Origin of the sequence: Streptomyces sp. NPDC052721, assembly GCF_040678315.1 — a bacterium.
Lineage (GTDB): Bacteria > Actinomycetota > Actinomycetes > Streptomycetales > Streptomycetaceae > Streptomyces.
Map to the genome: position 1 here is coordinate 169782 of NZ_JBFATL010000007.1, position 57671 is coordinate 227452.

Sequence of the window (57671 nt, forward strand, 5' to 3'; positions counted from 1 at the left end):
GACGCTCTGGCCGACCTCGGCGCCCGTACCGGTGAGCCTGTGGAGTGGGAACCGGGGACGGCTGCGGTCGAGACCCCGGCTCACTCGGCCGCGGCCGTGCAGGTGGGCTTGTTCGACTGGGACCTCGGCTCCGGCATCCTCAGCGGGGACGACACGTTCTGCGCGGTCTTCGGTCTCGATCCCGGCGCTTTCGACGGACGCCCCGAAACCCTTGCGACGCGCCTGCACCCCGGTGATCGTGCCGCCTTCCGCGCCTGCGTGCGCGAGGCGGTGGGCGAGGGCCGGATCGCCGCGCGGCGCCTGCGCGTCCCCGATCACAGCGGCGGCGGAAGATATCGCACGGTGCAGCTGTGGGGCCGTGTACCGGAAGCGGAGGACACTCGCGCGGTCACGCATCTGGTCGGCGCCATCCTGGACCCCCGGGCGGGCGGTGCGGCCGTCGCGGCAGTCGAACGGCTGCCGGACGGGCTGCTCTCCCTCGCCCCCGACGGGCGTGTCACCTACCTCAACCGCCGTGCCCTGCACCTGCTGGACATCTCCGCCGACGAGGTGCTCGGCCAGTGCCTGTGGGACGTGCTGCCATGGCTGTCCGACCCCAGCGTCGAGTACCGGCACCGCTCCGCGATGATCTCGCAGGCGCCGTCCTCCTTCCTGGTGAGCCGGCCGCACGACCAGTGGTTCGCCTTCTCCCTCCACCCACAGCCCGACGGGGTGACCTGCCGGGTGACCCCCACCACCCGGCCCCCATCGGTCGAGGCAGCCTCCGCTCCTCCACCGGCGTCCGCACCCGCTACCGCGCCGGCACGCCTGGGTGCGATGTACCACGTCCTGCAGCTCAGCTGCGCGTTGACCGAGGCAGTCACGACACGCCAGGTCTGCGAAGTCGTCTCCGACCAGCTCATGCCGGCCTTCGGAGGCCAGCAGATGGCGATCTATGTGGTCCGCAACAAGGCGATGCGTCTTCTGCACCACACCGGGCACCATGAGACGTTCCTCGACTGGCTCCAGGGCGTTCCGCTGCACGCCCGCCTGCCGGGGACGGAAACGCTCACCTCCGGTGCTCCCCTCTTCATCGAGTCCCAGAAGGATCTCGTCCGGGGCTACCCGGGCATCCCCACCGGACAGGTGAGCTCCTGGGCGTATCTGCCCCTGATCGCCTCCGGCCGCCCGGTCGGCACCTGCGTCCTCGGCTTCGACGCGCCCCATCACTTCACGGAGAAGGACCGGGGAGTCCTGACCGCACTCGCCGGGTTGATCGCCCAGGCTCTGGAACGAGCACGGCTGTACGACTCGGAGTTCGCCGTCGCGCACGGCTTGCAGCAGGCGCTCCTGCCGCACCGCCTGCCCAGAGTGCCGGGCATCCGGACCGTGGCACGGTACCTGCCCGCGACCAGCGGTATGGACATCGGCGGCGACTGGTACGACGTCATCCCCACCGGCAGCGGTGTCTGCCTCGTCATCGGTGACGTGGAGGGGCACAGCATCGCCGCCGCGGCCACCATGGCCCAGTTGCGGAGTGCGGTACGCGCGTTCGTGGCCGCCGGCCACGCTCCCGGCGACGTCATGTCAGGCGTCAACCGCACCCTCATCGACCTCGACAGCGATCTGCTGGCCAGCTGCTGCTACGTCCACCTCGCCACCGGCCGCGATCACGCCTACGCGGTCACCGCCGGCCATCCCGCCCCTCTGCTGCGCCTTCCCGACGGCACCACGAACGCGCTCGATCTCGACGTCGGAGCACTGCTCGGCGTGGACCACAGCAGCACCTACCGTCCCACGGGTATCGCTCTCCCGGCTGGATCCGTCCTCGCCCTCTACACCGACGGCCTCGTGGAGAAACCCGGAACCGACATCGGCACGGGAATCGACCGCCTGCGCGTATCACTGGCCCACGCGCGCGCGGACTCACTGGACGAACTCGCCGACCGGCTCCTGCACCACGCCCGCGGCTCCTCCTACCGGGCCGACGACATCGCCCTGCTGCTCACCGAGCACTGCTCCGCCCCGATGACGACCTAACTTGCTTGCTCAGCTCGGGGGTGCCCTGCTCCACCTGCCGGGGTACCGCTGCGCCCTCGCCGTACGGCCGATCCGGCCCTGGGCACCCGCACTCCGCTCACGTCCGCCCGCAACGGCGCCCGGCCCCTCCGTCCCGCTCTCACCGCCTGCGTCGACTCCGGCTGCGTCGCCACCGAGGCGGCCCACCGCAGATGTTCCAGACAGGGATCTGCCGGCCGGCCTGCACCGCCCGGCGCAGCCGACCGCTCAGCGACGGGCCATGGCTACCGGTGCTCGGGATTCTCGTAGTCGTGACGGCAGCCCGCGTCCCAGGCGGTGCGCTGGTTGCCGTAGGCGGGGATGCCCCCCATGTCCTTCAGCGCCCGCGCCAGGTGCAGCAGGTTCCACGTCATGAACGTGGTGTTGCGGTTGGTGAAGTCGTTCTCCGGTCCGCCCGAGCCAGGGTCGAGGTAGGAGGGTCCGGGCCCCGCCTCACCGATCCATCCCGCGTCCGCCTGAGGAGGAATGGTGTACCCCAGGTGCTGGAGACTGTAGAGGACGTTCATGGCGCAGTGCTTGACGCCGTCCTCGTTCCCGGTGATGAGGCAGCCGCCGACACGGCCGTAGTACGCGTACTGACCGGCTTCGTTCAGCAGACTGGAGCAGGCGTAGAGGCGTTCGATCACCTGCTTCATCACCGAGCTGTTGTCACCCAGCCAGATCGGTCCGGCCAGCACGAGGATGTCGGCCTGCATCACCTGCCGGTACAGGTCCGGCCAGGCGTCCGTCTCCCAGCCATGCTCCCTCATGTCGGGCCACACGCCGGTGGCGATGTCGTGATCCACCGCCCGTACGACGTCCAGCCGCACACCCTGCGCCCCCATGATGGCCGTGCTGCGGTCGATCAGCCCCTGGGTGTTGCTCGTCTCCGGCGAGCGTTTCAAGGTGCAGTTGATCACCAGTGCCCGCAGGTCGTCGTACCGGGCCGGAGGTGTCTCGGTGGAGGGCGACGAAGCGGTCATACGGTCCTCCCAGAATTCTGCCGCCACCCCTGCACGGCGGCGCGCCCACATCGGGACCAAGCCTGTGGGCCGCCCCCGGCGGGCGCCACCACGACACGTCCGAATGGCCGGGGCACCCCGCGCGCCCGGACGCGGCCCGAACCAGAAGGCGCAGGTTGACATGTGGGGGTTGGCCGAAATCGAACGTCCGCTGCGCCTTCTCCCGCGGGAACCCGGCTGCCTTGATCCGCCTGCTCCGGGCGGCCGGGGCCCGGTCGTCGCACTCTGCCATCAGCGGCTCGGCGAAAAAGTCCCGGTAGGTGGGCGACCGGGCCGCACACGGTCCCCGAAGGCCGGCGAGCCCCGGGGCGTCGACGGCGCGACCCCCACTCGCCGCTCTGCAGCCCACTCCCGCCCTGCCCGGAGCTGCGTCGACCCTGCCGCCGGGTCGACCACCGTCCCGCCGTCCGCCACTTCGCGCAGCGCTTCCACGAATTCCTCGACCTGGCCGACCCGGTCCTTGAGCAGGTAGCCGACACCTGATCCGTCGCCGGAGTCCAGGAGTTCTGCGGCGTACGTCCGTTGCACGTACTGGCTGAGGACCAGGACCGGGAGTGTGGGACGCTGCTCGCGCAGCCGCACCGCCGCGTGCAGGCCCTCGTCCTGGAAACCGGGCGGCATGCGTACGTCCGTCACCACGATGTCGGGGGCATGCTCCTCGACCGCGGCGATCAGCGCCTGCGCGTCCCCGACGGCCGCCACCACCTCGTGGCCGCAGCGGCTGAGCAGGCCGATGAGCCCTTCCCGCAGCAGCACGCTGTCTTCGGCCAGCACTACGCGGAGCGATCGGCCGCCTTGGTCAACTCGCAAGGAAACTCCACACGCAACAGAGTCGGTCCACCCGGCGGACTGGTCAGGGACAGTCTGCCGTCCAGGACCGACACCCGGTCCGCGAGACCGGTGAGTCCGCTGCCCGCCGAAGGATCCGCGCCGCCGCGGCCGTCGTCGCGTACCTCCAGGAACAGGCGTGCGTCGCGATGACCGCCGCTGACTCGCGCCCGGTCGGCGCGGCTGTGTTCGGCGACGTTGGCCAACGCCTCGCACACCACGAAGTACGCTGCGGACTCGACCGCCTGGGGCGGTCGGCCCGACAGTTCGAGATCGACGTCGACGGGGACCACGCAACGGTCGGCAGCGTCGGTGACCGCTGCCTGGAGGCCGTAGTCCGTGAGGACCTTGGGGTGGATGCCGTGGATGAGCTCGCGCAGCTCCGCTAGCGCCTTGCCTGCCTCCTCGTGGGCCTTGGTGAGCCGGTCGGCGAGCGGTCCGGGCGCGGCATCGAGGCGGGCCGGCCCGAGGGCCATCGTCAGGGAGACGAGGCGTTGTTGGGCGCCGTCGTGCAGATGTGTACACGAGTGACCTCTGAGCGAGTTCGGCCCCGTCCCCGACGTCGGCTGCGGACCCGGAGCGGTGATCGCCGGCTATGAAGGGCGCCCGCCGAACTGCCAGTTGTGCACCTCGATGTCGTCGTACCGGTCCCGGGTCAGGAGGGCGCGTGCCGTGTCCGGGTCAGGCGCCCGGACCAACGCCGCCGTTCCCAGCCAGGTGGCGGCGTTGTCGGACAGCAGCGGCCCGTAGGCGATCAACTCGTCCCGGCCGGACGGCACCGCGAGGTCGGCGGGCTGCCCCGTGCCGAGTCCGAGTACCAGGTACCGGTTGCCGCCGGTCCGGCCGCCGGGGAAGTCCCACATGGTGCGCCCCAGCGTGTTGCGCCACCGTCGCAGCAGCACGTCCCGGTAGACGCCGGCCTGATAGTTCGGCTCGTCGAAGGCGAACGCGCGGGCAGCGGCGGGATCGGGCAGGTCGGCGATGTGCACGCTGCCGGTGGGGGTGCCGCCGCCGGCGGCCAGGGTCGGGCCCCGGGCGATCATCTCCTTCGCGTACTCGTCCATGTAGGACCAGTGCTCTTCCCGTAGTTCGTCGCGCAGGGGCAGGGAGCCGGGGCGGTCGCGGTGGTAACAGAAGAACTCCATGCCCGAGGATCTCTTCACCGGGGTGACCACGTCGAGCGGGTTTCACGGCGATGGCTGCTCGGCGGCGCCAGTCCGTGGCGGCGGGTTCCGGCGCGACGCCCGGACACGGACCGGGGACGGGCCGGCTGTCGTTCCCCGGGCCTCCCCAGCACCGCGAGGGTCAGGGTCACGGTGACAGATGCGGCCGCCATCAGCGTCATCGCCGTGGCCGGGGAGGTCAGCTGGGCCGGCGTGCCCGCGAGGGCGGCGCCGACGCCCTGCGGGGCGGCCATGCCGGTGGCGTGCAGGCCGAGGGCCCGGCCCGCGAGGTCGTCGGGGGTGAGGGACATCAGGCGTTCCCGCAGGACCGGACTCGCGGCGAACCCTACGGAAGCGACGGTGACGGTGGCGTGTGCCGCGTGCGGTGCCGAGTCAGGCCGCGGCACCGGCGTACTCACCGGGTGTCTCGCCTGCTGTCACGGTCGGGGCGGACGCCATCCGAAGCCCGTGCGGCCGGCCCGCCGCGGCGATGGACACGATGGTTGCTGACATGACGTCGCGTCCCGGGCGGTGGGTGACAGCCAGGTGCGAGGATGCCGGCGTGCTGGATGCGATCGATGCGGTGGACTGGGGTGCCATACCGGGCCACCCCGACTGGTATGAACCGGCTCGTGCCGCCCGCGGTCTGCGGGCCCTGGCCGATGCGGCGAACATGGTGGAGGCGGCGCAGGCCGGCTCGCTGCTCGGCGGTGGCGGAATCGTCCATGGCCACAGTGCGGCGGTGTTTCCGGCGGCTGCGGTTGCGACCCCTCTCCTCCTGGACATCGCTCAGCAGGGTCACCCGGCGGCCCGGGACACCGCGTTGGGGCTGGTCGATGAGGCCTTGTCGTCCTATCCCCACGCCGAGTACACGCGGGTGACGACGCCCTACGGCACGGCGGTCCCGATCTGCTGCGCCATCGCCGACCAGCTGCGAGCCCGCACAGCCCTCCTCGCCGGACTGGGCGAGCGAGGCAGACTACTGCTCGCCGATGCGGCCGAGCACTGGCGTTTCGAGATCCGAGAGTGCGTCGCCGACGGCAACGACACGGCAGCCTTCGGGACCCGGGTCGGCCGTTTTCCGGGCGGTGTGCACGCGGCGGAACTGCACCTCGGCGGTGAGGTCGCCGTACTGGACGAGGTCGCCCTCGAATACCCCAGTGTGGAGGGCTCTGTCGAAGCGTGCCTGCGGGTGAGGGGACGGCGTCCAGGCGAACTGCCGCCCGGCGCCGTCCTGTTCCCGGCGGTGTGCGGTGAACGCGTGCACTGACCGGGTCGCGGCCCTCGCCCGGGTCGGCCTCGCTCGCCCCGCACCGGCGGTGCCGCCTGAAGCAGTGGGAACGGCTGGGTGACGTCCCTGCGGTTGCCACCGGTGGAGGTGGTGGCGAGCGGGATGCCGGTGGCGTCGGTGGTTCCGCGACCGGGTCTGGTGACTGCTCACGTACAGGGAGACCGGTAGGAAAGACTGCCCAGGCGGTGTCGCCACTGAGCGCGGCTGAGAGCGTTGCCGGTCGTGTCGCAGATGTGGTGGACGACGCGGTCGATGTCCAGGTCCCACAGCTTCATCGTGCCGTCCTCGCCCGACGTCGCCAGCGTGCGGCTTCCCGGGCCCAGTACGGCCCTGTCGACGGCGCCGGGGTGGCCGACGAGCGCGTCGCCGGTGGTGGAGGGACGCGTCGGGTCGGTGGCGTCCCACAGCCGGATCATGCCGTCCGTGGTGCCCGTGGCAAGGGTGCGTCCATCGGGGCCGAACGCGAGGGCGGAGACGAGGCCGGCGCTGTCGGTGGGCGGGCTGAGCGGCCTGGGGTGGGCAGCGCGGGCGACGGTCCACAGACGGAGGGTTCCGCCGGCGGCGGACACGGCGAGCGTGTGTCCGCGCGGGGCGAAGGTGACCAGGTTGCCGGTGAGGGTGCGGGCGACCGGTACCGGGTGGGACGGGTCATGGGTGTCCCACAGCCTGACCTTTCCGGTGGAGTCCGCCAGGGCCAGGCTTCGTGCGTCGGGGCTCAGTGCCAGGGAGGGCTCGTCGGGGGCGTACTCCTCATGTGAGTCAGTGGTTCCGAGGAGGCGAGGACGGCCCGGGTTGCCGACTTCCCACAGCCTGATCCTGGCTCCGGGCTCGGCCTCTGCCTCACCGAAGACCAGGTCGGGGTCTGCGCCCGACTCCGCGCTGCCGGTGCCGCCGAGAGGAAATGCCTTGAGCGGCTGCTGCTCGACCTCGGCCATCGTGCGGCCGTCCGCGCTGAAGGACAGGGCGGCGATCACGTGGTCGCGCCTGGCCGATGTGTGGCCCAGGCGGCGCGGTCGCGTCGGATCGCTGACGTCCCACAGTCGCGTGCCGCCGTGCGGTTCCGCGACGGCGAGAAGCCGGCCGCGGGGCGCGAACACGGCGTAGGTACCGGGAAGAGTCCGCAGGCGCCGGGGGTGTCGGCCGTCGGACGTGTCCCACAACCTCACTTCCTCAGGACCGCAGGTGGTGACCATGCTCCGCCCGTCCGGGCTGATGCCGCCCACCGAGCCTTCGAAGCACTCCGTGAGCACGGGCGGCAGGCTCCAGACCCGGATGACCCGGTCGTCGGTGATGAGGCTGTACCTGTCGCGGCCGAAGATCAGAGCGATGCCGTCATAGGAGGTCTGGCCCAGTGGTTCTCCCAGCCGAGTCGGTTCCCCGTCGTTCGGCGTGTCCCAGAGTTGGACGCCGTTGTCCCCTGCCACGGCCGCCGTTCCGCCGTCGGGACTGAAGGCCACAGCGGCGACTTGGGATCCGTCGGCGGTCTCGAGCGGTGTGGAGAAGCTTTCCGGGTGGCGGGGGTCGGCGGTGTCCCAGAGCCGTACCCGCGTGTCGTCGTCCACGGCCAGCATGCGCCCGTCCGGGCGGAACACCACGTCTTGGGGTGCGGAACCGAGGTGCAGGGTGCCCAGTGCCCGCGGTCGCGTGGGACCGGCCGTGTCCCACAGCCGTGCGGTGCCACTCTCGATGCTCGCTGTGGCCAGCAGGTGGCCGTGCGGGCTGAAGGCGGGGAGGTCGCCGGGCAGGGAGCGGTCGAGTGGTTCGGGATGCCTGGGGTCGTGGAGGTCCCACAGGTAGACCCGTTGCCCGCCTGCGGCGAGGAGGCGTCCGTCGGGGCTCAGCGCCACGGTGTTCCCGACCGTGTCGCCGGGCAGTTCGAGGGTGGTGAGGTCGGCGGGGTGGCGCGGGTCGGAGGTGTCCCACAGCCGGATCATGCCGTCGGTGTCGTCCTCGGCCGCCAGCAGGCGGCCGTCCGCGCTGAGTGCCACGACCGATCCGCGCAGGGAACGGCCCACAGGGGTGGGATGGCTGATGTCGCGGATGTCCCAGAGCCGGACGACACGGTCCGCCTCCGCGAGGGCCAGCAGGTGCCGGGACGCGTCGGCGGCCACCCGACCGTTGCCGCCACTGGAATCTTCGTCGGGACTGCGGCTCTGGTCGGGGATCTCGGAGAACAGCGGCGAGTTGGCGGCAGCTAGCAAACTCGTGTACGTGCGCGGTGACCGGCGCATCCGGTACGACGCGATGTCGAGCTGGGCCGCCAGCGAGGCGTTCTGCACTTGCGGTGGCAGATGGGTACCGCGCAGCTGTTCCGCCTCGGCGGCGATCTGGCGGGACACGGCGACGGCACGCTGGGTGCGGGCTGTCGCACGCTGCTGGAAGGCGACGACCGCCGCGGCGGCGGCCACGAGTACCAGGGCGGTCAGGCCCGCGACCAGGGAACGCAGGCGGCGCGTGGTGCGCGCGGCCGCCCGCTGCTCGCCGAGGCGGGCTTCCACGCTCGCCGTCAGGAAGGCGTTCTCCAGGCCGGTCAGATCGCTGCGGTCGGTGAAGGTCTCCTCGGCCGCGGCCAGCCGGGTGCCCCGGTAGAGGGCACCCGCATCCCGGTTCAGCGCGTCCCAGGCCTGCGCTGCCTCGGTGAGCCGGCGGTGAGCGCGCAAGCGTTCGCGGTCGGTGTCGATCCAGCCACGCAGCCGGGGCCAGGCGGTGATGAGCGCCTCGTGCGCCAGGTCGACGGTGTCCTGGTCCAGTGTGACCAGGCGTGCGCGGGCCAGCCGCTCCAGGACGGTCGCACTGTCGCCGGGGCTGTCCGCGCCGATCTCGGCACGGCTGACAGGGCGGCGCGTGTCCTGGGTGCCGTCGCCCGGAGCGATGAGCCGCAGCAGGACGCGGCGTGCCGCCTCGGCCTGACCGGGGTTCAGCCGGGAGAAGACGCTCTCGGCGGTGCGGGCGACCGCGCCGTGCAGGCCACCGGCCCCGTCGTAGGCGGCCTCGGTCAGGGCACGGCCCTTACGGCGGTGCCACGTCTCCAGCAGGGCGTGTGACATCAGCGGCAGGGCGCCGGGTTCGCCCTCGACCTCGTCGAGGATCCGGGCGGTCAGGGACCGCTCCACGATCAGCCCACCGGCCTGGGCCGGCCTGACCACTGCCTCACGCAGCTCATCGCGGCTCATGGGCCCGACCAGCACGCTGCCGTCCTGCAGTGCGGTGGTCAGTGCGGCATGCTCGGCGCAGCGGCCGAGGAAGTCGGCGCGTACGGCGATGACCACGCGGAGCCGGCTGGCGGGGTCCGTGGCGGTGAGGAGCCGGTCGATGAACCGGTCGCGTTCAGCCGGGTCGGTGCAAAGGGTGTAGAGCTCTTCGAACTGATCGATGACCAGCCATGTGTCCCCGTCGTCATCGCCTGGCACGAGGCGCTGGTCGTGCGCGCGCATCGGGTGGGCACCGGGAGTGAGAACGCGCAGCGCGGCCGGTCGGGGCCGGCCGACGGCCGGCGTACGCAGGCGGGGGATCAGGCCGGCGCGCAGAAGGGAGGACTTGCCGCTGCCCGACGGGCCGAACACCGCGGTGAACCGGCGGGAGGTGGCGAGTCGGAGCAGGCGGTCAGTGAGCTGGTCACGGCCGAAGAACAAGTCGGCGTCGCCGGCTTCGAAGCGGGCCAGGCCCCGGTAGGGCGCCTCGGCGTCCTCGTCCTCGGTGCGCGGCTCGGCCGCCACTTCCGCGGCCGTCTCGCGCCAGTGCTCCTCCCACCGCTCCGGATCACCGCCGCACGCTCGGACGTAGGCCAGCACCACGGGCAGCGTCGGCAGCCGGTCCCCCGCAGCCGCCTGCGACAGGGTGCTCGCCCCCTGTCCCGTGCGCTGCGCCATCGCACGGTAGGTGGGACTTCCGGCCTCCGACCGCAACTTGCGTAACTCGGCGGCGAACCGCGCCACCGGCCCCGCGGTCGGGTCGACCGGGTTTTCCCGACGCCCCGCCATCGACAGCTCCCCTCCCCCGTCCCGCCTCCCCCGTGGATGCGGCGCTGTGGCCCGAGAAGCTACGCGCACCTCCGGCACGAGGGCAAACCACAGGCACCGTCTTCGGTCACCGCACGCCTCGTGCCCCTGCGCGCGCCGCGGCCATTGATCAGACCGGCGCAACCGACTGCCCATTCAATCCGACGGGCGGAAAAGTCGAGGTCACACGGCACGGACGGGCTGTCCGGCCGACGGAGCGGAAGGGAATCGGAAGATGAACGTGTACAAGCGGCTCGCGCTCGCGACAGCGGTCGCAGCGCTGAGTGCCGGACTTGCCGGAACCACCCCGGGGCAGGCGGCGGAGAGAGCCGGCACGGCGGTTCAGGCCGCGTCCGGGTTCCAGAACTGGTCGTGCGGCTACAACAACGGCAAGGGACTGGAGCCCCGTTCTCTGTCGCATGCCACCACGGACCACACGCTCACGGTGGGGCCGACGCTGGTCGAGCTGCGGAACGCCAAGTCGCACGGCACCTGGTTCGCCTGGGCACGGGTGAACGCCGGCATCGACGCCGCGACCGAGCCCGGGACCCAGGTCTGGTTCGACTGGTCCGACGACCACGGCCGCACCTACCACGCCTGTGGCAGCCCTTACCACAAGGTGATGCTGGACGCCGGGGTGGTGCGGCGCGAGGACGGTCCGCCCTTCCGGGCGCACACCAAGGCGGTCAACTGGGTCCGGGGACGCTGGGTGAGGGTCTGCGGCGCCTACTGGCGCATGCACTCCAACGGCGTTCCGTACGTGGAGAAGAGCGCCTGCTCCAAGTGGTACGCCAGCTAGCACGCGCGTAGCCGAGGCGGCGCTGCGGCCGCAGGGACCCTCGCGGCCGCACCCGCTCCCCCCGGCACCTCAGGCACGACGAGTGCGGACGAGCCGCGCCGGCACCCCCAGGACGCCGAACGAGTGACCGGCACCGGCAAACATGCCCATCACGCGCAACGACAACACCGGTCGACGCAGGGGCAGCCGACGGCCCGACGGCGGCGCTGCGTTCGCTCGCCGGCCACCCCTGGGCGCTTGCGTGCACACACCTTCGTCCGAGGGCGGCGGTTCGAGCGCTGTCGGGGAGAACGCACGGCATGACAGAGGCATGGGAGGGGTGTCGCCGCACTGATCGCGGGCATCGTCGCGGTGGCCGGCAGTCTCATCGTCCACGTCGGCGGGCGCCAAGCATGAGCAGTGGGAGGCAACGGAGGACCACGGCCTGGACATCAGCGCCGGCGCACACGACCTGGACCATGCCCGCGAGTTCGCGGAGCGGCTGATGCGGCCGATACGGGAGGTTCCTGTACGAGTTCTGCTGCCCGGCCCGGACGTCGTCGACGAGGCGCCGGAACGCATGGGGCGGGCGCTGGACGTACTCAGGGCCGCGTTCGTGGATCGTCTCGCACCGATCGCTCAGCCGCGGCCGGCGGTGCGTTGGGGCAGAGGTGCGCTCTGCCTCGGCTGTCCGCTGACCCAGCGACGCTCGTCGCCCTGGTCGTGTGAGTGGCGGACCTACGCGGACTCGCGGAGCAGGAGTTCCGCGCGGGCCACGAGGTCGTCGGGGTCGAGCGGGCTGTCACCGGTCAGTAGACGAGCGGCTTGTTCGACGGCGAGTGCTCCGAGTCGGCGGGTGTCGAGAGCCACGCTGGACAGTGGGGGCTCGACCAGCGTGCCGAGCGTCACTCCATCGAAACCGATCACGGCCAGGTCGCGCGGCACCTGGCGTCCCGTCCGGCGCGCGGCACGCAGCGCGCCGATGGCGATGACGTCGTTGAAGGCGAAGACAGCGGTCACATCGGGATGGTGGCTGAGCAGGTTCTCCAGCGCCCTCTCGCCGCCCTCCACGCTCTGATCCGCGCGGCACACGGGTCCTTCACCGAGTCCGCAGGCGGTCAGCGCGTCGGCGAACCACGCGTGCCGGACGCTGGGCTCGGCACGGGCAGCGTGGTCGAGCATGCCGATACGCCGGTGGCCTGCCTGGACGAGGTGTGCGATGGCCGCCCTGACCCCGTCCCTTCCGTCGACGCGGATGGAGCTGAAGCGTTCGGCGTCCTGGCCACGGTCGATGAGGACCACCGGCAGCCCCCGGGTCCACTGCTCGATCTCGCTCTCGGACCGGCTGAAGTAGCCGACGACCGCGTCCACTTGGGAGGCGATCACCTGGAGTGTGCTGAGCTCCTCCTGTGCGCTGTCCGCGGTGTCGTAGACCAGGACATGCCATCCGCGGGCACGGGCCGCCTCCAGCGCCGCCGCGGCGACCTCGGTGAAGAACGGGTTGAGCAGGTCGGGGATCACCAGGCCGACGCTGATGGTGTCCTGGCGCACCAGCCCTCTGGCGAACCGGCTCGGACGGTATCCCAGCGTCCGCGCGGCGTCGAGCACACGCTGCTTGGTGGAGTCGTCGATCTCCCCCTTGTCGTTCAGCGCGCGTGACACGGTCTGCCGGGACACCCCGGCGGCGCGGGCGACATCATGGATCGTCACCCTGCGGGACTCGGTCCCGGACGGCACTGTCCCTCACCTCCCCCTCGTGATCCGAGAGTCTTGACACTCAACCGCACCCGAGCGCACACTTCCGAACGTTTTACAGCGCCCGTGAACGTTCCCGTGAACGCTCACGGACGGAAACTACAGGAGCTTCCCCCTTCCCGCCACGGTGCTCGGCGACCGATCCGGCACCGTCGCGTCCGTCCATGTCAACCGCGGCATCCCGCCTGAGTGAGTCAACGTCGACCCGGCCGGCGCCAGTCGCCGGCCGTTCTCGGGAACGGAAAACATGAGCAGCACAGTCATGCGCACCCGCCTCGCCACCGTCGCCGCGGCAGCCGGTGTCGCCGTACTAGCCGGATGCTCCTCGCCCGCTCCGTCGGGCGAGGCGACGGCGGCACCCTGCACGCCCTCCAAGGGCAAGGTCACCCTCCAGTACTGGAACACCGTTCCGGGCATGGACAAGGTCGTGGACCTGTGGAACCAGCGGCATCCGGACATCCAGGTCGAGACGAAGAACATCTCCAACGACCAGTACGGCGCCATAGGAAACGCTCTGAAGGCGGGGAAGGCGCCGGACCTGGCGCAGGTCGGCTACGACGAACTCCCCAACCTGCGCACCCAGAACGCCTTCGTGGACGCCTCGGCCTGCAAGGCGACCACCGCGGCGAAGCCGAAGTTCGTCCCGTGGACCTGGTCCCAGACCAGCTTCGGCGGCACCGGTGTGTTCGCCATGCCGCAGGACACCGGCCCGATGGCCCTGTTCGTGCGCCGCGACCTCTTCGAGAAGTACGACGTCGCCGTCCCCACGACCTGGGACGCGTACGCGTCCGCGGCGAAGAGACTGCACAAGGCGGACCCCGACCTCACCATCACGTTCTTCGATCCGAACAACGCCGAGTGGTTCAACGGGCTCCTCTGGCAGAACGACGCGAAGATGTACGGCTACTCCGACGGCAAGTGGCAGGTCACCGTCGACTCGGACCGGAGCAGGCAGGTCGCGGCGTACTGGCAGAAGCTGATCTCCGGCAAACTCGTGCGCACGGACCTCGCCAACGGTTCGACGCAGATGTACGCCGCGTACCAGAAGGACCGGATCGCCAGCTACGTCGGTGCCGCCTGGGGTTACAGCATGTTCCGCGACAACCTCCCCCAGCAGGCCGGCAAGTGGTCGGTCGTCCCGATGCCGACCTGGGGCACGAACGGCGCGTCCGGTGACTGGGGCGGGTCGACCGTCGCGTTCATGAAGGGCAGCAAGCACCTGTACGAATCGGTGGAGTTCAACACCTGGCTGAACACCGATCCGCAGGCGCTCGCGCTGGAGAACAAGCTGGGCGGCCTGTACCCGGCTGCCAGTGCCGGACTGCGGCTTCCCGCGTTGAAGAAGGGCGTTCCGTACTACGGCAACGAGAAGGTCTTCGACGTCTTCGCCGACTCGTCCAAGAAGATCGACACCAGCTTCGCCTGGGGTCCCACGCAGAAGACGGTGAACCTGGCGCTGCAGGACGCGATGGCCAAGGCGGCGGCCGGCGACGGCACGCTCACCGACGCGCTCGCGACCGCCCAGGACGCCGCGCTGAAATCGATGAAGGACCAGGCGATCCCGGTCACGGCGGGCAAGTGACCGCAGCATGACCGACACCGCAGCCCGCGCGACACCCGTGGTGGCACCGACACGCGTCCGCCGCCGTCTTGACGGCGGCGGACCCCGGGCGGGCACCGTCGCCGCGTTCCTGACCCCCTTCTTCCTGCCGTTCCTGCTGTTCTACCTGGTGCCCGTCGGCTACGCCCTCTGGCAGAGCTTCCGGGTGGTGCGCCGCACCGGCGGGCAGTACGGGACCTCGTACACGGCCTTCGGTGGTTTCGAGCAGTACGCGCAGGCGCTGCGGAACACCGAGTTCTGGGCCAGCATCGGCCGCATCGGGCTGTTCGGCGTCGTGCAGGTGCCGGTCATGCTGTTCGTCGCTCTGACCATCGCGCTGCTGCTGGACACTCCGCTGCTGAAGCTCAAGGCGTTCTTCCGCATCACCGCGTTCATGCCGTACGCCGTGCCCGGAGTCATCGCCGCGATCATGTGGTCGTACCTGTACTCGCCCCAACTGAGCCCCGTCGTCGATCTGCTGAGCGGCATCGGCCTCAAGCCGGACTTCCTCGGCCCGGGTGCCGTGCTCTGGTCGACCGCCAATGTCTCCACCTGGCTGTGGACCGGCTACAACATGCTGATCATGTTCTCGGCGCTGCAGTCGATCCCGCAGGAGCTGTACGAGGCCGCGAAGATCGACGGCGCGAGCAACTGGACGATCGCGTGGCGGGTCAAGGTTCCGGTCATCGCGCCGTCGATCGTCCTGACCTCGGTGTTCTCGATCATCGGCACGCTCCAGCTGTACGCCGAGCCGGCCGTGCTGCGCCAGATCTCCTCGAACATCTCCAGCACGTTCACTCCGAACATGCTCGCGTACACGGTGGCCTCCGGGAACAACTACCAGCAGGCCGCGGCCATTTCGGTGGTCATCGCCGTCATCACCTTCGTGCTGAGCTTCGGGTTCATGCGACTGACCGCGAAGAGGGCCGGACTGTGAGCAACCCCTCCGTGATCCGTGAGAGCCGTGTCAGCCGTACGGCCGCCATGGCCCTGATGCTCCTCCTGGCCGTCTACTTCCTGCTGCCCGTCTACTTCCTCGTCGTCGCGGCGACGAAGCCGCAGGGCGATCTGGCCTCCACCAACGGGCTGGTGTTCTCGCACCTCAACCTGTTCGAGAACCTCCGCGTCCTGTTCACCCGCAGCGACGGCATCTTCGGCCGCTGGGCTCTCAACACCGTCGTCTACGCGGTGCTGGGCGCGGCCGTGGGCACCCTGATCTCCGCGCTGTGCGGCTACGCCCTCGCCAAGTTCCGGTTCCGGGGCCGGGAAGTGCTGTTCTCCGTCGTCCTCGGCGGCGTCCTCGTACCCACCACCGCGCTCGCCCTGCCACTGTTCCTGCTGTTCTCGGCGACCGGGCTCGTCAACACCTATCTCGCGGTCTTCCTGCCCAGCGTCGTCAGCCCGTTCGGCGTCTACCTCGCGCGTGTCTTCGCGAACGCGTCCGTCCCGCAGGAGCTGATCGAGTCGGCGCGGCTGGACGGCGCGGGTGAGTTCCGCACGTTCTTCTCGGTGGCGTTCCGGCTGATGACGCCGGCCCTGGTGACCATCTTCCTGTTCCAGTTCGTGGCCATCTGGAACAACTTCTTCCTGCCGATGGTGATGCTGCAGAAGGAGTCCTTGTTCCCGATCACGCTCGGCCTGTTCGAGTGGAACGGCCAGACCGCTCGCGCCCCGCTGCTGCAGCAGTCCGTGATCACCGGCTCGCTGGTGTCGATCGTGCCCGTGATCATCGTGTTCGTCCTCCTCCAGCGGTTCTGGCGCAGCGGGCTCGCCGCCGGGTCCCTCAAGTGACGTCCGCCCCCGCACAGAAGGTGTCTGTCGCCATGCCCAAAGCGGCCGTGTTCGTGCCCCACTTCCACTGGGACCGCGAGTGGTACGAGCCCTTCCAGGTGTTCCGGCACCGGCTCGTCACCGCCCTCGACACCGTGCTGGAGACGGCGGAGGCGGACCCGGACTTCCGGTTCACCGTCGACGGTCAGATGGCCGCGATCGAGGACTACCTGGAGATGCGCCCGGAGAACCGCGACCGTCTCACGGCCCTGGTCCGCGAGGGCCGGCTCGCCATCGGGCCGTGGCTGATCCTTCTGGACGAGTTCCTCTGCTCCGGCGAGACCATCGTCCGCAACCTGCAGCTCGGGTGGGCGGTCGCGGAGAGCCTCGGCGGAGCGATGCCCATCGGCTATCTGCCGGACATGTTCGGCCACATCGCGCAGATGCCGCAGATCCTGGCCCGGGCCGGCATCGAGCACGCGGCCCTGTGGCGCGGGGTGCCCGGTGCCGTCGAAGGTCACGCGTTTCGCTGGCGCGCTCCCGACGGCTCCGAAGTGCGCACCGAGTTCCTCTTCGACGGCTACGACAACGGCCTCGACCTGCTGCTGGTACCCGACCGGATCGGCCGCGCGCTCGGCGAGTACGCGGAGACGACGGCCCGGCGCTGGGGCGACGACCCGGTGCTGGCGATGGCCGGCACCGACCACACCGCACCCGACCCGCGGCTCGCGGCCTGGCTGCGGCGCGCGGCCGGCCCGGACCGCGCCATCACCCTCGCCACACTCGCCGAGTACGTCCGCGAGCACGTGCGCGACGAGGCGACCACCGTCGTGACCGGTGAGCTACGCAGTCATGTGCGCGGCAACATCCTGCCGGGCGTGCTGTCCGTCCGGCTCGGGCTCAAGCAGCGGATGGCCGTGGCCGAGCGCACCATCGACCATGCCGAGCGGGTGAACGCGCTGTGGTCCGGGCGGGACGACGCGCCGTTCCTCTCGCTCGCCTGGCACAAGATCGTCGAGTCGACGGCACACGACTCGGTGGTCGGCTCCGGCACCGACGAGACCTGCGCCCAGGTCGAAGCACGGCTCGCCGAAGCCGCGCAGATCGCCCGCGCCGTACGGGACGCGGCTCTCGCCGAGCCCGCCGCCCTGGTGCCGAGCGACGGCCACCTGGTCGCCAATCCGCTGCCGTTCCCCCGCGAGGCGTTGGTCGAGGTGGAGGTCACGGCCCCGCCCGAGGGGACCGCACTGGTCGCCACCACGCCGGACGGCTCCGGACACCCCGTGCAACTGGTCTCCGAGGCCCCGACCGTGCTCAGCGACGAGCGCGTGGACGCCTCGCAGCTCGAACGCGTGCTGCGTCGGATCCATCGCCGCGAACTCTTCGGGCGGCTGATCGACCGCTACGACCTCACCCCGGGGGCGCTCGTCTTCCACCTCGCCGAGGTGCCGGCCAGTGGACCGTTCGATCTGCTCGTTCTGCGCCGCGATGTCGCCGCCGCCGCTGCCGCGCATCCGGGTGAGTGGAGGGTGCTGACGCTTCAGGAGGCCCGCGCCACCGCGCTGGTGCCCGTGCACGTCCCCGCCTCCGGGCTGGCGAGCTTCCGGGTCACGCCGAACGACCGGCCTGCCGCCCCCGCGGCCACACCCGCTGCGGCGACGGCGACGGCCCGCACCCTGTCGAACGGGCTGGTCGAGGTCGAAGTCGCCGAAGACGGCACCTTGAAGGTCACCGGCGCCGACGGCACCGTACTGAACGGGGTCGGCCGGCTCGTCGACGGCGGTGACCGCGGTGACAGCTACAACTACGCTCCTCCGGCCCGGGACGTGCTCGTGTCGGAGCCGGCGGAGATCGGCGTGGAACTCCTCGAAAGCGGCCCGTTGCGTTCCAGATTGCGTGTCACCCGTGTCTACGAGTGGCCCGCGGCGCTCTCCTCCGACCGCGACCTGCGCAGCGGCCGGACCGTGTCCACGCCGGTCGACACGCTCGTGGAAGTGCGCGTCGGTGAGCCGTTCGTCCGTGTCTCCACCTCGTTCCTGAACCAGTCCGCCGACCACCGGCTGCGCTTCCACGTGCCGCTGCCCGAACCCGTCGACAAGTCCGCCTCCGCCGGGCAGTTCGCCGTCACCGAACGCGGACTCAGTGCCGAAGGCGGCTGGGGCGAGTACCCGATCCCGACCTTCCCCGCGAGTTCCTTCGTGTCGGCCGGCGCCGCCCACGTCCTGCTCGCGCACTCCAGTGAGTACGAACTCGTCGACGGCGGCTGCGAACTCGCCCTCACCCTGCTGCGGGCCATCGGCTCGATCAGCGTCAACATCCATCCCCTCCGTGACGAGCCCGCGGCGAGCGAGATCCCCGCACCGGGTGCGCAGGACCTGGGCATGCGCGTCGAGAACCGTTTCGCGGTGCTGCCCTCGGCGGCCGGCTGGCAGGGGGCGGGCGCGGTCGCTCGCGCCGAGGAGTTCCGCAACGACGTACTCGTCACCCGCGGGACCGCCGCCGCCGGGGGTCACCTGCCCCCGGACGCGACCGGCATACGGGTCGACGGCACGAACGTCCTCGTCTCGACCGTTCGCCGGGTCACCGACGCCGATCACGGAGCCGGTACCGAGATCCGGCTGACGGCGATGAGCGACAGGGGGTCGCGCGTCCGCGTCACCGGCCCGTTCACGGAAGCCACCACGGTCGACCTGCTGGGCAGGCCCCTGTCCGGGACACCGGTGCGGGACGGGCTCGGACTCGACCTCGCTCCGTGGGAGATCCGCACCGTCAGGGTGCGCTGACCGGTCGACGCAGGCGTTCGACGGGCCCGTTCGCACACGCGCACACTCGCACCCGAGAAAGAGTCGTGACCTCTTGTCCTCCAGACTTTCCGCCCATGTCTCGGACCTCGCGCCAGGACGCGGGGCATTGCGTCCCGCCCGGTCGTGGCTGCACTCCGACGCTCCCTCTCGAACACTGAACGGGCCATGGCGGTTCCGGCTGTCGCCCACGGCGACGGAGGCCGAGGACTTCGCGGCCGAGGGTTTCGACGACCACGGCTGGGACAGCATTCCCGTTCCCTCCCACTGGGTGCTCCAGGGCGACGGAGCCTACGGCCGGCCCCTCTACACGAACATCCGGTTCCCCTTCCCCCTCGACCCGCCCCACGTGCCGGACGAGAACCCCACCGGCGACTACCGGCGGCACTTCGACCTACCCGCCGACTGGTCGGACGCCGAGCGCATCGTGCTGCGCTTCGACGGGGTCGAGTCGCTCTTCAGGGTGTGGGTGAACGGCGTGGAGACCGGCAGCGCCGCCGGCAGCCGGCTCGCCCACGAGTTCGACGTCACCTCGGCGGTGCGCCCGGGCGACAACGTCGTCGCCGTGCGGGTGCACCAGTGGTCGGCGGCCAGTTACCTGGAGGACCAGGACCAGTGGTGGCTGCCGGGCATCTTCCGGGACGTCACCGTGATCGCCCGGCCGGCCGGAGGCATCGAGGACGTCTGGTTGCGCACCGGATTCGACGACGGGCGCGGACGCATCGACCCCGAGGTCACGGCCGAGGCGGCAGCGTTCCCGGTCACCCTGCGCATCCCCGAACTCGGCATCGAGCAGGTCTGGGCCACGCCCGCCGAGGTGGCTCCCCTCGGCGTCGGCGGCGTGGAGCCCTGGTCGGCCGAACAGCCCCGCCTCTACGACGCCACCGTGTCGACGGCCGCCGAGAGCATCACCCTGCGTGTGGGGTTCCGCACGGTCGACATCAGCGGTGACCGGTTCCTGGTCAACGGCCGCCGCGTCGTGTTCCACGGGATGAACCGCCATGAGGCCCATACCGAGCGTGGACGCGTCTTCGACGAGGAGCACGCCCGCGAAGACCTGGCCCGCATGAAGCGGTTCAACGTCAACGCCATCCGCACCAGCCACTACCCGCCGCACCCACGGCTGCTCGACCTCGCCGACGAACTCGGGTTCTGGGTCGTCCTGGAATGCGATCTGGAGACGCACGGCTTCGAAGACGCCGACTGGGCCGGCAATCCCAGCGACGACCCGGCGTGGCGCGGGGCGCTCCTGGACCGCATCCAGCGCACCGTCGAACGGGACAAGAACCATCCCAGCATCGTGATCTGGTCGCTCGGCAACGAAGCGGGAACGGGCAGCAACCTCGCCGCCATGTCGGCGTGGGTGCACGCCCGCGACACCGGACGCCCCGTGCACTACGAAGGTGACCACACCGGCGAGTACACCGACCTCTACTCACGCATGTACGCGTCGGTGCCGGAGATCGAGCGGATCGGCGCCGACGGGGCCCGCTCGGCGCTGGCGCACTGCACTCCGGCACAGAGTGCCCGCCAGCGCGCCAAGCCGTTCCTGCTGTGCGAGTACGCGCACGCGATGGGCAACGGGCCAGGAGGACTCGACCAGTACGAGGCACTGGTGCACGCGTACCCGCGCGTGCACGGCGGTTTCGTCTGGGAGTGGCGCGACCACGGCATCCTGACCAGCGCCCCGGACGGGACACCGTACTACGCCTATGGCGGCGACTTCGGGGAGGTGGTGCACGACGGCAACTTCGTGATGGACGGAATGCTGCTGAGCGACGACGTGCCGACGCCCGGCCTCCACGAGTTCAAGGCGGTCGTCCAGCCGATCCGCTTCGGCTTCGGCGACGACAGCGTCACGATCACGAACCTGCGGCACTCCGCCGACACCTCCGATCTGCGCTTCCGCTGGCGGGTCGAACACGACGGGACGCCCGTGGACAGCGGCGACCTGGAGGTACCCGTCGTGGGAGCGGGCGACTCGGAGCGGGTGCCGCTGCCACGGATCCGTGTCTCGCCGGACGCCGAGACATGGCTCACGATCGACGCGGTGCTGGCGGCCGGAACGGCCTGGGTGTCCGCGGGGCACGTGGTCGCGACGGCCCAGCGGGACACGTCGGCAGCTCGTACCGTTGCGGCGGCCCGGCCCCGGACGGACTGGCAGCCGGGAGACGGAACCCTGACGCTGGGGATCGCCGAGTTCGTCGACGGATCCCTCGTACGACTCGCCGGCCGCGCCGTGACGGGTCCACGGCTGGAACTGTTCCGGGCACCGACCGACAACGACGAGAGCGCGTCCGACCAGGTCGAGGACAGCGACGCCGCCGTCGCCGGAGTGTCCAACGCCGACCTGTGGCGCCGCGACGGCCTCGACCGGCTGACGACGCGACGGGTGTGCGTGGAGCAGGCCGCGCGGTCCCTGCGCACGATCGACAAAGTCGCCGCGGCGGGCTCCGCCGCGTCGGTGACGGTGGAGTCCGTCTGGTCCCTCAGCGACGACGGACTGGAACTCCTCGTGGAGATCGAGCCGTCGAGCGGCTGGCGGACGGTGTGGCCGCGGATCGGGATCCGTTTCGGTCTTCCCGACGGCACGGCTCCGGTCGACGGGGCCGAATGGTTCGGTCTCGGCCCCTTCGAGTCCTACCCCGACAGTCTGCGTGCGGCGCGCACGGGGCGCTTCACCGCAGGCGTCCGCGACCTCTCGGTCGACTACGCGCGCCCCCAGGAGACCGGGCACCGCTCGCGACTGCGCCGGCTGGCGCTGCTGAGCGGCGGCACCGAGGTGCTGCGCATCGAGGCGCTCCCGGACAGGTCCGGACGTCGTCCGGGCTTCACGCTCAGCCGCCACACCCCCCAGCAGACCGCCCGGGCCCGGCACCCGTTCGAGCTTCCCGAGTCGACGACGAGCCATCTGATCATCGATGCGGCCCAGCACGGACTCGGCTCACGGTCCTGCGGACCGGATGTGCGGCCTGACTTCGCGCTTCGCCCTGAGGCCCGCACGATCAGACTGCGCATCGCTGCGAGCCGCTGAACACGGCTTCGGTGTCACCTCTGTGGCTCGGGCAGGCCGAGCAGGAGCAGCGTCACGTCGTCGTCGTGCGTGGCCGTGTCCGGGATGAGGGTGCCGACCAGGCGGGCCGCGGTCGCGTCCAGGGTGTCCGGATCCGCGGGAGCGTTCTTCGACACGCCGTCGAGGGTGTGGGTGAGGACATCGATCTGCACCTCGATGTCGGTGCCGGGCCTCTCGACCAGTCCGTCGGTGTAGAGCGCGACGGTGCTGCCCGGGGGCAGCGGCTGGGTCGTCTCCTCGAACGGCACCGCGGCGCCGGACAGCTCGTTGACGCCCAGCGGCACACCGACCGGTGCCGGCAGCCGGTGGGCGGGCCCGTCAGGAGGCCGGGCGATGACCGGCATGTGTCCGGCCGAGCACAGGGTGACCTGGTGGGCTTCCTGGTCGATCACCAGGTAGACGCAGGTGACGAGCTGGTCCGCCAGGTCGCTGACGAACGCGTCGAGGCCGGTCATGAGCCGGCTGGGCGGTATGCCCGTACGGGCCAGCGCGTGGGAGGCGGCGCGCAGCTGGCCCATGACGGCCGCCGCTTCCAGGCCCCGGCCCATCACGTCGCCGATCACGACGCCGGTGCGGTGTGCGTCCAGGGGGATGATGTCGAACCAGTCGCCGCCCACCCCGGGGTCCCGGACGGACGCCAGGTAACGGTGGGCGCTGGGCAGGTACGGCAGCCGAGGCGGCTCGCCCATGAGACTGTGTTGCAGGGTGTAGGCGATGCGCCGCTGCTGCTCGTAACGTCCGGCGCGTTCCGCCTCGTTCTGCCGGCGTTCGGTGATGTCCCGTACGGCCATGAACATCACTGCTTCCTCTTCGGCCTGGAGGGTGCTGACGCTGACCTCGACGGGGAACTCACCGCCGTCGCGGTGCAACCCGTACAGGTCCCGGTCCAGGACGACCGGCTGCGGATCGCGCAGTCGCAGGTAGGCGTCCAGCAACGCGCTGTGTCGCCGGCGCCGCTCGCCGGGCACCAGCTCGGCGACCCTGGTGCCGACGAGGTCGTCCGGTCTGTGGCCGAAGAGCCGTTTCACCTGCGCGTTGGCCATGACGATGGTGCCGTCGCCGTCCGTGATCAGGGTGGCGTCGGGTGCGGATTCCAGCAGCGCGCTGAATCGCTGATGGGACCGCTGGACCTCACGCTGGGCCGCGACGCGTTCGGTGACGTCGATGACCACACCGCAGACGGCGTAGGGCCTGTCGGCCGGATCGGTGAGCGGGAACATCGTGGTGAGGACATCCCGAGGGCCGATCGGCAGGAGCAGCCGCTCCTCCCGCTGTACGGCGGTGCCGCGCGCCGGCGTGCCGAAGTCGTCGGAGCTGACATGACGGGCCAGGTCGACCGGCAGGACGTCTTCGGCGCGCCGGCCCAGGACGCTTTCGTACGGCAGGCTGGTGTTCTCCTCGAACCTCGAGTTGACCGCCAGGAAGCGACCTTCGAGGTCCGTGATGAACACCGCCGCGGGCGTGTGGTCCATGAATGCCTGCAGCAGTTCGTTCTGCCGCACCTGCCATTCGGCCCGGGCGTGTGCCAGCTCGACTCGGCGGCCCACGGGCAAGGCGACGAAGACGACCGCGGTGAAGACGGTCACGTGCCCCCACACCAGCAGCGCCGTACCCAGCCGCCCTCCGTACAGCCCCGCGTCCTGGCCGGCCAGGACGGCCCAGCCGAGCAGCAGCGGAACGACCAGGTTGGTGGCGACCAGTCGGCGCCCCAGAGGGCTCATGATGCCCGCGTTCATCAGCTGTCCCGCAAGGCCTTCGTCCGGCCGGGCCAGGAATGCGGCGATGCCCAGCAGCACCAGGGCCAGCGCGGTGGGCAGGGCCATGTAGGCGCCGAACCGTTCCATCTCGGGTGCGTCGTAGGCCAACCCGTACAGGCGCAGCAGGCCCAGGCCGAGGACGGACAGGCCCGAGATCTGGCTCGCCCACGCGGGCAGTCGGCGCATGCTCAGGCCCAGGGATGCCGCGCCTCCGAGCGTCAGCGCCGCGGAGACGCTCGGTGCCATCCGTCCGGGCGCCCCGGTCACCAGCCGTACGCTGTCGTCCCTGAAGAGGAGCTGATCGATGCCGAGCCCGGTCCCGGTGACGTACTCCAGCAGGGTGAGCCCGCCGATCAGGGCGGCCAGGCCCGCGGCCGCGCGAGCCACGGCGACCGTCCGCCGGGTCATGGGCCCGCGAGCCGCCAGGAACAGCGAGAGACCCACTGCGAGGAGAGCCACGGCAGTGTTCGGCTTCATGACCGGAGCACCGCCGGGCAGGGCGCTCTTCAGCACACCGATGCCGAAGATCCAACCGGACAGCCCCACCGCACCGAGCAGGGCGCACAGCAGGGACGCGCCCTGGGCCACCGCGCGAGCGGCAGCCAGGACGGAGTCGTGGAACGGCAGACCTTCGACCTGCTGCCTTCGCCTCGCCAAATCATCACCTTTATGGACAGATGACCTAAGTGGCACGAAGCTACTTCAAATTTCACGAATGCGTACAGTCTTGTCATGGCGGGGCTGGGATGCTAGGAGCGGGGTGCCGACTAGACGACGCCGCGCGGACCGGCACCTGGACGGGTCCCGGAGCCAGTACGAGCGAGTGGCGACGGCCAGGGCCACGCCATGCACAGCGAACGCGATCATGCCGGGCCGGCTGACCGGCAGCGCGTCGCCTGAAGTGGGGAAGTCCCCCTTCCGTATCGTCACCACGCCCGCTGCGGCCAAGTGCCCGGCCGCTGCCAGCACGTCGAGGACGAGTACCGCAGCTTCGGCGACGCCGCCGAGCCGCGCCTCCTCACCGAGCGGCTCGACGAGGGGCTGGAGCTGCTGAGGCGTTTCTGGTCCGGCGAGCCGGTGAACCACCACGGTCGGCACTACGAGGTCCGGGACGTGACGCCGCTGCCCGCCGGCGTGCAGCGGCCCGGGCCGCCGGTGTGGATCGGCGGGTTCTGACCGCGTCGCCCGCCCGTGCGGCGGGCAGCTCGGTGGGACGGCGCGGTACCACTGATCGAGACGGCACGGCATGGGCACGTACCCGATGTGGCGGAGGTGCGGGAACTGGTCGCCTACGCACGCGAGCACCGCGCGTCCGGGGCCGAGCCCGCTGCACGACGCCGGGGCCACCTGGTGGGACGAGCGGCAGATCCAGACCGGCCCCGTTCGAGGGTGCTGGACGCGGTCCGCATCCGTCGTGTCGATACGCTGGGCGATCGACCGCTCGCTTGACGTGCCGACGGCCTCGGCCGGGGGGCGATGTGGGTCAGGAGGGGTTCGGGCGGTCCGGATCCTCGCCGTCGACCTCGAACACCTTCGTCCATGTGGCTCCGCACCGGCAGCGGGAGTGCTCGATCAGTTCTCCTTGTTCCGACACGCTCAATCCCTGACTGAGCCGCACGTGCACATGATCGCCCATGAGGAACTGCTCTCCTTGACGTCCGTCATCGCATCATCGTGGTGGTTTGTCGCTCAGGATCGCAATGCCGCAGCTCACACACAGGTGTCGAGTCCGCCGTCGGGGACGATCTCCGCGCTGCGGACGAGGTCCTCGGCGGTCAGCGTGACCGCGAGCCGGCCCACGGCTGGGAACGCTCGCCCCCGGAGGTCTCCCGCCACCTCCCCGTCCCGTGCCGCGCGGACCTGCTCACCGCACGGCGGCGGGGTCGCGGGCAGGCCGTACGGCGTGTGAGGCGGAAGGCGGCGCGGAACGGGCAGGCGGGCCGGCGGCGGACGTCATGACGATCCGGTTCCGGGGCGGGGTGCGGTCGGCCGCCCGGGGCGAATGAGGGCAGTCACCTCGGGTACTCGCCAGGACATGATCAGGCGCGCGCTGTGGCAGGGCTCGATCGCCGGTATCGCCGGTGGCGTCGTGATGACTCTCGGTGAGAAGGCCGAGCAGGCCCTCACCGGCCGGCCCGACTCCCATGTGCCCGCGCGCGTGCTCCAGCGCCTGACCGGCCTGCCCGAACGCCCCGGCACGCAGCCGCCGCCGGTCAACTGGGCCATGCACTACGGCCAGGCCGCCGCGCTCGGCGTGCTGCGCTCGGTCATGGCACAGGCAGGTCTGCGCGGACCGCTCGCCTCCGCCAAGTTCGCGGTCGTCCGCCTCACGAACGACCAGATCCTGGAGAACGCCACCGGTGTGGGGGCTCCGCCCTCCACCTGGCCGCGCAAAGAACTCGTTCTCGACGTCCTGCACAAGACCGTCTACGCCTTCGTCACCGGAGCCGTCGCCGACCTGCTCGCGGCCGGCGGCGGTCCCGGCCCGGGGCAACGCCACGCCGCCCTCCGCTCCGGCCGCCACGCCGACGCCGGCCCCCTCCGCCGGGGCAGCGCCTACGGAGGATGACAACGACCGTGGTGTCGGGACAGCGGTGAGCCCGCCCGGACCGGGCGGGCTCATCGTGCGTACGGGCCTCAGTCGACGTCCGTGACCGGAGTGCTCGCCCAGATAGTGGGATGAACGGTGCTCCTCTGCGCCGGTCCGCCGTGATCGCGCACGTTTCCGCAGGTCAGCGCCTCACTGATGGACCTGCCGGGCCTGTGTGAGGCGGACCACATCTCCAGGTCTTCCGTCCCGAACCGCTGGAAGCGTAGGTTCCGTTTACCCCGCGACGGTGCCTTCGCAGGCGCTGGTCCGCCACTCCCGGGGCGGCGGACCAGCGGGGGCCAAATCCGCGCACGGTCGGGACCGCGTGTCACGCCGTCCCGGGCCGGACCAGCGTGTTGTCGCTCGTCCGGCCCGCGAAGTAGTCCTCGATGTTGGTCACCGTGGTCTCAGCGATCTGGCCGACGGCGTCCCTGGTGAAGTACGCCTGGTGCGAGGTCACCAGCACGTTGCTGAAGGTCATCAGCCTAGCGAGGCGTTCGTCGGTCATGACCTCCAGCGACTTGTCCAGGAAGAACACGCCGGCCTCCTCCTCGTACACGTCGAGCCCCACGCCGCTCAGCCGACCCGCGCGCAGGGCTTCCAGGAGGGCGTCGGTGTCCACGAGGCCACCCCGGCTGGAGTTGATCAGGATGGCGTCGTCCTTCATCAGCGCCAGCGCCTTGGCGTCGACGAGGTGGTGGGTGTCGGGCAGCAGGGGCACGTGCAGGCTGACCAGGTCGGCTTCGGCGAACAGCCGCCTCTGCGGTACGTACGCCATGCCCAGGTCGAGGCAGTCGGGATTCTCGGCGATGTCCCAGCCGAGCAGCCGCATGCCGAAGCCGTGCGCGATCCGCGCGAACGCGGTGCCGATCTTCCCGGTGCCCACCACCCCGGCCGTGCGGCCACGCAGATCCCGGCCCATCAGCCCGTCGAGCCGGAAGTCGAACTCCCGGGTGCGCTGCACGGCCCGGACGATCCGGCGGTCGACCGCGAGCGCGAGGGTCCAGGCGAACTCGGCCACCGAGTACGGCGAGTAGTACGAGACCCGGGCCACCGACAGGCCGTTCGCCTCGGCGGCGCCGAGGTCGATGTTGTTGTGGCCGGTGGACCGCTGGGCGATCATCCGGGTGCCGCCCTCGGCCAGGGCGCGCAGCACCTCGGCGTCCAGGGTGTCGTTGACGCTGCTGATCACCACCTCGTGGCCGAGTGCGGTCGGCACGGTGTCCCGGTCCAGGAAGAGACCCAGACAGCGCAGCTCGTGACGGTCCGCGAACGCCTTGTCGAACGCCTCTCGCAGCAGGGGCTCCTCGTCGGCGAGGACGCCGTACGCAACGATGTCCACCTGGTCTTCTCCCGTCGCCTCGGGTGATCTCGTGTCCACCGCAGGCCGTGCTGACCCCGGGGAATGAGGCCGATTCGGCCCTGCAGCCGGGCCATGGGCCTCAGGGTGACCGCGGTGACTGAGGGACGGCCTGCGTTGTTCGGCCCGGGCCGCCGGGAGTGAACGTGACGGGCAGTCGCGCCGGGCCACGCAGGCCACCGGGACGCCAGGTCACCTCCGTCGGCGGCACGGCCAGGGCCAGGTCCGGCAGGCGGCGCAGGACCGTACCGACGGCGATCTGGCCCTCCAGCCGGGCCAGCGGCGCGCCCAGGCAGTAGTGGATGCCGTGGCCGAAGGCCAGGTGGCCGCTGTCCCGCCGGGTGATGTCCAGCCGGTCGGGCTCCGGGAACCGTGCCGGGTCACGGTCGGCGATCGCGGACGCGATGAGCACGGTCGCGCCGCGCGGGACGGTCACGCCGGCGATCTCGACGTCTTCCCGCGCGAATCGGGCGATGCCCGGGCTGACCGGGCCGTCGTAGCGCAGGAACTCCTCGATGGCGTCGGGCAGCAGTTCCGGATGATCCCGCAGGAGGGTCAGCTGGTCGGGGTGGGTGAGCAGCGCGGCGATGCCGCCGGCGATCAGGTTGACCGTCGTGATGTACCCGGCCACCAGCAGCAGGAACGCCATGGCGATCAGCTCGTCGTGGTTCAGCCGCTGCTCCTGGTCGTGGGCGTTGATCAGCGCGCTGAGAAGGTCGTCCCCCGGCCGGGCACGCTTGGAGTCGATGTGCTTCGTCACGTAGGCGCGCATCTGGTGCCACGCCTCGTTGACGACGACCGGGTCGGGCATCTTCTCGCCGCGTACGAGCATGGCGTCGGTCCACCGCTGGAAGTCGTACCGGTCGTCCACCGGCACCCCGAGCAGTTCGCTGATGACGGTGACCGGCAGGGGCAGCGCGAAGTCCGCCACGAGTTCGGCCCGGCCGGCCGGGACGACCGCGTCGAGGAGCCGGTCGGTGATCTCCTGGATCCGGGACCGCAGCTCGGCGACCCGGCGCGCCGTGAACGCCTTCGACACCAGGCGGCGCAGCCGGGTGTGGTCGGGCGGGTCGGAGCGCAGCATGGAACTCATCATCGATTCCCGCTCGAACTCGGGCAGCTGTTCGATGAGGCGGGGATCGGAGGCGTCACGGACATCGCTGCTCAGCCTGGGGTCCGACAGGGCGGCGAGTCCGTCCTCGTAGCGGGTGACCAGCCAGGCGTCCAGGCCTCCGGCGATGATCGCGCGGCGGACGGGGCCGTCCTCGCGGAGTCGCCGGTAGAGGGGGAAGGGATCCGCCACGAAGGCCGGATCGGCGTAAGGGAGAAGGACTGGCTGCTGGCTCATCGTGCCTCCCGGGACAGGTAGTGACCATATATGCGCGTTTGTCACTACCTGTGGGGTTATACCCGGATTCTGCGGCCGGACGGCATGGCCTGCACCTCGCGTCGGGCCTCGCTGCCTGCCCGTACCCTCGTCGGCGGACAGCTGGTGATCACCGGGCGCTGCTGCTGTGCGGAGCCGGGGTGGCGCAGTGGGTGACGCTGGTCGCCGGGCCCGCGGTGTACGAGGGGTACTTGCGGACCGTGGGCGAGCCGGTGGAGGCGGTCGTCGTGGACGGACCCACACCGCGAGCACGGCGCCGACATGATGTGCACGGTCCGCGAACGGGGCGGTGAGCGGCGCACGTTCGAGGTCTCCCGGCGCGCCGGTCAGGGGTCGGTTCCGTCCGGCGCGTACGCCGTGCTCGGAGGCGTTCGCTCCCGCATCCGGCCGAGCGCCTCCCACTGCGGGTCCGGCAAGGTGAGGAGCCGTTCGACGTGGGCCGGGGCGGGCAGTGGGCCGTGGTCTCCCGTCACCCGCAGCGCCGACACCGCCGTGATGTGTCCCAGTCTGAGCGCCTGCGTCGTCGTGAGGCTCCTCAGCAGGCCCGCGAGGAAGCCCGCGGCGAAGGCGTCGCCGGCGCCCACGGGTTCGACCACTGTCGTCCGCAGCGCCGGCACGGTGCGGACGCCGTGGCCGGTGACGGCGGTGGCGGCGCGGGCGCCGTCCTTGACCACGAGGATGCGGGGACGCGGGAGCAGGTGCCGTACGTCGGTGACCGTCAGGTCCTCGCCCCACAGGCCCTGCGCCTCGTCGAGGCCGACGAAGACGATGTCCGCGCGGTCGGCCAGCCGGCGCAGCACGGTGGCCGCGGTGCCGTCGGGCCACAGGGCGGGGCGGTGGTTGACGTCGAAGCTGACCGCGTGGGAGCGCGCGTCCACCGGCGTGGTCAGGGCCTTCGTGACCAGTTCCCGGCAGGAGGGCGACAGGGCCGGGGTGATGCCGGTGAAGTGCAGCAGCGCCGCCGAGCGCACGGGCTCCTCGTCCAGCAGGTCCGGGCCGAGTGCGGAAGCCGCCGAACCGGCTCTGTAGTAGTGCACGCGCGTACCGGTGGCGGAGCCTGGGCTCTTCACGAGGAGACCCGTGGGGTGGTGGGTGTCGGTGCGGACGTGGGAGACGTCGACTCCCGCGGCGGACACCGTGGCGCGGACCCGCCTGCCCAAAGGGTCGTCCCCCAGCGCCGAGAGCCAGGAGACCGGGACGCCGTGGTCGGCCAGGTACATGGCCACGTTCGACTCCGCGCCCGCCACCGACAGGCTCAACTGTCCGGCCCGCTCCAGTGGTTCCGGCGGATCGGGCACCAGGGCCGCCATCGTCTCGCCGACGCACACCACGCGCCCGGCGGCGGGGCGCCACGGCTGTCCCGTCAGGGATTCCGTCCCGGCCCCGGTCATGCGGGTCCCCGCCCGGACGCTTCGCCCCGGGCCACCGCCGGCGTCGTCGGGACGGCGGAGGCAGTCGGTCGATAAGGCGCGGCGGGGCTGCCCGGCACGTCGACGCGGACGCTGAACACGGCGCCGTCGTACGGCCCGGGCGGGTTCAGGCCGAGCCGAGCGGTGGTGATGTGCAGGACGTCGCCTTCCAGGCACACGCCGGCCGGCCGGCTGGCGGGCAGCCGCAGGGTGCGGTCCAGCGTGCCGTCGGGAAGGTGACGGCGTACCGTTCCGCTGCCCCAGACGGCGATCCACACGGCGCCTTCCGCGTCGATCGCCATCCCGTCGGGGCTGCCGTCGTCCACGGTGACGAAGACCTCGGGGGTGCCGAGCCGGGCGGTCCGGGGGTCGACCGGATAACGGCGGACGACGCCTCTGGCGCTGTCGGCCAGGTACATCGAGCGCCCGTCCGGGGTGAACACCGGGCCGTTGGGCACCGTGATGCCGTCCAGGACGCGCTCGACCGTGCCGTCGTGGTCGACACGGTAGAGCGCACCGGCGTCCTCGTCGGCGTCGTAGCTCATGCTGCCCGCCCAGAACCGGCCCGAGGGGTCGGCCACGGCGTCGTTCATGCGCATGCGCGGTACGGAGCCGTCCTCGGGGCGGGCCGGCCAGCTGATGGCGCCGTCGGGGTGCACGAGGCAGATGCCGGTTCCCGCGGCCCCGATCCAGGTGCCCGGGTGACCGGCCACGGGGGCCACGGCCCCGAGCGGAACAGGGAGTCGCGCGAGGGTCCGCAGCGGGGCCGTGGGATCGTCGGGGGCCGTGAGGAGGCGGCCGGCGAGGAGGTCCACGAGGACGATCCCGGTGCCGGTCCAGCGGATGCCCTCACCGAGTTCGAGGCGGTCGGGTCGGGTGGGGCGGGGCTCTGCGGTCACGGCGCCACCTCTCGTACGACGGTGCGGAAGGCGCGGGCGCGGGTCCTGAGCGCGTCGACGCTGCCGCCGTCGGCGGCGTCGCCGACGAGCGGGGAACCGACGCCGACCGCCGCCGCCCCCGCGGCGAGGCAGGCCCGGGCGACGGCCTCGTCGACCCCGCCCACGGGGACGAACGCGGCGTCGGGGAACGGGCCGCGCAGGGCCTTCAGGTACGCCGCTCCCCCGGCCTGGGCGATGGGGAAGATCTTCAGCGCCGCCGCGCCCATGCCCCGGGCGGCGATCACGTCGGTCGGGGTGAACACACCGGCGAGCACCGGCAGACCCAGGTGGTGTGCGGCGGGTACGGCTTCGCCGAGGCCGGGCGTGACCACGAACGTCGCTCCCGCGCGGTGGGCGGCGCGCGCGTCCTCGGCGGTGAGGACGGTGCCCGCGCCCAACGGACGGTCGGGGCCGAGGAGTTCCCGGGCCCGCGCGATGACGGTCAGGGCGTCCGTGCCGGTGAGCGACACCTCTATGAGGTCGATGCCCTCCTCGGCGAGGGTCAGTACGGTGCGCAGCGCGGCGTCGGCGTCGCGTCCACGGACGACGGCCAGCAGACGGTGGGCCGCGAGGGCGGCGGGCAGATCCACGAACCGGTCTCCTTGCTGGGGGTTCAGGGGCAGCGGCAGGCGGTGGTGAGCGTCAGCCGCCAGTGCGCCTCTCCCGTGGCGGGCACCTCGGCGGCGTCCCCGGGGCCGGCGTCGGCGAGGTCGAAGACGCGGCCGAGCATCGGCTCGACGCCCGTGCTGCGGTAGGGGTTCGCCTCGGGGAAGCCGCCGAGGTTGCGCCACAGGGCGATCGACACGGGTTGCTCGATTCCGTACCGCCCGCCCACCGGCCGGGCGGCCACGGTGTCTGCGGCCACCTGCAAGCAGAAGGACAGCCGGTCGCGGCCGTCGTGCACGCAGCACAGGTGTGTGTTCACGACGGCGCCCACCGCTGTGCCGTCGTCGGGGCCGAGCCGGTCGAGGGCCAGTCCGCGCGGGGCGGGCCAGGAACCCGCGAGCCAGCAGGCGCCGTCGGGCCACGGCTCTGTCAGCAGGGGGGCTGCTTCGGGGAACAGGCGGGTGGTGGCGCCGGCGGTCATGTGCAGGGTGGCGTGGGGCGAGAGGTCGAGCAGGGCGTGGGCCGCCCACAGGAAGCGGAAGCCGGGTTCGGCGGTCAGCGTGTAGTCGGCCTCGGCTCCGTCGGGCGTGGCGCGGAGGGTGCGGGTCAGGGTGAAGGCGTCGCAGTGCACCCGCGCGGTGTCGCCGTCGCGGGTCCAGGGGCGGGACCAGGCGTCGCCGTGGTCGGGGCGGCCACGGACGGTGGGCACGCACTCTTCGAGTCCGCCCGCGTCGACGAACGGGTCACCGGGGACGGCCGTGTCCCGTTCCGGTGCGGGGCGGTGCCAGAGCCATTCGCGGCCGTCCGCGCGCAGCGAGGTCCAACGGCCGCCGTGGGCGGGGTCGGTGACGACGTCGAGCACGGGCGTCACCATTCCGCGAACGAGCCGTCGGGATGCCGCCACACGGGGTTGCGCCAGGCGTGCCCGCTCCGGTCCGCCGCGCGTACGGCCGCTTCGTCCAGGGTGATGCCGAGGCCGGGGGCGTCGTTGCGACGGGCGTGGCCGTCGACGAACCGGAACGGCTCGGGGTCGGCGAGGTAGGAGAGGAGGTCGGCGTCCTTGTTGTAGTGGATGCCCCGGCTCTGCTCCTGGATCAGGAAGTTCGGGGTGGCGAAGGCGATCTGGAGGCTGGCCGCGAGGGCGATGGGGCCGAGGGGGCAGTGCGGGGCCAGCTGGGCGCCGAAGGTGTCGGCGAGTGCGGCGATCCGGTGCACCTCGGAGATGCCGCCCGCGTGGGACAGGTCGGGCTGGGCGACGGCGATCCCGGCGGTGAGGGCGGGCAGGAACTCGCCGCGGGAGTACAGGCGTTCACCGGTGGCCAGCGGCACCGGGCCGGCGCTGACCAGGCCGGGCAGCAGGTGGTGGTGCTCGGGGAGGACCGGCTCCTCCACGAACAGCGGGTGGAGCGGGGCCAGTTCGGCGAGGGCCCGGCGGGCGCTGGCGGCGGTGAAGCGGCCGTGGAAGTCGACGGCGACGTCCCGGTCGGGGCCGAGCACCTCGCGGGCCGCCGCCACCCGGGCGACGACGGCCGCCGTCTCGGCCGGGGTGGTGATCGGCGACGTGGCCCCGGCGGCGTTCATCTTCACCGCCGTGAAGCCGGCCTCCACCTGGGCCGCCACCTGGTCGGTCAGCTCGGCGGGCTCGTCGCCGCCGACCCAGGCGTAGACCCGGACGCGTTCGCGCACGGGCCCGCCGAGGAGGGCGTGCACGGGGGCGCCGTAGGTCTTGCCGGCGATGTCCCACAGGGCCTGGTCGAGGCCGGCGACGGCGCTGGAGAGCACGGGGCCGCCGCGGTAGAAGCTGCCCTTGGTGAGCACCTGCCAGTGGTCCTGGATGCGCAGCGGGTCCTGTCCGAGAAGCTGTTCGGCGAGGACGTCGACGGCGGCGCGGACCACTTCGGCGCGCCCCTCCACGACGGGTTCGCCCCAGCCGACCACGCCGTCGTCGGTCTCGATCCGGCAGAACAGCCAGCGCGGTGGTACCAGGAACGTCTCGATGCGGGTGATCTTCACTTGCCGCCGGTGCCTTTCGTGTCGTCGGGGCCGTCGATCCGGTCCAGGTCGCGTCCGGCCTGTTCGAGGAGGGCGTGCATGGCGGCCTCGGCGGCCCGCGGGTCCTGGTCGCGTACGGCGTCCAGGACGGCGCGGTGGGCGGGCACCGGGTCCTCGCTGTGCGGGGAGCTGTGGACCAGGCGGTCGCGGTGGGCGAGGCCGGACTCGATGACCATCTCCATGCGTTCCAGCAGTTCGTTGTGGGTGGCGGCGAGCAGGGCGCGGTGGAAGGCGAGGTCGGCCTCGACGGCGTGGGCGGGGTCGGTGCCGTGCTCCCCCATCGCCGCGAGGGCGGCGTCCAGGGCCGCGAGGTCGTCGCCGGTACGGCGTTCGGCGGCGAGGCGGACGGCGGCCGGCTCGATGATGGCCCGTACCTCGGCGAGGTTGCGCAGCAGCGCCCGGTCGGCCTCGTCGGCGCCGCCGCCCTGGAACTGCCAGCGCAGGACGTCGGCGTCGAGGAGGTTCCAGTCGGCGCGCGCTCGGACGAAGGTGCCCCGTTTCTGGCGGGCGTCGACCATGCCCTTGGCGGCCAGTACCTTCAGGGACTCGCGCAGGGCGGTGAGGCTGACGTCCAGTTCGCTCTGCAACGCCACCAGGTCGAGCGTGGCCCCCTCGGGGATCTCGCCGCCCAGGATGCGGCGGGCCAGCGCCTCCACCGTCTGGCCGTGCACGCCGCGGCGGGCGTAGGGCGTCATGTCGTACAGCCTTTCTCTTCGGATGCGCGCGTGTCGGGCGGGTTCGTATGCGCACGTGTCGGACGAGTATGGACCGGGTGCGTACGGTCGGGTGTGCGGGCGGCCGTGGTCATGCGGACGCCTTGGTGACGCTCCAGCCCCCGTCGACGACGAGGTGCGCGCCGGTGACGAAGGAGGCCTCGTCGGCGCTGAGGAAGGCGATGGCCGCGGCGACCTCCTCGGGGGTGCCGAAGCGGCCGGCCGCGGTCGCTGCGACGCTCAGCTCGCGTTCCTCGGTCGGCACCCTGTCCCAGGCCGCGGTCAGCACCGGTCCCGGCAGGACGGCGTTGACGCGCACCTCGGGCCCGTACTCGACGGCGAGTTGGCCGCACAGGGAGAGCAGCGCGCCCTTGGAGGCGGCGTAGGCGGGATGGCCGGGGATGCCGGCGTGGGCGTGGACGGACGAGGTGAGCACGACCGCTCCCCGGCGGGAGCGCAGGTCGGGCAGGACCGCCCGGAAGCCGAGGAAGGCTGCGGTGACGTTGACGGACATCTGTCGCTGCCAGGAGGCGAGGGACATCTCGTGGGCCGGCGTGACGTCGACGGTGTAGGCGTTGCTGACCAGCACGTCGACGGGCCCGTAGGCGTGTGCGGCGGAGACGATCCGCTGCCAGTCCTGCTCCGCCGAGACGTCGGCGGGCACGAAGCGGGCCCGGCCGCCGTCCTTGGTGATGCGTGCGGCCACGGCCTCGCCGGGTTCCTCGGCGATGTCGGCGAGGACCACGGCGGCGCCCTCGTGGGCGAGGCGTCGGGCGGTGGCGGCCCCGATGCCGGAGGCGGCTCCGGTGATCACGGCCGTGCGGCCGGTGAAGCGGGCGCCGTGCCGTCGTGCGGGATCCATGCGGCGGGGCTCCTTCTCGTCTGGGTGGCTTGTCGCATGCGGTGCGGGCTATTGCCGTGTCAGTACCACCAGGTCGGCGTCGTGGTCGGCCGTCCACGCCCAGGGCAGCCCGTAGTGCAGCAGATGGGCGCCGCTGTACGCGGTCGCGGTGGCGGCGTCCCGGTAGGCCGCCGCGGGGTCCAGGCCGCGCAGCCGCAGCCGGGCGGGGCGGCCCGGCACGAGGGGGGCGCCGTCGAGCGGGCCGGTGCTGAAGGCGGCGACGACGGTACGGCGGCCGTCGGGGGCGTCGTACTGCACCCCGCAGGTGGCGTCCCCGGGAGAGCCGAGCAGGCGGGCCTCGCCGTGGTGGACGACGTCCCGCACCTCCTTGTACCGGGTGATCCACCCGGCTGCCTCGGCGCGCTGTGCGGGTGTCCAGGCCCGCAGGTCGGCGCCGATGCCGAGGACGCCGCACATGGCGGTGACGAACCGGAAGGCGAGGCTGCGCGGGCGGGGGTCGAAGACGCCGGGGGCGTCGGTGACCCAGGAGCTCATCACGTGCGGGGCGTGGGCGTGCAGGAAGCCGTACTGGATGCGGAGCCGGTCCAGGGGTGCGGTGTTGTCGCTGGGCCAGACGACGTCGGTGCGCGCGAGGGTCGCGTGGTCGATCCGGCCGCCGCCGCCCGCGCAGCCCTCGATGGTGACGTGGGGGTGCGCGGTGCGCAGGTGGTCCAGGACGCGGAGATAGCCGTGGACGTGCTCGGCGTCGAGGTCCAGCCGGTCCGCGGGGCCGGCGCCCGGACGGCCGCGCTCGGTCGGCGGGCGGTTCATGTCCCACTTCAGGTAGCCGATGGCGTGGCCGGTCAGCAGCCGGTCCAGGGTGGCGAGGACGAAGTCCTGCACGTCGGTGCGGCCGAGGTCGAGCAGGAGCTGGTTGCGGACGCGGCGGGCCGGGCGGCCGTCGATCCGGTAGACCCATTCCGGGTGTTCGGCGTGCAGGCGGCTGCCGGGGCTGACGGCCTCGGGTTCGATCCACAGTCCGAAGTCCAGCCCGAGGGCGCGGACGTCGTCGACGAACCGGTCGAAGCCGTGCGGGAAGGCCGCCGGGTCGGGGTACCAGTCGCCCAGTCCCCCGGTGTCGTCGGCCCGGCCGGTGAACCAGCCGTCGTCCACCACGAACAGCTCGGCGCCGAGGTCCGCCGCCGCTTTGGCCAGCTCCAGCTGGCTCTCGGCGTCGACGTCGAAGCCGGTTGCCTCCCAGGAGTTGTACAGGACCTTGCGGGGGCGGTGCAGGCGCTCGCCGGCGAGGCGGCGCTCGTAGCGGTGCCAGACGCGGGAGAGCCCGTCGAGTCCGTCCGGGCTGAAGGCGCAGGCGAGGCGGGGGGTGGTCAGGGTGTCGCCGGGTGCCAGGCGCACCGCGCCCTCGTGCGGTACGCGTCCGGCGCGGACGCGTACGGCGCCGCCGGGCTCGGCCTGTGCGGTGATGTGCCAGTTGCCGGGCCATTCCAGCGCGATGCCGTAGGCGGGGGCGTCGTGGGGTGCCGTCGCGTCCTGGACGGCGAGCCAGGGGGCGTACGCGTGGCCGGGCACGCCCTGGGTGCTGCCCATCGTGAACGTGCCCCGGGACAGGTCGAGTCGGGTGTGCTGGAACTCCTGGGACCACTGGCCGGTCAGGTACGTCAGCCGGGCGGCGGCGGTGACCGGGATGTTCACGGCGGCGGAGTCCAGCCGCTCCAGCCGCAGTTCCTCCTCGCCCGTGCAGGTCAGTTCGGTCCAGCGGTGCAGGACGTCGGTGCCCGGCACGGTGGCGTAGCACAGGGTGGTGCGCAGGCCGAGGAGGTCGTCGGTGAAGGTGAGCCGGAGCGTGCCGGGCTCCTCGCGGGCGTCCTCGAACCTCCACCACACGCCGCGTTCGGAGCCGGGCCGGGCGGCGATGAGGTCGGCGCCGGTGAACGGGCGCAGTCCGTGCGGCACGTACTCCGCGGGTGCGGCGTCCGCCGGGGTGATGAAGTGGGTGCGATGGGACCGGTCCAGCGCCGACGGCCCGTCCTCCACGCCGTGCGGTCCCCACGCGTGGAGTTCCGCCCAGGGACCGTCCGGGGAGAGCCGGACGGTGTAGCTGGTGTGCTCGGTGCGCAGCGTCCAGCGCTGGTGCGGGGTCACTTCACTGCTCCGAGGTTGAGGCCGGCCACGAAGTGGCGCTGGAAGCGGAGGAAGACGGCCACGGTGGGTGCGGCGGCGATGACGGATCCGGCGGCGATCACGTTCCACATGGACACGTACTGGCCCTGCAGGCCGATGAGCGCCGCGGTGATCGGCATCCTGCTGTCGCTGCGCAGCACGGTGATCGCCCACAGCAGGTCGTTGAAGATCCAGGTGAAGGACAGCGCGCTGAGCGCGGCGAGCGCGGGCCGGGTGAGCGGGAGGATGACGCGCCAGAAGATCTGCCAGGGGCCGGCGCCGTCGACGACGGCGGCCTGCTGGATCTCGGCGGGGATCGCGCGCATGAAGCCGTGCAGGACGAACACGTAGAAGCCGACGCCGAAGCCGATCTGTACGCCGATCAGGGCGGGCAGGGTGTCGTAGATGCCCATCATCTCGCTGAGCCTGGACACCGGGATGAGGAGGATCTGCGGGGGCAGCAGGTTGCCGCCGAGCATGAGCAGCAGCAGGAAGCGGCGGAAGGGCATCTCGTAGCGGCTGAGGGCGAACGCCGCCATGGCGGCCAGGGCGAGGGTCACCGCTACGCAGGGGACGGTGACGATCAGGCTGTTGATCAGGGCGCGTTGCTGGCCGCCGTCGACCCAGGCCTGCCGGAAGTCGTCCAGGGTGAAGGAGCGGGGCCAGCTGCCCAGGCCGTGCGCGGCGATGTCGTTGAAGGACCGCAGGCTGGTGACCACGACCAGCAGGATGGGCAGCAGCCACAGGACGGCCAGGGCTCCGGCGCCGAGGTGGAAGCCGGCGGTGGCGGCCCGCCGGCGGCGCAGCGCACGGACGGACGTGTGCGTGTGGGCGGCGGACATCAGTCGGCCTCCCGGAAGGCCCGGACCAGGTAGGAGGCGATGACCCCGAAGGCCAGCAGGAAGATGACGACGGCCAGTGCGGAGCCGTATCCGAGGCGCAGGGACTGGAAGGCGGTGGAGTACATGTAGGTGCTCAGCAGCTCGGAGGAGTGGTAGGGGCCGCCGCGGGTCAGCGACCAGACCACGTCGAAGGAGCGGAGCGAGTCGATGACGATGACGGACAGCACGACGGCGTTGACGCCGCGCAGCTGAGGCAGCGTCACATGGCGGAAGCGCTGCCGGCGGCCGGCGCCGTCGACCTTGGCCGCCTCGTACAGGGCCGGGTCGATGCCCTTCAGGCCGGCGAGGTAGAGGACCATCACGTAGCCGATCTGCCGCCACAGGGCGGGCACGATCACCGCGTACAGGGCGGTGTCCTGGTCGGCGAGCCAGGCGTGCCGCAGGCTGTCCAGGCCGACGGACTGAAGGAGGCGGTTGAGCACGCCGTCGGGCTGGTAGATGGCCTGCCAGACCAGGGCGGTGGCCACGAGGGAGAAGACGACGGGCAGGAACAGGGCCGCGCGGTAGAAACCGACGCCCCGGCGCTCCTGCTGGAGCAGCAGGGCGGCGGCCAGGCCCAGTACGGCGGACAGGCCGCCGAAGAGGACCAGCCACAGGACGGTGTGGCCGGCCGCGCTGCGGAAGACGTCGTCGCCCGCCATCTCACGGAAGTTGCCGAGGCCGACGAACTTCGGCGCGGAGACGCCGTCCCAGCTCGTCAGGGCGAGGTAGAAGCCTTGCAGCGCGGGCCAGAAGACCCAGACGGCCTCGGCGAGCAGGGGGACGAGGACGAAGGCGAGGACCAGCGGGGGTGTGCGGCGGGGGCCCCGGGCCCGGCGGCCCCGGGGCGGCGCCGGGGCCGGGGACTCGTGGTGCGGGGCGGTCAGGACGGCCATGTCAGGCGTTCCAGATCTTCTCGGCGTCGCGCTGCCAGTCCCTGAGGATGCCGCCGACGTCCTTCGGCCTGGCGATGAACTTCGTGAGCGCGGTGTCGGCGGTGGGCTGGAGGGCGTCGCTGGAGTCGCGGTTGAAGAACTGGGTCAGCTCGGCGGCCTGCTCGATGTGCTCGCGGCCCTTCTTCACCAGCGCCGTGCCCGCGTCCTTCGCGTCGGGGTGGCAGGGCAGGACGGTTCCGGACGAGCCCTTGATGTAGATCTCCTGCGCCTCGGCGGTGGCGAGGTACTTCATCAGGTCGAAGACCTGGTCGCGGCGTCCGGTGCGGGCGCTGGCGAAGTAGCCGTCGGTCGGGGCCTCTTCGGCGAGGGGGACCTTGGGGTCGATGACGGGGAAGCGGAAGAAGTCGATGTCGTCGAGGGCGTTCCTGGGAGCCGCGTCGGCGAAGAAGGTGCCGATGAGCATCATGCCGGTGCGGCCGTTGAGCAGGGCGGTGGTGGCGTCCTGGAAGGCCAGGGCGGTGCCGTCGGGGTCGAAGTACGGCAGCACCTCCTGCCAGCGGTCGAAGACCTCGCGCACCTCGGGGTCGTCGAAGCGGTGCTTGCCCGCGAGGAGTTGGCGGTGGTAGGCGGCGCCGTTGACGCGGATGTCGAGGTAGTCGAACCAGGCCGAGGCGACCCAGGGGGTGTTGCCGCCGGCGCCGAGCCCGATCGGCGCCACGCCCTTGGACTTGAGCTTGTCGCACAGGTCGAGGAACTCGTCCCAGGAGGTGGGCGCGCTCACGCCCCACTTGGCGAAGTTCGACTTCCGGTAGAACATGCCCCACCAGTAGTAGGTGGTGGGGACGAAGACCTTCTTGCCGGAGCTCGCGGTGCACAGGCTGTTCAGCGCTTTCGAGTACCGCTTGAGGTCGGGCGACGTGTTCCAGACGTCGTCGAGGTCGAGGAGCAGGTTCTTCCTGGCGTAGGTGTCCGCCACGGAGCCGGGGTACCAGGTGTACACGTCCGGCGGGTTGGCCGAGGTGAGGTAGGTCGGCAGCTGGGTGCGGAAGGTCTCCGCGGCCACGGTGTTCAGGCCGGCGCGGCCCTCGCCCTTCTTGGCGTAGGCGGCGACGAGGTCCTCCATCGCGGCCTTGGCCTGCGGCGCGGACAGGTTGGACTGGAGGGTCACGGGGCCCTTGGAGGAGGACTTGGCGGAGGAGGTGGAGGTGACGCAGCCGCTGAGCAGCGCGCTCGCTCCGGCGGCTCCGAGTCCGGCGAGGAAGCGCCGGCGGCCGGGCAGGTGGTTCGTCATGGAGGCTCCCTGTGGGTCCGCGCGGCGGGGCCGGCCCCTGTGGACGGCCGGGCCCCGTTCGCGGCGGATCCAGAGTCGCGTGGCGGTCCCGCCACGTCAATATTAATTACTAATTTATTTGAACTGGGTTCTGTGGACGTAGCCGTCCACACCGCGGAACACCGCGTCGACCGAGCCGTCCGGTCCGGCGACCGCACCGAGCGAGCCGTCGAAGGCCGCGCTGGGGAACTCCTGGCGCTTGGTCCAGCCCCGCCACGCGCCGCCGTCGTACCGCTGCTGCCACAGCGTGTAGTCACCCGCCCGCGCGTACAGCACCACGGCGTCCCCCACGGCGACGAGCGTCGGGCTGCCGCTCACCGTGCCGCCGAGCGAACTCCACGCCGACCACTGTCCCGACCGGTCCCGCGAACTGGTCCATACGTCGTCCGCGGCGGTGCGCACGGCGACATGGACGCGCCCGTCGGCGTCGACGACCGCGGACGGCCTGCCGTACACCGGCCGGCCACCGGGCACACCGAGCGACGACCAGCCGGACGAGGGGCCGCGCTGCACGACGCTCCCGTCGCCGCCGAGCGCGACGAGGGTCCAGTGCCCGGGATCGGTGAACGCCACGGTCGGCGCGTCGGTCAGCCGCCCGCCCAGGTCCTGCCAGTCGCCCCAGCGCCCGCCGGAGAAGACCCTGCGGTAGGCGCGGTCGTCGGTTCCGCGGACGAAGACGTCGATACGGCCGCCGGCGGAGGCGTAGGCGGCGGGCTGGCCGAGGATCCGTCCGCCGGCCGGGCCCGCGAGGTCCCTGGTCCGCGCCGGGCGCGTGCCGTCCGCCGTGTGCTGGACGAGTGTTCCGCCCGGTCCGCGGAAGAAGGTGGCCAGCGTGTCGCCGTCGCGCACCACGGCCGGGCTCGCCGAGGCCTTCCGCCCGAGGTTCGTACCGGGCAGCGCGTCCTGCCCGGTGAGCCGGAGGAAGGCGGTGCCGTGGGCGGGGACCTCGACGGTGTACGACCCGGTGTGCGTACCACGGTCGGCGCGTGCCCGCAGGTCGCGCACCGCGACGGACCCGCCGAGGGCGACGTCGGCGAAGTGCACGGTGCGCTCGGCCGGCCGGTCGGAGCGGTTGAGCAGGACGACCGCGCGCTCGCCGCGTCCGGCCAGGACCTTGCTGTAGACGTCGCCGACGGAGTCCGTGGCGACCCGGACCCCCTGGATGCCGAGCGGGTCCTGGTCGACGGCGATGATCTCCGGGTTGCGGAGCGTCTCGGTCATCGACGGCGTCAGGGTGCGCGGATCGGAACCGAGGACGAGCGGCGAGGCCATCTCGGCCCACATCACGAACTGGGTGGTGGACTCCTCCTGCGTCAGCTCCAGGGAGCCGTCGGCCATGCGGCGCATGGGGATGAGGTAGTCCGGGTCGTTGTAGTGGCCGGGTCCCTGGGCCTCCGGGTGCCAGGCGTTGGCGTCCATGTTGCGCAGGATGTTGGGCCACTCCCCCGGACTGGGGGTGCCCCAGGCGATGTCGGTGCCGGTGCGCCAGGAGTCCGCGATCGTCGGGGCGTAGGCGAAGGTGTTGTGCGCGTCCTGCTCGGGTGTGTGCGGCAGGCCCCAGTCGTCGGTGAGCGGATTGCACAGGTTCAGCAGCATCTTCCGGCCCGACTCGGCGACGGCGTCGCTGAACTCCTTGAACGCGGGCCCCGGATCGATCTTCTCACCGATGCCGCACAGGAAGTCGACCTTGATCGCGTCGATCTTCCAGGCGGCGAACTGCCGTGCGTCCTCGGCGTAGTGGCCCCGGCTGCCGAGCCCGCAGCTCTTGCCGCCGTCGTAGGTACCGGCGTCCGTGTAGATGCCGGCACGCAGGCCGCGCTGATGCAGGTAGGAGACGAGGGCCGGGATGCCGGACGGGAAGCGGTCCGGGTTGGCCACCAACCGGCCTTGGGTGTCACGGGGGTTGTCGGCCTGCCAGCCGCCGTCGAGCCAGACGATGTCGTAGCCGCTGTCGCGCAGACCGCTGCCGACCAGCGTGTCGGCGACCGCGCGCACCTCCTTCTCGGTGGGGGCGCCGAGCCCGTAGTACGTGTTCCAGCCCATGTAGGGCGTGGGGGCGAGACCGCTGTCGTAGAAGTCGGGCGCCCCCTGGTCCACCGCGGGGTCCGCCGTGGCCGGGGGGATCGCGGCCGTGGTGAGGACGACCGTGATCGCGGCGGCGAGGGCAAGCTTGGTGGACCGGTGGCGTGGGGGGCTGTACCTGGGCGGCTGGGAAGTCACGTGCCTCTCCCGGTGGTTGGGAAGCGGGAAGGTGTGGGCCGGGCGCGTCCCCGCGGGAGGCCGGCGTCACGGCGAAGACTGTGGACCGTGGCCGAAACCCTGTCAATATTAATTACTAATTTAGGAGCAGCGAGGGCGAATACAGGCTCTGACCCTCGCCCATGACCGGGGCCGAGGGTCGGAGCCGGGCGGAAACGCGTCAGGCCGCGCCGTGGGGACGGCCGAGGGGAAGGTCGATGGACCGCCATTCCTCCACGACGTGGTACCCGGCGCTCGTGTACAGGTTCATGGCCACCTCGTTGCCGCCCCACACGGTGAACATCAGCACCGAGTCACCGGCCGCGAGCGCGACCTGCTCGCCGGCCGCCATCGCGGCCCGCCCGTACCCCTTGCCGCGATGCCGCTCCTGGACGTGGAGCGAGTAGCCGTACGTCGCCCCCGGCAGATGCCCGTGCTTCAACCATCCGGTGCCGATCCGCTCGCCCGCCGCTTCGAGCACCAGGATCGAATGGTCGGGCGTCTCCAGACCCTGGGGCAGCAGCTTCCCGAAGTCCCGGTCGGCCTTGCGTGCGGCCTCCTCCGGGCTCATGCCTCCCGCCCGGACGATGTCGGCGACGTACGCGGCCTTCTCGGAGGCACGCCACTCGGGGTATTCGGCCGGGGTCATCCGCCGCGCGGTGACGCCGTCGAGAGGTTCGGGCGCCGAGCTGACGCGCCGCGCCCTGAGCTGGCCGCGCACACCGTAACCGTCGAACACGTCACCGGCGGGCTCGGTGAGCCCCACACCCAGCCGGCGCGCGCCGCGCCGCGCGCACCACGCCTCGGCCCAGTCCCGGGCGGCCTGTTCATACCCTCGCCCGGTGTGGGGCGTGTCGACGTGGAGGTCGCGGATACTGCCCGCGAGGACGCCGTTGTCGTCGGCCACGTCCACGGCGACGTATCCCACCCGGGTCCCGTCGTCCGTGATCGCGGCGACGGTCCAGTCGCCGATGCGGGCGCGTATGTCCTCCACCATGCGCTCGACCGCGGCCACGCTGAACCCGGCCACCGTGTAGGGGGCGTGCAGCCGCTGCTCGAAGTCCTTCTGCCATGCGCCGCGGTCATCAAGGATGCTGAGTTCTGTCACATGATCACCTTAGGAGTTGTCCCGCGACCGCCGGGTGTGGGCGGAGCCCGGAGAGCGGCGGCGGGGAGACTGGGCGTCATGACGGAAAGGCATGGCGTTCCCGTGGGCGGCACCGGCAGCGGGCCGCTGCCGGCGCGTGCCCTGGCGCGGGAGTCCGCGCGTGCGCCGCGGCTGGTGGCTGCCGGACAGTGGCGTCCCGCCCCGGCGGACGCCGAGGCGGCGGTGGCCGTCCTGGGCCGTCTCACCGCCGCGCTGCCGGTCCGGCGGGCCGCGGCGGCGCGGACACGGGGCCACGGACCGGGACCGGCGGCTCCAGCGCATCCTGCGTGACGATCGCCGCGAACTCCGCGACCAGGGGCCTGGCCCGGCTCAGCACGGCCGGCCCCAGCGGCGGGAGGGAAGCGGACGTAACCACCGTCCGGTGACGTCTGTGACCGTTCTGTGTCACACGGGGGCACAACGAACCGCCCGCGGGACGGGTCGTACTCCACATGACGGCCGGCAAGGAACCCGTCCTGACCGGCATCCAGCGCATCACACCGCACAGGGGGACACCATGACGATCCGGACGCGGGGCATCCGCAGCGCTCTGACGGCCCTGGCCACCGGCACCGCCCTCGCGTTGGCGGCGGTCCCGGCGACGGCTGCCGCCGGCACCGCCGGCGCACCCGCCTTCCTCGACCCGGCGGAGCTGCCTCCCCACCCGTCGTCGCCCTGGTACGCCGGCCCGGTCACCTCCGGCCAGCCGGACCCGCTGCCGGTCTGCGTCGGCGAGGCGCTGCCGTCGGTCTCCGTGCACCGCGCCTACTGGACGGACCTCGACACCAACGCCCTGCAGGTCACCGTCGTGGAGCGCGACGCGCAGCGCGCCGCCGACTTCGCCGCCCTGCTGCGCAAGGACCTCTCGGGCTGCGCGCGGAAGCTTCAGTCGCAGTCCCCGGACATCACGGCGGCGAAGAAGTACTACGGCAAGGTCAAGGTGGCGGAGGGCGCGCACGTCTACGGCATCCACACCACCGCGTCCTGGGGCGCCTCCGACATCGCCCTGTTCTCGGTCGGCCGCGACGGCAGGACCGTGACGGTCGTGAAGTGGTCCCAGATGGGCACGTTCCGCGACGCCCCGGTCAAGGCCTTCAAGACGACCACCCGAACGGCGGTCGACAAGCTCTCCTGAATCCCGGTGGTACGCCACTTGCCCGGCGGGTCGGCCGACCCGCCGGGGAACCGCTTCGACATCACGTGCCTACAGTGGAGTGAAGCCTCCACCCCGCCGGCCGCGCATCCGGTACGCCGTCCGGGGCCTTCGGTGCCGGACGCCACATCACCGGCCTGATGGTGGGTACTCCCGCAGAGGAGGTTCTGATGTTCGAGGCATCCGATATCCGTGAGTGGCGTGGTCACGACGTGGTCGACCCCAAGGGGCACAAGATCGGTGTCATGGAGTCGGTCTATGTGGACACGGCCACCGACCAACCCTTCTTCGTCACGGTGACCGTGGGCCTGCCCACCCGTCGCCGTCTGGTGTTCGTGCCGCTCCCCGGTGCGACGGTCGGTCCCGGCTACCTGAAGGTCACCCACACCAGGGACCAGGTCAAGAAGGCTCCGGCGATCGACACCGACGGCGAACTGCCCGTCGCCGAGGAGCCGAGCGTCTTCGCCCACTACGAGCTGACCTATACACCGGGTGCCGGCGGCGAGCGGCGCCTGGCCCGCCGTTGACGCACCGAAGACCGCCGGGAGACCCGATGAGTGTGTTCCTGTTCCTGATCCTCGTGGCCGTCGTCCTGGGCATCATCGGATTCGTCGCCCATGGCCTGCTCTATCTCCTGATCATCGGCGCCGTCGTGCTCGTCCTCGACCTCGTCTACGGGGCGGTGCGCTTCCGCCGGGGAGGCCGGAGGCACCGCCTCGTCCGCTGACCGGACGCGGCGCCTGGCCGAGGGTGCCTGGCTCGGGAAGTGGGCCGGGGACGCGGTCGTTCCGGAGCTGCGCGGGGCCGGCCACGAGGTGCGGCCCCTGTCCGGACCGGCCGGGAGGCGGGGGGTACCGGCGCGGCAGCGGACCCAACCGACCGACCAGCGGATCGCCCGGATCATGGCCGGCTCGACGCCGCAGCCCGGAGCCACGCCGACCGGGGAACGGTGACGGCCGGTGGGGCACTGAGCGCCGAAACGCGCGGTCGCGCGTTCCCCGCGGATGACGGCAAGCTGGTACAGACATGCCCATAAGGGTCGTACGGCAGGGAGCGGTCGTGGATGGTGCGCAGAGCATGACCGTAGGCGTGCTGGGTTCCTACGGCGGCCGGAACGTGGGCGACGAGGCGATCCTCACCGCCCTCCTGGACCGTGTCCGGGCAGGCCGGCCGGCCACTCGCTTCGTGGTCTTCTCCCGCAATCCCCAGCACACCCGCAGAGTCCATCCGGATGTCGAGGTCGTCGGGTGGGAAGGCGTCTGCCGGGAGGGCATCTCCGCGCATCTGCGCCGGCTGGACGTCCTGGTGCTCGGTGGCGGCGGGATCCTCTACGACACCGAGGCGCGACGCTATCTGCGGACCGCCCGCACCGCCCAGGAACTGGGCGTGCCCGTCTTCACCTATGCCGTGGGGGCGGGGCCGCTCACCGACGAGTCGGACTGCGCCTGGGTCCGTACGGTGCTCTCGGGCGCGGTCGAGGTGACGGTGCGCGACGAGGAGTCGAAGCTCGTACTGGAAGAGGCCGGGCTCGACCGGCCCGTCCTGGTCACCGCCGATCCGGCGCTGCTGCTGGAACCCGGCGGCCGAGGTGCGGCGCTGCTGCGGGCGGAGGCCGTACCGCGCGGCGTGCGACTGGTGGGCATGAGCGTGCGGGAACCCGGGCGAGCGGCGGAGCACCTGGACGAGGAGGGCTACCACCAGCTCCTCGCCAGTGTGGGTGACTTCCTGGTCCACCGACTGGACGCTCATGTCGTCTTCGTCTCCATGGAACGCGGCGACATCCGGCATGCCCACGCGGTGGTGTCGCGGATGGCGGAGGCGGACCGCTGCACGGTGCTGCACGGCGATCACGGGCCGCAGCAGGTCCTCGACATCGTCAAACACCTCGATCTGGCCGTCGGCATGCGGCTGCACTTCCTCATCTTCGCCGCGCTGGCCGGGATCCCCCTGCTGCCCCTGCCCTACGCGGGCAAGGTCTTCGACTTCGCCCAGCAGATCGGCGCGCCGGCCCTGCGCGGTGTGGTCCGGGAGACGGCGGGGCTGCTGCTGGCGGAGGTGGACCGCCTGTGGGACGAGCGGCGCGCCCGGGTGGCGGACATGGCCGTGCGTACGGCGGCGATGCGGCTGCGGGCGGCCCAGACGCCCGAGCGGCTCCTCGCCTATCTGGACAGTGCCGCCGCGCACGACGTCGTACACGGCGGCATGCCCGTGGCGGCCTCCACCGCGGGCTGAGGCCGACGGCCACCGGTTCTCCGAGGGAGTGAGACGTGTCCTACCTGATGCCGCCCCGCGTTCCCCGGACGGTGGAGCTTCCGCCGCGCAAGGCTCTGCACGCGGGGTCGACGCAGGTGCTGGTGATCGGCGGCGGGCCGGCCGGCATCGGCGCGGCTCTCGGTGCGGCCAACGCGGGCGCCGAGGTGGTCCTCGTCGAGCGCTACGGGTTCCTCGGCGGCAATGCCACCGCGGCGCTGGTGATGCCCCTGATGAGTTTCCACAACGAGGTCAAGCAGGCCGTGCCCGGCGACCCCACGCGTCTGCTGCCGCCCGACCACGGCGAGGGCGAGCCGGTCGTCGGCGGGGTGCTGTGGGTGCTGCTCGACCACCTCGTGCGCGCGGGAGCGGCGATCCGGCCCTCACTGGAGACCGGCTACACCGTGCCCTTCGATCCCGAACTGTTCAAACTGGTGGTGTACGAGCTGCTGGAGGTGCACGAGGTCCGTACGCTCCTGCACGCGTTCGCCTCCGACGTCCTCAGCCTGCCGGACCGGGCGCGCGCGGTGTTCGAGACGAAGTCGGGGCCCCTCGTCATGGACGCGGACGTCATCGTCGACTGCACCGGGGACGGCGACATCGCCGCGGCGGCGGGGGCCGGGTACGAGATCGGCCGGCCGGAAGACGGCTGGACGCAGCCCATGTCGCTGATGTTCCGCATGGCCCGCTTCGACCACGACGACTTCACCGCCTACACCCGCGCCCACCCGGACCAGTGGCGGGGCGTGCACGGGCTGTGGGACCTGGTCCGTGCCGCCACGGACGCCGGGGAGCTGGACCTGCCCCGCGAGGACGTGCTCTTCTTCGCCACTCCCAACCCCGGTGAGGTGGCGGTGAACTCGACCCGGATCACCGAAGTGCTCGGCACCAGCGTGTGGGACCTGACCCGGGCGGAGTTCACGGCTCACCGGCAGATGGCGCAGATCGCCCGTTTCCTGCGCGAGCGGGTGCCGGGCTTCGCGGACTCCTACGTCGTACAGAGCGGCGTCCACGTCGGTGTCCGGGAGACGCGCCGGATCGTGGGCGAGTACCAGCTGACGGGCGACGACGTGCTCACGGCCCGCACCTTCCAGGACGCGATCGCCCGCGGTGCCTACCCGGTGGACATCCACAACCCGAGCGGTCGCGGCACCACACTGAAACGACTGCCGCGCGGGGAGTCGTACGACATCCCGCTGCGCTGCCTCTTCCCCCGGGGTGTGGAGCGGGTCCTGGTCGCGGGCCGCTGCATCTCCGGGGATCACGTGGCCCACTCCTCCTACCGCGTCATGCCGATCTCCATGGCCACCGGGCAGGCGGCGGGCGTCTGCGCGGCCCTGGCGGCGACCCAGGGCCGGCAGCCGCGGGATGTCCCGGTGAGCGCGGTCCAGCGGGAGCTGCGCGCCCAGGGCGCCAGTCTGCGCTGAGCCGCCCGCCGTTCACCCGGACGGCTCAATCTCGGCGCCGGATCGGGGCCCGGGCGCATGACCGGGTGACCGCCGGTGAGACATCGGGCATGGAAGAACTCGCACCGGGCGGCCAGCCGCCGGCTCCGCGCCGCCCGACCGGATCCGACGTCGTGTTCACGGCGGACTTCGCTTCGCGGACCCAGTGGGTCGCGGGTCGCTCGTGGGCCTATCCGGACGGCGGCCCCGTCAATCCGGGCGACGACAAACTGGACTACCTGGTGCCCGACGCCGACCACAGCCGCTCCGGAGTCTTCCGGGCCACGCGCCGGCCGGACGGCAGGTGGAACACGGGGCTGCTGACCACCGAGGGGAGCGAGGAGGGGTTCACGGTCCGGCCGGGTGACGTGCTGGAGGCCCGCGTACGGCTGCCCCGGGAGATCGGCGCCTGGCCGGCCATCTGGACCTGGCGGGACGGCGACCAGGAGATCGACGTCTTCGAATACCACCCGGACCACCCGGACCTGCTGGAACTGACCAATCATGTGCGCGGCGCCAACCGCTATGTGCGCGACGACGCCGTCCGCCCCGGCGCCTGGGTGGACCTGCGCACCGAGTTCGGGCGCCGTTCGGTGGTCTGGTGGCTGAACGGCGCGCGGGTGTTCTCCGACGGGCGGGGCGTGGGCCGCGCCTGGCACGCCTGTCTGATCGTCAATCTCTCGGTGAGCGCCGGGCGTTACCACCCGCCGCCGGAGGACGGCACGACCGAGATGAGCTTCGAGGTGAGCAGTCTCGTCGTACGGCGTCCTGGTGCAGAGGGCGCGGACGGCGGGGACGACGGCGGGGAGCACAGCGAGGCCGCCACCGTGGGCAGCCCCGCCGACTGACACCGCGCCGTCCGGCCGGGTGGGCCCGCCCTACCGGTCGGCACCCGTCTCGTCGTCTCCCTGCCGGCGCTCCCCCGGACGCTCCTCGGCGCCCACGCCCCGCAGCGGCTCGCCGGCGACTGTGCCCTCCTCGGGCTGGTAGCCCTCCTTGGCGCCGGCCGTGCCCGGAACCGTCCGGTCGCGGGCCTGGCTCTCGCTGCCCGAGTGCGCTCCGGGCTCCTCGTCGTCGCGGGCCCGGGCGAACCGGTCGGCGGGCTCGTCGGTGTGTCCCGTCATGGCCGTCCTCCGATCCATTCGTCGGCACCGCCGGGTTCCCGTGGGCCGGCCGGGGAAACGGGGGGAGGACGTACGTACCCGGAAGCGGGGGCGGCGTGCTCAGGGGGGCGTCATGGACGCTGCTCGGGCGGGAGCTCCACGGGGTAGGGCTCGCTGAAGTCCGCCGACCTGCTCACCTTCTCCCAGGCGGTCGCCTCCGCGAGCTGGCGGCGGGAGTGGTCCAGCGCCATGGTCACGGCGTTCACGCCGAGGGGAAGGTGGCTGGGGATCTGCTCGCGCGCCACGGTCCGCACGATGATCTCGGCCGCGCGGCGGGGGTCCCCGGCAGCGCCGTCCGTGCTCTGCCGCACCCGCCGGTTCATCTCGCCCACGGTCTGGTCGTAGGCGTCGGGGATGGTGTGGACCGTCATGGAGGAGCCGGCCCAGTCGGTGGCGAAGCCGCTCGGTTCGACCACCAGGACCCGCACACCGAACGGTGCGGTCTCCGTGGCCAGCACGCGGCTGAAGCCGTCGACCGCGAACTTGGCCGCCTGGTAGGAGGCGATGCCCGGTGAGCCGCCGACCCGGCCCCCGATCGAGGAGAACTGCACGACGGTGCCCGAGCCCTGTCGGCGCAGGGTGGGGAGCGCGGCCTTCGTGACGTGGTAGACGCCCCAGAAGTTCGTCTCGAACTGGGCGCGGAAGTCGTCGTCGTCCGCCGTCTCGATGGGCGACACGTTCGCGTAGCCCGCGTTGTTGACCAGCACGTCGATGCGTCCGTAGCGCTCTACCGCCGCGTCGACGGCCGCGCGGGCCGCGTCGGGGCTGGTGACGTCCAGGGCGAGGGGAAGGACGCGGTCGCCGTACTCGCTGAACGCCTCCGCGAGCGCCTCGGGGCGGCGGGCGGTGGCGACGACGTGATGGCCGGCCTCCAGGGCGGCGGCGACCAGGGCACGGCCGAGGCCGCGCGACGAACCGGTGATGAACCAGACCTGTGGGTGCTGTTGACTCATGGATTTAGTACAACACCGTTCTCTTAATAACGCAACACCGTTGCGCTACTGGTTCCTATGATGTCCTCCATGAGTGAGCTTGCCTTTCAGCGTGCGCGCAGCGCCGAGGCCAAACAGGCCCGGGAACAGGCGATCCTGGACGCGGCCCGCGCGCTCGGTGGTCGGCAGGGAGTGAGGGACGTCACCCTCACCGACATCGCGGCGGCCGTGGGCATGCACAAGTCGGCGCTGCTGCGCTACTTCGAGACGAGGGAGCAGATCTTCCTCGAACTGACCGCGCAGGGGTGGCGGCAGTGGTCCGCCGACCTGTGCGGCGACCTCGGCGGCCGGGCACACGCCACGCCCGCCGAGGTCGCCGAGGTCATCGCCGGCACGCTCGCGGCGCGCCCCATGTTCTGCGACCTGCTCGCCCAGGCGCCCCTGAACCTGGAACGGAACGTGTCGATCGAGTCGGTGCGGTCCTTCAAGCTGGTGACACTCGGGGAGGTCGAGCGGATCGGCGGCGAGCTGCACCGGCTGCTCGGACTGACCGAGCTGCAGGCCGTCGACACGGTCGCCACGGCGACCAGCATGGCCGGAGCGCTGTGGCAGATGGCCAGCCCGGGGCCGCGCCTGCGGGAGCTGTACACGAGCGACCCCCGGCTGGGCCACGCCGTCGTCGAGGTGGAACCCCGCCTGACCCGTGTCCTCACCGCCTACCTCACCGGGCTCGGCGTGGAGTCCGCGGCCACCTGAGCCCGGCCCCGGCCCGGCCCGCGCGGCGCCTGCCAGGTCAGCCGGTGAGCGTCCGGCGCAGGGCGGCCAGTCCGTCGGCGTAGATGCGGTGGAAGAGGTCGACGGCCTCCTCGTCCGGCACTCCGACGGGGGTGAAGGTGCCGGACCACTCGACGCGGGCGCCGTGGCCGTCGCACGTCTCGCGCACGGTGAGGGTGGAGCGGTAGTCGGTGACCGGGAAGGGGGCCCGGACGATGGAGTAGGTGTAGGTGCGCGCCTTGTCGTCGAAGGCCTCCAGCCGTTCGACGATGACGCCGCCCTCCTCGTTCGTCAGGGTGCGTACCCGGCCGCCCTCGCCGAGTTCACTGCCGGGGATGTACGGCAGCCAGTCGGGCAGTGAGTCGAAGCCTCCGATGAGCTGCCACACGCGGTCGGCGGGCACGGGGATGTCGAGGGACGCGGTGGTGGTGGCCACGGGTGTCTCCTGGATGGATCGGATGGGTGGTGTCGGATGCCGGTCAGGCGGGCAGCGGCGCGTTCCCGGCGATCAGGCCCTCCTCGCGGAGCGCGGTCCAGAACGCGGCCGGGACCGGCTCGGCGAGCGCGGCGACGTCCTCGGCGACGCGGCTGGGGCGGGTGGCGCCGGGAATGACCGCGGCGGTCGCCGGGTGGGCGAGGGAGAACTGCAGCGCGGCGGCCTTGATGCCGACGCCGTGCCGCGCGGCGAGCGCCTTGATCCGCTCGACCTTGGCGACGATCTCGGCGGGGGCCTGCTGGTACTCGAAGTGCGTGCCGCCCGCGAGGATGCCCGAGCTGTAGGGACCGCCGACGACGATGTCGACGTTCTGCGCGGCCGCGGCGGGCAGCAGCCGCTGGAGGGCGCGCTCGTGGTCGAGGAGGGTGTAGCGCCCGGCGAGGAGGAACGCGTCCGGCCTGGGCTCGTCCAGGTCGAGGGTCACCTCCAGGGGTTCGACACGGTTGACGCCGAGGCCCCAGGCCTTGATGACGCCTTCGTCCCGCAGCCGGTCCAGGACCCGGAAGGCTCCGGTCCGGGCGGACTCGTACCTGGCCAGCCACTCGTCGCCGTGGAAGTCCTGCGCGACGTCGTGCACCCAGACGATGTCGAGCCGGTCCGTCCGCAGGCGCTGGAGGCTGTCCTCGATGGAGCGCAGGGTGGCGTCGGCCGAGTAGTCGTCGACCATCTTGTTGGGGCGTCCGTGCTCGAACAGGCCGCCCTTCTCGCCCAGGTCACGGGCGGCCGGGTCCTCGGCCTCGTCCAGGATGACGCGGCCGACCTTCGTGCTCAGGACGTAGGCGTCGCGGGGCATGCCGGACAGCACCTCGCCCAGGCGGATCTCGCTCAGCCCGGCGCCGTAGAACGGGGCGGTGTCGAAGTAGCGGATGCCGTGGTCCCAGGCGGCCCGGACGGTGGCCGCCGCCTCCTCGTCGGGGATGGCGCGGAACATGTTGCCCAGTGGGGCGGTGCCGAAGCCGAGACGTCCGGGAAGCAGGTTCTTGATGCTCATGGGGGGTCTTTCGGTGAGGGGATGTGACGGGTGCCGCAGCGTGTCCGGCGGGCCGTCGTCCTTGTGTCACCGAGGCTAGGATCGAAGAGTTGAGACTGTCCAAGACATAGTTGGACAGACTTGAGTCCCCAGAGGTCTTACATGCTTGATCTGCGCCAGCTCACCTACTTCGTCGCCGTCGCCGAGGCCGAACACGTCGGCCGGGCCGCGGAGGCCCTGCACATCTCCCAGTCACCGCTCAGCCGGCAGATCGCCCAGCTGGAGCAGAAGCTCGGTCTGACGCTCTTCGAGCGCAGCCAGCAGCGGATCCGGCTCACCGCGGACGGCCGGGTCTTCCTCAGCGAGGCCCGTGCGCTGCTCCGGCACGCCGACCGGCTGGAGAACCTCGGCCGGCGGCTCGGCCGGGGCGAGGAGGGCGGACTGTGCATCGGGTACGTCCCGCACGCCCTGCACACCGGCATCCTGCCCGGCGCGCTGCGCGCCCTCCAGCAGCGCAGCCCCGACATCCACGTCGCCCTGTACCGCCTGAGCCCCGCCGAGCAGTTCGAGGGTCTGCGGCAGCGGAGCCTGGACATCGCGCTCGTCCACGAGCCGCCCGCGGACGACGACCCCGACCTGCGCTCCGCGCTGCTGCTGGAGGACCCGCTGATGCTCGCGCTCCCCCACGGGCATCCGCTCGCCGCGCAGGAGGTCATCACCGCCGCCGATCTCGACGGGCAGCCCTGGATCGCCGTGGCGGACTCCCAGCATCCGGCCTGGCGCGACGTCTTCATCGCCGCCTGCGCGGCGTCCGGGTTCACGCCCGACGTGCGGCTGGACGCCGCCGAGCCGCAGACCGCCCTCGGACTCGTCGCCTCCGGACTGGGCCTCGCGCTGATCCAGAAGAGCATGCTGCGAGGCGCCGGCGAGAGCATCACCGTACGCGAACTGCCCTGGCACGAGGCGTCCGTACGGCTCTGGGCGGCCTGGCACCGCACGGATCTCCGACCGGTCGTGCCGTCGTTCCGCGCACTGGTCCTGAACGGAGCCGGGACCGGGTGAGCGAGCGGGCGGCGGTGGATCCCGGTGATCCGGGCGGCACCTGGAAGGCGGGCACCGAACACCAGGCAGGCGACACGGTCACCCACGGCGGTGCCGGACCGCCAGGGGCCCGGCGCTTGCGGGGGGAACGCCCGGGCGGACGGCTTCCCGCGGGCGGTACGCCTGGGGCGTGGTACCGCGCGTACGTCCCGGGGGCGGGTGGGTCGCGTAGCAGGCCGGGGTATGTGTGTCCGTGGCCGGCGGGGGAACCTGGTGCGACCGGGTGCGGCCCTGGTGAGAGGAGTCCCAGGTGACGGCGTCGACGTCGGCGGCAGGCGGTCGGGACGCGGGTGCTCAGGAGGCCGGGTACGAGCCTGATCCGCGCCGGTGGCGCGCGCTGTGGGTCACGCTGGTGGCGGGCTTCATGAGTCTGCTCGACGTGACGATCGTGGCGGTCGCCCTGCCCACCATCCAGCGGGATCTGGGTGCCTCTCCGGCACAGGTGCAGTGGGTGGTGTCCGGATACGCCCTGACCTTCGCCCTCGCCCTCGTCACCGCCGGCCGTCTCGGCGACGCGCTGGACCGTCGCCGGATCTTCCTGCTGGCCCTCGGCGGTTTCGTGATCTTCAGCGCGGTCTGCGGAGCCGCCCCCGGCATCATGCCGCTGGTGGTGGCGCGCCTCGCCCAGGGCCTGGCGGCCGGCTTCATGGCCCCGCAGAACTCCGCGCTCATCCAGCAGATGTTCCGCGGCGCCGAACGCGGCCGGGCCTTCGGCTTCTTCGGTGCCACCGTGGGCATCTCCTCCGCCGCCGGCCCCCTCGCCGGCGGTGTCGTCCTCGCGCTCGCCTCCGGGGCCCAGGGCTGGCGGTGGATCTTCTACGTCAACGTCCCCATCGGCATCCTCGCCGTCCTCCTCGGCCGCCGTCTGCTGCCCCGCACCCGGCGCTCCGGGCGGGGCCAGGTGGACGTGCCCGGCGTCCTGCTCCTCGGCCTCGGCGTCCTCGCGCTCATGTATCCGCTGGTCCAGGCGGACTCCGGCGGTCTCGACCGCCTGTGGTGGCTGTTCCCCGTCGGTGCGGCGGTGCTCGTCGTCTTCGCCCAGTGGCAGCGCCGCCTGGTCGCCCGGCACGCCCAGCCGCTGCTCGACCCGCGCCTGTTCAGCACCGTGCGCGGCTACGCCGTCGGCGCCGGCATCGGCACGCTGTACTTCATCGGCTTCAGCGGAGTCTGGCTGGTGTTCGCCCTCTTCTACCAGCACGGTCTCGGCTTCTCCCCGCTCCGCTCCGGCCTCGCCGTGACTCCGTTCGCCCTGGGCTCGGCGAGCGCGGCCGTGGTGTCCGGGCGGCTGGTGGACAGGTTCGGCCGGCTGCTCACCGTGTGCGGCCTGACGGGGGTGATCGTCGGTCTGGGCGGCACCGCGCTGCTGCTCCGCTTCGTGCCGCTGCACATCGCTCCGTGGGTCGCCGCCCCGGTGCTGTTCCTCGGTGGCATCGGCGGTGGCTTCGTGGTCTCCCCCAACATCACGATGACCTTGCGGGACGTGCCCGTGCGGATGGCGGGCGCGGCGGGCGGCGCCCTGCAGACCGGGCAGCGGCTGGGCGCCACGCTCGGCACCGCCGCCCTGCCCGGCCTCTTCTACCTGGTGCTCGGCCGGAGCCACGACTACCGCGGCGCCCTCGTGACCGCGCTGTGCGCCGCCCTGGCCGGCATGGTGGCGTCCCTGGCGCTCGCGACGTTCGACTGGCAGCGCGACCGGCGGCTGAGCCGCCCGCACCGCAAGTGCCGGGACGAGGTCGCCCACGACCCGGTGCACGCCCGGCAGACCTGACCGGTCCCCGTCCGCGCACGACCGACCGCCGGTCAGAGCCACCCTGCGCCGGGCCCCGTCCGGTCCGTCCGCCCGTCCACCGGTCGCGGCCAGCACGCTGCCACGAGGCCGCCCGCCATCCCGTCGCCGCCCGGCACGCGCCACACAGGCCCTCCGCCCGTCGCGACCGGCCCGGCCACGGCGTCCGCAGGGCCATCAGGGTGGTGCCGGGCCGTGTCGGGCGGCGGGCGCGGCCGGGGTTGGCCATGCTGGGCCGGAGCGGCACCCAGTGGCGACAAGGAGCACCGCATGCCGACGGACCCGGTCGAACGATTTCTGGCGGCGCTGGACCCCCACCACCGGGAGGCCGTCGGCGCGCAGCCGCGCGAGGAGCAGGAACGCCTCGCGGCGGCCTGGGAGCGGGAACTGGAAGCGGACGACGAGCTGGACACGCTCGACGAGCTGTCCCCGCCGGCGGCGGAGGCCGAGGCGGCCCGCCGCGTCCTGGGCCGCGGCGCCGACTAGAGCGCCGTCGGACACGTGACACTCTCCATCGAAGAACGAGAGCGGTTCCTGGCGGAGCCTCACATCGGCGCGCTGTCGGTCGTCGAACGGCCGGACCGCGCCCCGCTGACGGTCCCCATCTGGTACCAGTACACGCCGGGTGGCGAGCTGTGGGTGCGTACCGGGGCCGGTTCCCGGAAGGCGCGGGCGATCCGCACCGCGGGGCGCTTCAGCCTGATGGTGCAGCGTACGCAGCCCACCGTGCGCTACGTGTCGGTCGAGGGACCGGTCACCAGGACGGCCCCGGACAGCCGCGAGCGCTCCTGGGAGATGGCGGCGCGCTATCTGCCGAAGGAGAAGGTCGCCGCGTTCGTGGAGTACGACCGGGCCCGGCTCGGCGAGCACTTCCTCATCCATATGCGGCCCGAGCACTGGGTCTGCGCCGACCTGGGAACCTTCTGACGGCACGGGCGCCGGGCCGGCCCGTGCGCTCGGTGCCCTGAAGTCACTCCAGGCCCAGGCCCCGGCGGCCGGTGTCGTTGAGCTGGTCGAGAGTGAACCGGCCGGTCCAGGAACGTTCGTAGTGCTCTTCGGGGAAGTCGGTCGGGCTGGAACCGGTGACGAACGCCTCGCGGACGGAGGCCGCGTACCTCTCGTTGCGGGGGCACCACGGGGCGGCGGGGATGTACATGAC

48 protein-coding genes and 5 pseudogenes (2 of these 53 cut by a window edge) are annotated in these 57671 nt (G+C 72.0%); 23 read left to right on the forward strand and 30 right to left on the reverse strand.

What is annotated here, in order from left to right; translation table 11 throughout:
• Positions 1-2019: the 3' portion of a SpoIIE family protein phosphatase gene (locus tag AB0L21_RS10065; protein WP_365783258.1), read on the forward strand. It extends 453 nt beyond the left edge of the window; only the last 2019 of its 2472 coding nucleotides appear in the window; the start codon falls outside the window, past its left edge; its stop codon occupies positions 2017-2019.
• 263 nt (positions 2020-2282) lie between these two features.
• On the opposite strand, the gene AB0L21_RS10070 is transcribed toward AB0L21_RS10065, so the two are convergent.
• The 5 genes and pseudogenes from AB0L21_RS10070 to AB0L21_RS10090 all read right to left on the reverse strand — a co-directional run.
• Positions 2283-3020 (reverse strand): flavodoxin family protein, encoded by a 738-nt coding sequence (locus tag AB0L21_RS10070; protein ID WP_365701890.1) that lies wholly within the window; start codon positions 3018-3020, stop codon positions 2283-2285.
• Positions 3021-3290: 270 nt separating this feature from the next.
• Positions 3291-3833: a response regulator transcription factor gene (locus AB0L21_RS10075; RefSeq protein ID WP_365783260.1), complete on the reverse strand. Its 543-nt coding sequence runs from the start codon at positions 3831-3833 to the stop codon at positions 3291-3293.
• Positions 3833-4402, reverse strand: a pseudogene (locus tag AB0L21_RS10080) (histidine kinase); the annotation flags it as partial. The gene AB0L21_RS10075 and the pseudogene AB0L21_RS10080, both read right to left, overlap by 1 nt.
• A 78-nt stretch (positions 4403-4480) precedes the next feature.
• Positions 4481-5032 carry a YciI family protein gene (locus tag AB0L21_RS10085; RefSeq protein WP_365783262.1) on the reverse strand — a complete coding sequence of 184 codons (552 nt, stop codon included), beginning with the start codon at positions 5030-5032 and terminating at the stop codon, positions 4481-4483.
• Between the two features lie 14 nt (positions 5033-5046).
• A pseudogene (locus tag AB0L21_RS10090) lies at positions 5047-5415 on the reverse strand (hypothetical protein); the annotation flags it as partial.
• A gap of 197 nt (positions 5416-5612) precedes the next feature.
• Here AB0L21_RS10090 and AB0L21_RS10095 point away from each other — a divergent pair.
• Positions 5613-6320: a hypothetical protein gene (locus tag AB0L21_RS10095; RefSeq protein ID WP_365783264.1), complete on the forward strand. Its 708-nt coding sequence runs from the start codon at positions 5613-5615 to the stop codon at positions 6318-6320.
• A gap of 5 nt (positions 6321-6325) precedes the next feature.
• Here AB0L21_RS10095 and AB0L21_RS10100 read toward each other — a convergent pair.
• Positions 6326-6457 (reverse strand): annotated as a pseudogene (locus tag AB0L21_RS10100) (IS5/IS1182 family transposase); the annotation flags it as partial.
• Positions 6458-6487: 30 nt separating this feature from the next.
• The gene (locus tag AB0L21_RS10105) at positions 6488-10210 is read right to left on the reverse strand and encodes a PQQ-binding-like beta-propeller repeat protein (RefSeq protein WP_365783266.1); all 3723 of its coding nucleotides are present in this window, start codon (positions 10208-10210) and stop codon (positions 6488-6490) included.
• 364 nt (positions 10211-10574) lie between these two features.
• Here AB0L21_RS10105 and AB0L21_RS10110 point away from each other — a divergent pair, with 364 nt between their 5' ends.
• A complete protein-coding gene (locus AB0L21_RS10110; RefSeq protein WP_365783268.1) occupies positions 10575-11138 on the forward strand; it encodes a hypothetical protein in 564 nt (187 codons plus the stop codon).
• Positions 11139-11855: 717 nt separating this feature from the next.
• Here AB0L21_RS10110 and AB0L21_RS10115 read toward each other — a convergent pair.
• Complete coding sequence (locus AB0L21_RS10115) at positions 11856-12854, reverse strand: LacI family DNA-binding transcriptional regulator (RefSeq protein ID WP_365783270.1); 999 nt, start codon at positions 12852-12854, stop codon at positions 11856-11858.
• A 265-nt stretch (positions 12855-13119) separates the two neighbouring features.
• Here AB0L21_RS10115 and AB0L21_RS10120 point away from each other — a divergent pair, with 265 nt between their 5' ends.
• From AB0L21_RS10120 to AB0L21_RS10140, 5 genes are all read left to right on the forward strand, one after another.
• Positions 13120-14454: an ABC transporter substrate-binding protein gene (locus AB0L21_RS10120; RefSeq protein ID WP_365783272.1), complete on the forward strand. Its 1335-nt coding sequence runs from the start codon at positions 13120-13122 to the stop codon at positions 14452-14454.
• A 7-nt stretch (positions 14455-14461) separates the two neighbouring features.
• On the forward strand, positions 14462-15409 hold the full coding sequence (locus tag AB0L21_RS10125; RefSeq protein WP_365783274.1) for a sugar ABC transporter permease: 948 nt from the start codon (positions 14462-14464) through the stop codon (positions 15407-15409).
• Positions 15410-15456: 47 nt separating this feature from the next.
• On the forward strand, positions 15457-16263 hold the full coding sequence (locus AB0L21_RS10130) for a carbohydrate ABC transporter permease (RefSeq protein ID WP_365701998.1): 807 nt from the start codon (positions 15457-15459) through the stop codon (positions 16261-16263).
• Between the two features lie 32 nt (positions 16264-16295).
• Entirely contained in the window at positions 16296-19025 is a 2730-nt protein-coding gene (locus AB0L21_RS10135; protein ID WP_365783276.1) for an alpha-mannosidase, read from the forward strand.
• Between the two features lie 73 nt (positions 19026-19098).
• Positions 19099-22077, forward strand: coding sequence for a glycoside hydrolase family 2 TIM barrel-domain containing protein (locus tag AB0L21_RS10140; RefSeq protein ID WP_365783277.1), 2979 nt, complete (start codon positions 19099-19101; stop codon positions 22075-22077).
• 14 nt (positions 22078-22091) lie between these two features.
• On the opposite strand, the gene AB0L21_RS10145 is transcribed toward AB0L21_RS10140, so the two are convergent.
• Positions 22092-24530: a SpoIIE family protein phosphatase gene (locus tag AB0L21_RS10145; RefSeq protein ID WP_365783279.1), complete on the reverse strand. Its 2439-nt coding sequence runs from the start codon at positions 24528-24530 to the stop codon at positions 22092-22094.
• A gap of 312 nt (positions 24531-24842) precedes the next feature.
• Here AB0L21_RS10145 and AB0L21_RS10150 point away from each other — a divergent pair.
• Together AB0L21_RS10150 and AB0L21_RS10155 are read left to right on the forward strand one after the other, a co-directional pair.
• Positions 24843-25254 (forward strand): annotated as a pseudogene (locus tag AB0L21_RS10150) (LLM class flavin-dependent oxidoreductase); the annotation flags it as partial.
• Positions 25255-25908: 654 nt separating this feature from the next.
• Positions 25909-26442 (forward strand): hypothetical protein, encoded by a 534-nt coding sequence (locus AB0L21_RS10155; protein WP_365701921.1) that lies wholly within the window; start codon positions 25909-25911, stop codon positions 26440-26442.
• Positions 26443-26791: 349 nt separating this feature from the next.
• On the opposite strand, the gene AB0L21_RS10160 is transcribed toward AB0L21_RS10155, so the two are convergent.
• The 16 genes from AB0L21_RS10160 to AB0L21_RS10235 form a co-directional block, all read right to left on the reverse strand.
• Complete coding sequence (locus AB0L21_RS10160; RefSeq protein WP_365701923.1) at positions 26792-27805, reverse strand: 2-hydroxyacid dehydrogenase; 1014 nt, start codon at positions 27803-27805, stop codon at positions 26792-26794.
• A gap of 100 nt (positions 27806-27905) precedes the next feature.
• Positions 27906-29171 carry a cytochrome P450 gene (locus AB0L21_RS10165; RefSeq protein ID WP_365783281.1) on the reverse strand — a complete coding sequence of 422 codons (1266 nt, stop codon included), beginning with the start codon at positions 29169-29171 and terminating at the stop codon, positions 27906-27908.
• 148 nt (positions 29172-29319) lie between these two features.
• Positions 29320-29451, reverse strand: a complete 132-nt coding sequence (locus AB0L21_RS10170) for a hypothetical protein (protein ID WP_365783283.1) — start codon at positions 29449-29451, stop codon at positions 29320-29322.
• Positions 29452-29536: 85 nt separating this feature from the next.
• A complete protein-coding gene (locus AB0L21_RS10175; protein ID WP_365783285.1) occupies positions 29537-30601 on the reverse strand; it encodes a sugar kinase in 1065 nt (354 codons plus the stop codon).
• Positions 30598-31518 carry an SMP-30/gluconolactonase/LRE family protein gene (locus AB0L21_RS10180; RefSeq protein WP_365783287.1) on the reverse strand — a complete coding sequence of 307 codons (921 nt, stop codon included), beginning with the start codon at positions 31516-31518 and terminating at the stop codon, positions 30598-30600. The genes AB0L21_RS10175 and AB0L21_RS10180 overlap by 4 nt, the downstream gene beginning before the upstream one ends.
• Positions 31515-32147 (reverse strand): bifunctional 4-hydroxy-2-oxoglutarate aldolase/2-dehydro-3-deoxy-phosphogluconate aldolase, encoded by a 633-nt coding sequence (locus tag AB0L21_RS10185; RefSeq protein ID WP_365783289.1) that lies wholly within the window; start codon positions 32145-32147, stop codon positions 31515-31517. The genes AB0L21_RS10180 and AB0L21_RS10185 overlap by 4 nt, the downstream gene beginning before the upstream one ends.
• A gap of 23 nt (positions 32148-32170) precedes the next feature.
• The gene (locus AB0L21_RS10190) at positions 32171-33025 is read right to left on the reverse strand and encodes a hypothetical protein (RefSeq protein WP_365701935.1); all 855 of its coding nucleotides are present in this window, start codon (positions 33023-33025) and stop codon (positions 32171-32173) included.
• 5 nt (positions 33026-33030) lie between these two features.
• Positions 33031-34176 carry a galactonate dehydratase gene (gene dgoD, locus AB0L21_RS10195; protein WP_365783291.1) on the reverse strand — a complete coding sequence of 382 codons (1146 nt, stop codon included), beginning with the start codon at positions 34174-34176 and terminating at the stop codon, positions 33031-33033.
• Positions 34173-34910 (reverse strand): FadR/GntR family transcriptional regulator, encoded by a 738-nt coding sequence (locus AB0L21_RS10200; protein WP_365701939.1) that lies wholly within the window; start codon positions 34908-34910, stop codon positions 34173-34175. The genes dgoD and AB0L21_RS10200 overlap by 4 nt, the downstream gene beginning before the upstream one ends.
• Positions 34911-35019: 109 nt before the next feature.
• The gene (locus AB0L21_RS10205) at positions 35020-35790 is read right to left on the reverse strand and encodes a glucose 1-dehydrogenase (RefSeq protein WP_365783293.1); all 771 of its coding nucleotides are present in this window, start codon (positions 35788-35790) and stop codon (positions 35020-35022) included.
• A 48-nt stretch (positions 35791-35838) separates the two neighbouring features.
• Entirely contained in the window at positions 35839-37932 is a 2094-nt protein-coding gene (locus AB0L21_RS10210; protein WP_365783295.1) for an alpha-galactosidase, read from the reverse strand.
• On the reverse strand, positions 37929-38792 hold the full coding sequence (locus tag AB0L21_RS10215) for a carbohydrate ABC transporter permease (RefSeq protein ID WP_365783296.1): 864 nt from the start codon (positions 38790-38792) through the stop codon (positions 37929-37931). Before AB0L21_RS10215 ends, AB0L21_RS10210 begins: the two co-directional genes overlap by 4 nt.
• The gene (locus AB0L21_RS10220) at positions 38792-39727 is read right to left on the reverse strand and encodes a sugar ABC transporter permease (RefSeq protein WP_365783297.1); all 936 of its coding nucleotides are present in this window, start codon (positions 39725-39727) and stop codon (positions 38792-38794) included. Before AB0L21_RS10220 ends, AB0L21_RS10215 begins: the two co-directional genes overlap by 1 nt.
• Position 39728: 1 nt before the next feature.
• Positions 39729-41018 (reverse strand): extracellular solute-binding protein, encoded by a 1290-nt coding sequence (locus AB0L21_RS10225; protein WP_365783299.1) that lies wholly within the window; start codon positions 41016-41018, stop codon positions 39729-39731.
• A gap of 114 nt (positions 41019-41132) precedes the next feature.
• Positions 41133-43277, reverse strand: coding sequence for a glycoside hydrolase family 27 protein (locus AB0L21_RS10230; protein ID WP_365783301.1), 2145 nt, complete (start codon positions 43275-43277; stop codon positions 41133-41135).
• Positions 43278-43476: 199 nt separating this feature from the next.
• Positions 43477-44403, reverse strand: coding sequence for a GNAT family N-acetyltransferase (locus AB0L21_RS10235; protein ID WP_365701953.1), 927 nt, complete (start codon positions 44401-44403; stop codon positions 43477-43479).
• 78 nt (positions 44404-44481) lie between these two features.
• Here AB0L21_RS10235 and AB0L21_RS10240 point away from each other — a divergent pair, with 78 nt between their 5' ends.
• From AB0L21_RS10240 to AB0L21_RS10275, 8 genes and pseudogenes are all read left to right on the forward strand, one after another.
• A complete protein-coding gene (locus AB0L21_RS10240; RefSeq protein ID WP_365783303.1) occupies positions 44482-44733 on the forward strand; it encodes a hypothetical protein in 252 nt (83 codons plus the stop codon).
• A gap of 226 nt (positions 44734-44959) precedes the next feature.
• Positions 44960-45577 carry a hypothetical protein gene (locus tag AB0L21_RS10245; RefSeq protein ID WP_365701955.1) on the forward strand — a complete coding sequence of 206 codons (618 nt, stop codon included), beginning with the start codon at positions 44960-44962 and terminating at the stop codon, positions 45575-45577.
• Between the two features lie 188 nt (positions 45578-45765).
• Positions 45766-46122: a PRC-barrel domain-containing protein gene (locus AB0L21_RS10250; RefSeq protein ID WP_365701957.1), complete on the forward strand. Its 357-nt coding sequence runs from the start codon at positions 45766-45768 to the stop codon at positions 46120-46122.
• Positions 46123-46148: 26 nt separating this feature from the next.
• Positions 46149-46322: a hypothetical protein gene (locus AB0L21_RS10255; RefSeq protein ID WP_365701958.1), complete on the forward strand. Its 174-nt coding sequence runs from the start codon at positions 46149-46151 to the stop codon at positions 46320-46322.
• A 13-nt stretch (positions 46323-46335) separates the two neighbouring features.
• Positions 46336-46467, forward strand: a pseudogene (locus tag AB0L21_RS10260) (alpha/beta hydrolase); the annotation flags it as partial.
• A gap of 205 nt (positions 46468-46672) precedes the next feature.
• Positions 46673-47827: a polysaccharide pyruvyl transferase family protein gene (locus AB0L21_RS10265; RefSeq protein WP_365783305.1), complete on the forward strand. Its 1155-nt coding sequence runs from the start codon at positions 46673-46675 to the stop codon at positions 47825-47827.
• A 47-nt stretch (positions 47828-47874) separates the two neighbouring features.
• Positions 47875-49272 (forward strand): FAD-dependent oxidoreductase, encoded by a 1398-nt coding sequence (locus AB0L21_RS10270; RefSeq protein WP_365702000.1) that lies wholly within the window; start codon positions 47875-47877, stop codon positions 49270-49272.
• 89 nt (positions 49273-49361) lie between these two features.
• Positions 49362-50138: a beta-glucanase gene (locus AB0L21_RS10275; protein WP_365783307.1), complete on the forward strand. Its 777-nt coding sequence runs from the start codon at positions 49362-49364 to the stop codon at positions 50136-50138.
• Positions 50139-50168: 30 nt separating this feature from the next.
• Here AB0L21_RS10275 and AB0L21_RS10280 read toward each other — a convergent pair whose 3' ends face one another.
• Together AB0L21_RS10280 and AB0L21_RS10285 are read right to left on the reverse strand one after the other, a co-directional pair.
• The gene (locus AB0L21_RS10280) at positions 50169-50414 is read right to left on the reverse strand and encodes a hypothetical protein (RefSeq protein WP_365701963.1); all 246 of its coding nucleotides are present in this window, start codon (positions 50412-50414) and stop codon (positions 50169-50171) included.
• A gap of 110 nt (positions 50415-50524) precedes the next feature.
• On the reverse strand, positions 50525-51406 hold the full coding sequence (locus tag AB0L21_RS10285) for an SDR family NAD(P)-dependent oxidoreductase (RefSeq protein ID WP_365701965.1): 882 nt from the start codon (positions 51404-51406) through the stop codon (positions 50525-50527).
• 69 nt (positions 51407-51475) lie between these two features.
• On the opposite strand from AB0L21_RS10285, the gene AB0L21_RS10290 reads away from it, so the two are divergent.
• Entirely contained in the window at positions 51476-52141 is a 666-nt protein-coding gene (locus AB0L21_RS10290; RefSeq protein WP_365783309.1) for a TetR family transcriptional regulator, read from the forward strand.
• Between the two features lie 37 nt (positions 52142-52178).
• Here the strand turns inward: AB0L21_RS10290 and AB0L21_RS10295 are convergent, their stop codons facing one another.
• Together AB0L21_RS10295 and AB0L21_RS10300 are read right to left on the reverse strand one after the other, a co-directional pair.
• Complete coding sequence (locus tag AB0L21_RS10295; protein WP_365701969.1) at positions 52179-52595, reverse strand: SRPBCC family protein; 417 nt, start codon at positions 52593-52595, stop codon at positions 52179-52181.
• Positions 52596-52638: 43 nt separating this feature from the next.
• Positions 52639-53646 carry an aldo/keto reductase gene (locus AB0L21_RS10300; RefSeq protein ID WP_365783311.1) on the reverse strand — a complete coding sequence of 336 codons (1008 nt, stop codon included), beginning with the start codon at positions 53644-53646 and terminating at the stop codon, positions 52639-52641.
• Between the two features lie 141 nt (positions 53647-53787).
• Between AB0L21_RS10300 and AB0L21_RS10305 the strand changes: the two genes are divergently transcribed.
• The 4 genes from AB0L21_RS10305 (at position 53788) to AB0L21_RS10320 (ending at position 57439) form a co-directional block, all read left to right on the forward strand.
• The gene (locus tag AB0L21_RS10305) at positions 53788-54687 is read left to right on the forward strand and encodes a LysR substrate-binding domain-containing protein (RefSeq protein WP_365701973.1); all 900 of its coding nucleotides are present in this window, start codon (positions 53788-53790) and stop codon (positions 54685-54687) included.
• Positions 54688-54976: 289 nt separating this feature from the next.
• Positions 54977-56494, forward strand: a complete 1518-nt coding sequence (locus AB0L21_RS10310) for an MFS transporter (RefSeq protein WP_365783313.1) — start codon at positions 54977-54979, stop codon at positions 56492-56494.
• A gap of 288 nt (positions 56495-56782) precedes the next feature.
• Entirely contained in the window at positions 56783-56998 is a 216-nt protein-coding gene (locus AB0L21_RS10315) for a hypothetical protein (protein ID WP_365701977.1), read from the forward strand.
• 15 nt (positions 56999-57013) lie between these two features.
• Entirely contained in the window at positions 57014-57439 is a 426-nt protein-coding gene (locus tag AB0L21_RS10320) for a pyridoxamine 5'-phosphate oxidase family protein (protein ID WP_365783315.1), read from the forward strand.
• Between the two features lie 43 nt (positions 57440-57482).
• Here the strand turns inward: AB0L21_RS10320 and AB0L21_RS10325 are convergent, their stop codons facing one another.
• Positions 57483-57671 carry the end of a DUF1479 domain-containing protein gene (locus AB0L21_RS10325; protein WP_365783317.1) on the reverse strand. The gene runs 1107 nt beyond the window's last position, so 189 of the gene's 1296 nt are visible here — the last part of the coding sequence; its start codon lies off the right edge, out of view — the gene reads right to left on this strand; the stop codon is at positions 57483-57485.

Coding starts and splice junctions, on each gene's coding strand:
- AB0L21_RS10275 (WP_365783307.1), top strand. CDS start 49,362: ATGGAAGAACTCGCACCGGGCGGCCAGCCGCCGGCTCCGCGCCGCCCG.
- AB0L21_RS10085 (WP_365783262.1), bottom strand. CDS start 5,032: ATGGAGTTCTTCTGTTACCACCGCGACCGCCCCGGCTCCCTGCCCCTG.
- AB0L21_RS10130 (WP_365701998.1), top strand. CDS start 15,457: ATGGCCCTGATGCTCCTCCTGGCCGTCTACTTCCTGCTGCCCGTCTAC.
- AB0L21_RS10125 (WP_365783274.1), top strand. CDS start 14,462: ATGACCGACACCGCAGCCCGCGCGACACCCGTGGTGGCACCGACACGC.
- AB0L21_RS10205 (WP_365783293.1), bottom strand. CDS start 35,790: ATGGATCCCGCACGACGGCACGGCGCCCGCTTCACCGGCCGCACGGCC.
- AB0L21_RS10135 (WP_365783276.1), top strand. CDS start 16,296: ATGCCCAAAGCGGCCGTGTTCGTGCCCCACTTCCACTGGGACCGCGAG.
- AB0L21_RS10200 (WP_365701939.1), bottom strand. CDS start 34,910: ATGACGCCCTACGCCCGCCGCGGCGTGCACGGCCAGACGGTGGAGGCG.
- AB0L21_RS10220 (WP_365783297.1), bottom strand. CDS start 39,727: ATGGCCGTCCTGACCGCCCCGCACCACGAGTCCCCGGCCCCGGCGCCG.
- AB0L21_RS10110 (WP_365783268.1), top strand. CDS start 10,575: ATGAACGTGTACAAGCGGCTCGCGCTCGCGACAGCGGTCGCAGCGCTG.
- AB0L21_RS10250 (WP_365701957.1), top strand. CDS start 45,766: ATGTTCGAGGCATCCGATATCCGTGAGTGGCGTGGTCACGACGTGGTC.
- AB0L21_RS10175 (WP_365783285.1), bottom strand. CDS start 30,601: ATGACCGGGGCCGGGACGGAATCCCTGACGGGACAGCCGTGGCGCCCC.
- AB0L21_RS10265 (WP_365783305.1), top strand. CDS start 46,673: ATGACCGTAGGCGTGCTGGGTTCCTACGGCGGCCGGAACGTGGGCGAC.
- AB0L21_RS10280 (WP_365701963.1), bottom strand. CDS start 50,414: ATGACGGGACACACCGACGAGCCCGCCGACCGGTTCGCCCGGGCCCGC.
- AB0L21_RS10240 (WP_365783303.1), top strand. CDS start 44,482: ATGACGGAAAGGCATGGCGTTCCCGTGGGCGGCACCGGCAGCGGGCCG.
- AB0L21_RS10225 (WP_365783299.1), bottom strand. CDS start 41,018: ATGACGAACCACCTGCCCGGCCGCCGGCGCTTCCTCGCCGGACTCGGA.
- AB0L21_RS10315 (WP_365701977.1), top strand. CDS start 56,783: ATGCCGACGGACCCGGTCGAACGATTTCTGGCGGCGCTGGACCCCCAC.
- AB0L21_RS10155 (WP_365701921.1), top strand. CDS start 25,909: ATGATCAGGCGCGCGCTGTGGCAGGGCTCGATCGCCGGTATCGCCGGT.
- AB0L21_RS10270 (WP_365702000.1), top strand. CDS start 47,875: ATGCCGCCCCGCGTTCCCCGGACGGTGGAGCTTCCGCCGCGCAAGGCT.
- AB0L21_RS10290 (WP_365783309.1), top strand. CDS start 51,476: ATGAGTGAGCTTGCCTTTCAGCGTGCGCGCAGCGCCGAGGCCAAACAG.
- AB0L21_RS10285 (WP_365701965.1), bottom strand. CDS start 51,406: ATGAGTCAACAGCACCCACAGGTCTGGTTCATCACCGGTTCGTCGCGC.
- AB0L21_RS10245 (WP_365701955.1), top strand. CDS start 44,960: ATGACGATCCGGACGCGGGGCATCCGCAGCGCTCTGACGGCCCTGGCC.
- AB0L21_RS10165 (WP_365783281.1), bottom strand. CDS start 29,171: ATGAGCCAGCAGCCAGTCCTTCTCCCTTACGCCGATCCGGCCTTCGTG.
- AB0L21_RS10255 (WP_365701958.1), top strand. CDS start 46,149: ATGAGTGTGTTCCTGTTCCTGATCCTCGTGGCCGTCGTCCTGGGCATC.
- AB0L21_RS10105 (WP_365783266.1), bottom strand. CDS start 10,210: ATGGCGCAGCGCACGGGACAGGGGGCGAGCACCCTGTCGCAGGCGGCT.
- AB0L21_RS10215 (WP_365783296.1), bottom strand. CDS start 38,792: ATGTCCGCCGCCCACACGCACACGTCCGTCCGTGCGCTGCGCCGCCGG.
- AB0L21_RS10120 (WP_365783272.1), top strand. CDS start 13,120: ATGAGCAGCACAGTCATGCGCACCCGCCTCGCCACCGTCGCCGCGGCA.
- AB0L21_RS10300 (WP_365783311.1), bottom strand. CDS start 53,646: ATGAGCATCAAGAACCTGCTTCCCGGACGTCTCGGCTTCGGCACCGCC.
- AB0L21_RS10070 (WP_365701890.1), bottom strand. CDS start 3,020: ATGACCGCTTCGTCGCCCTCCACCGAGACACCTCCGGCCCGGTACGAC.
- AB0L21_RS10305 (WP_365701973.1), top strand. CDS start 53,788: ATGCTTGATCTGCGCCAGCTCACCTACTTCGTCGCCGTCGCCGAGGCC.